At 54.4% G+C, this 57,334-nt stretch carries 55 protein-coding genes (1 of these 55 cut by a window edge); 31 read left to right on the forward strand and 24 right to left on the reverse strand.

Translation table 11 applies throughout. The features are described 5' to 3' along the window. Positions 1 to 139 precede the first annotated feature (139 nt). Complete coding sequence (locus tag FD737_RS20885; protein ID WP_160834466.1) at positions 140 to 901, forward strand: phosphatase PAP2 family protein; 762 nt, start codon at positions 140 to 142, stop codon at positions 899 to 901. A gap of 358 nt (positions 902 to 1,259) precedes the next feature. Here the strand turns inward: FD737_RS20885 and FD737_RS20890 are convergent, their stop codons facing one another. The 7 genes from FD737_RS20890 to FD737_RS20920 form a co-directional block, all read right to left on the reverse strand. Continuing rightward, the gene (locus FD737_RS20890; protein WP_160834467.1) at positions 1,260 to 1,547 is read right to left on the reverse strand and encodes a hypothetical protein; all 288 of its coding nucleotides are present in this window, start codon (positions 1,545 to 1,547) and stop codon (positions 1,260 to 1,262) included. Positions 1,548 to 1,653: 106 nt separating this feature from the next. Further along, entirely contained in the window at positions 1,654 to 3,045 is a 1,392-nt protein-coding gene (locus FD737_RS20895; RefSeq protein ID WP_160834468.1) for a heavy metal sensor histidine kinase, read from the reverse strand. Then, the gene (locus FD737_RS20900; RefSeq protein ID WP_160834469.1) at positions 3,029 to 3,733 is read right to left on the reverse strand and encodes a heavy metal response regulator transcription factor; all 705 of its coding nucleotides are present in this window, start codon (positions 3,731 to 3,733) and stop codon (positions 3,029 to 3,031) included. The genes FD737_RS20895 and FD737_RS20900 overlap by 17 nt, the downstream gene beginning before the upstream one ends. Next, positions 3,730 to 6,813, reverse strand: coding sequence for an efflux RND transporter permease subunit (locus tag FD737_RS20905; RefSeq protein ID WP_160834470.1), 3,084 nt, complete (start codon positions 6,811 to 6,813; stop codon positions 3,730 to 3,732). Before FD737_RS20905 ends, FD737_RS20900 begins: the two co-directional genes overlap by 4 nt. Beyond that, a complete protein-coding gene (locus FD737_RS20910; protein WP_160834471.1) occupies positions 6,810 to 7,946 on the reverse strand; it encodes an efflux RND transporter periplasmic adaptor subunit in 1,137 nt (378 codons plus the stop codon). The genes FD737_RS20905 and FD737_RS20910 overlap by 4 nt, the downstream gene beginning before the upstream one ends. 335 nt (positions 7,947 to 8,281) lie before the next feature. Continuing rightward, complete coding sequence (locus FD737_RS20915) at positions 8,282 to 9,373, reverse strand: ABC transporter substrate-binding protein (RefSeq protein WP_160834472.1); 1,092 nt, start codon at positions 9,371 to 9,373, stop codon at positions 8,282 to 8,284. A 47-nt stretch (positions 9,374 to 9,420) separates the two neighbouring features. Then, positions 9,421 to 11,544, reverse strand: a complete 2,124-nt coding sequence (locus FD737_RS20920) for a TonB-dependent siderophore receptor (protein ID WP_160834473.1) — start codon at positions 11,542 to 11,544, stop codon at positions 9,421 to 9,423. A gap of 512 nt (positions 11,545 to 12,056) precedes the next feature. Here FD737_RS20920 and FD737_RS20925 point away from each other — a divergent pair. Genes FD737_RS20925 through fetB form a run of 3 tightly spaced genes read left to right on the forward strand, consistent with a single transcriptional unit; the run spans position 12,057 to position 14,410 of the window. Further along, positions 12,057 to 12,968, forward strand: a complete 912-nt coding sequence (locus tag FD737_RS20925; protein ID WP_160834474.1) for a MurR/RpiR family transcriptional regulator — start codon at positions 12,057 to 12,059, stop codon at positions 12,966 to 12,968. Positions 12,969 to 12,987: 19 nt separating this feature from the next. Then, on the forward strand, positions 12,988 to 13,656 hold the full coding sequence (gene fetA, locus FD737_RS20930) for an iron ABC transporter ATP-binding protein FetA (RefSeq protein WP_160834475.1): 669 nt from the start codon (positions 12,988 to 12,990) through the stop codon (positions 13,654 to 13,656). Further along, the gene (fetB, locus tag FD737_RS20935; RefSeq protein WP_160834476.1) at positions 13,643 to 14,410 is read left to right on the forward strand and encodes an iron export ABC transporter permease subunit FetB; all 768 of its coding nucleotides are present in this window, start codon (positions 13,643 to 13,645) and stop codon (positions 14,408 to 14,410) included. The genes fetA and fetB overlap by 14 nt, the downstream gene beginning before the upstream one ends. Positions 14,411 to 14,453: 43 nt before the next feature. Here fetB and FD737_RS20940 read toward each other — a convergent pair whose 3' ends face one another. From FD737_RS20940 to FD737_RS20975, 8 genes are read right to left on the reverse strand one after another with little or no spacing between them, the layout of a single operon-like run. Then, complete coding sequence (locus FD737_RS20940; RefSeq protein ID WP_160834477.1) at positions 14,454 to 15,302, reverse strand: VOC family protein; 849 nt, start codon at positions 15,300 to 15,302, stop codon at positions 14,454 to 14,456. A 23-nt stretch (positions 15,303 to 15,325) separates the two neighbouring features. Continuing rightward, entirely contained in the window at positions 15,326 to 15,697 is a 372-nt protein-coding gene (locus FD737_RS20945) for a peptidase dimerization domain-containing protein (protein WP_370523127.1), read from the reverse strand. Between the two features lie 2 nt (positions 15,698 to 15,699). Then, positions 15,700 to 16,803: an alkylhydroperoxidase domain protein gene (locus tag FD737_RS20950; protein WP_160834479.1), complete on the reverse strand. Its 1,104-nt coding sequence runs from the start codon at positions 16,801 to 16,803 to the stop codon at positions 15,700 to 15,702. Positions 16,804 to 16,815: 12 nt separating this feature from the next. After that, positions 16,816 to 17,820, reverse strand: coding sequence for a putative FMN-dependent luciferase-like monooxygenase (locus FD737_RS20955; RefSeq protein ID WP_160834480.1), 1,005 nt, complete (start codon positions 17,818 to 17,820; stop codon positions 16,816 to 16,818). Continuing rightward, the gene (locus FD737_RS20960; protein ID WP_160834481.1) at positions 17,817 to 19,427 is read right to left on the reverse strand and encodes an ABC transporter ATP-binding protein; all 1,611 of its coding nucleotides are present in this window, start codon (positions 19,425 to 19,427) and stop codon (positions 17,817 to 17,819) included. The genes FD737_RS20955 and FD737_RS20960 overlap by 4 nt, the downstream gene beginning before the upstream one ends. Next, entirely contained in the window at positions 19,424 to 20,281 is an 858-nt protein-coding gene (locus FD737_RS20965; RefSeq protein WP_160834482.1) for an ABC transporter permease, read from the reverse strand. Before FD737_RS20965 ends, FD737_RS20960 begins: the two co-directional genes overlap by 4 nt. Then, entirely contained in the window at positions 20,278 to 21,222 is a 945-nt protein-coding gene (locus FD737_RS20970; protein WP_202404626.1) for an ABC transporter permease, read from the reverse strand. Before FD737_RS20970 ends, FD737_RS20965 begins: the two co-directional genes overlap by 4 nt. A gap of 12 nt (positions 21,223 to 21,234) precedes the next feature. Further along, the gene (locus FD737_RS20975; RefSeq protein ID WP_160834484.1) at positions 21,235 to 22,857 is read right to left on the reverse strand and encodes a TIGR04028 family ABC transporter substrate-binding protein; all 1,623 of its coding nucleotides are present in this window, start codon (positions 22,855 to 22,857) and stop codon (positions 21,235 to 21,237) included. 605 nt (positions 22,858 to 23,462) lie between these two features. On the opposite strand from FD737_RS20975, the gene FD737_RS20980 reads away from it, so the two are divergent. From FD737_RS20980 to FD737_RS21030, 11 genes are all read left to right on the forward strand, one after another. Further along, entirely contained in the window at positions 23,463 to 24,356 is an 894-nt protein-coding gene (locus FD737_RS20980) for a LysR family transcriptional regulator (protein ID WP_034829771.1), read from the forward strand. 159 nt (positions 24,357 to 24,515) lie between these two features. Further along, positions 24,516 to 24,995, forward strand: a complete 480-nt coding sequence (locus FD737_RS20985; RefSeq protein ID WP_160834485.1) for a cupin domain-containing protein — start codon at positions 24,516 to 24,518, stop codon at positions 24,993 to 24,995. A gap of 10 nt (positions 24,996 to 25,005) precedes the next feature. Continuing rightward, the gene (locus FD737_RS20990) at positions 25,006 to 25,749 is read left to right on the forward strand and encodes a carboxymuconolactone decarboxylase family protein (protein WP_160834486.1); all 744 of its coding nucleotides are present in this window, start codon (positions 25,006 to 25,008) and stop codon (positions 25,747 to 25,749) included. Positions 25,750 to 26,065: 316 nt separating this feature from the next. Then, on the forward strand, positions 26,066 to 27,061 hold the full coding sequence (locus tag FD737_RS20995) for an MsnO8 family LLM class oxidoreductase (RefSeq protein ID WP_160834487.1): 996 nt from the start codon (positions 26,066 to 26,068) through the stop codon (positions 27,059 to 27,061). A gap of 13 nt (positions 27,062 to 27,074) precedes the next feature. Beyond that, complete coding sequence (locus tag FD737_RS21000; RefSeq protein ID WP_160834488.1) at positions 27,075 to 28,211, forward strand: amidohydrolase; 1,137 nt, start codon at positions 27,075 to 27,077, stop codon at positions 28,209 to 28,211. A gap of 81 nt (positions 28,212 to 28,292) precedes the next feature. Beyond that, positions 28,293 to 29,606 carry an LLM class flavin-dependent oxidoreductase gene (locus FD737_RS21005; protein ID WP_160834489.1) on the forward strand — a complete coding sequence of 438 codons (1,314 nt, stop codon included), beginning with the start codon at positions 28,293 to 28,295 and terminating at the stop codon, positions 29,604 to 29,606. 19 nt (positions 29,607 to 29,625) lie between these two features. Beyond that, complete coding sequence (locus FD737_RS21010) at positions 29,626 to 30,558, forward strand: ABC transporter substrate-binding protein (protein ID WP_160834490.1); 933 nt, start codon at positions 29,626 to 29,628, stop codon at positions 30,556 to 30,558. Between the two features lie 9 nt (positions 30,559 to 30,567). Next, on the forward strand, positions 30,568 to 31,080 hold the full coding sequence (locus FD737_RS21015; protein WP_097117851.1) for a GNAT family N-acetyltransferase: 513 nt from the start codon (positions 30,568 to 30,570) through the stop codon (positions 31,078 to 31,080). A 9-nt stretch (positions 31,081 to 31,089) separates the two neighbouring features. Beyond that, positions 31,090 to 32,010, forward strand: coding sequence for an amino acid ABC transporter permease (locus FD737_RS21020; RefSeq protein ID WP_160834491.1), 921 nt, complete (start codon positions 31,090 to 31,092; stop codon positions 32,008 to 32,010). After that, positions 31,994 to 32,788 carry an amino acid ABC transporter ATP-binding protein gene (locus FD737_RS21025; RefSeq protein ID WP_058962363.1) on the forward strand — a complete coding sequence of 265 codons (795 nt, stop codon included), beginning with the start codon at positions 31,994 to 31,996 and terminating at the stop codon, positions 32,786 to 32,788. Before FD737_RS21020 ends, FD737_RS21025 begins: the two co-directional genes overlap by 17 nt. Next, positions 32,788 to 33,693, forward strand: coding sequence for an ABC transporter substrate-binding protein (locus FD737_RS21030; RefSeq protein ID WP_160834492.1), 906 nt, complete (start codon positions 32,788 to 32,790; stop codon positions 33,691 to 33,693). Before FD737_RS21025 ends, FD737_RS21030 begins: the two co-directional genes overlap by 1 nt. A gap of 95 nt (positions 33,694 to 33,788) precedes the next feature. Here the strand turns inward: FD737_RS21030 and FD737_RS21035 are convergent, their stop codons facing one another. After that, positions 33,789 to 35,150, reverse strand: a complete 1,362-nt coding sequence (locus tag FD737_RS21035; RefSeq protein ID WP_160834493.1) for a bifunctional diguanylate cyclase/phosphodiesterase — start codon at positions 35,148 to 35,150, stop codon at positions 33,789 to 33,791. Between the two features lie 401 nt (positions 35,151 to 35,551). Between FD737_RS21035 and FD737_RS21040 the strand changes: the two genes are divergently transcribed. The 3 genes from FD737_RS21040 to FD737_RS21050 all read left to right on the forward strand — a co-directional run bounded on the left by FD737_RS21040 (position 35,552) and on the right by FD737_RS21050 (position 37,352). Beyond that, positions 35,552 to 36,112, forward strand: coding sequence for a non-canonical purine NTP pyrophosphatase (locus tag FD737_RS21040; protein WP_097117855.1), 561 nt, complete (start codon positions 35,552 to 35,554; stop codon positions 36,110 to 36,112). Beyond that, positions 36,109 to 36,903: an SIR2 family protein gene (locus FD737_RS21045; RefSeq protein ID WP_034829783.1), complete on the forward strand. Its 795-nt coding sequence runs from the start codon at positions 36,109 to 36,111 to the stop codon at positions 36,901 to 36,903. Before FD737_RS21040 ends, FD737_RS21045 begins: the two co-directional genes overlap by 4 nt. Before the next feature lie 74 nt (positions 36,904 to 36,977). Beyond that, entirely contained in the window at positions 36,978 to 37,352 is a 375-nt protein-coding gene (locus FD737_RS21050) for a YebG family protein (RefSeq protein WP_160834494.1), read from the forward strand. 84 nt (positions 37,353 to 37,436) lie between these two features. Here FD737_RS21050 and FD737_RS21055 read toward each other — a convergent pair whose 3' ends face one another. Next, the gene (locus tag FD737_RS21055; RefSeq protein ID WP_160834495.1) at positions 37,437 to 38,543 is read right to left on the reverse strand and encodes a Fic family protein; all 1,107 of its coding nucleotides are present in this window, start codon (positions 38,541 to 38,543) and stop codon (positions 37,437 to 37,439) included. Between the two features lie 545 nt (positions 38,544 to 39,088). On the opposite strand from FD737_RS21055, the gene FD737_RS21060 reads away from it, so the two are divergent. Next, positions 39,089 to 39,715, forward strand: a complete 627-nt coding sequence (locus tag FD737_RS21060; protein ID WP_237448841.1) for a PQQ-binding-like beta-propeller repeat protein — start codon at positions 39,089 to 39,091, stop codon at positions 39,713 to 39,715. A gap of 81 nt (positions 39,716 to 39,796) precedes the next feature. On the opposite strand, the gene FD737_RS21065 is transcribed toward FD737_RS21060, so the two are convergent. The 3 genes from FD737_RS21065 to FD737_RS21075 all read right to left on the reverse strand — a co-directional run bounded on the left by FD737_RS21065 (position 39,797) and on the right by FD737_RS21075 (position 43,020). Beyond that, a complete protein-coding gene (locus FD737_RS21065; protein WP_160834496.1) occupies positions 39,797 to 41,257 on the reverse strand; it encodes an MFS transporter in 1,461 nt (486 codons plus the stop codon). Positions 41,258 to 41,346: 89 nt separating this feature from the next. Beyond that, positions 41,347 to 42,039: an RraA family protein gene (locus FD737_RS21070; RefSeq protein WP_097117859.1), complete on the reverse strand. Its 693-nt coding sequence runs from the start codon at positions 42,037 to 42,039 to the stop codon at positions 41,347 to 41,349. Between the two features lie 3 nt (positions 42,040 to 42,042). After that, the gene (locus FD737_RS21075) at positions 42,043 to 43,020 is read right to left on the reverse strand and encodes a hydroxyacid dehydrogenase (RefSeq protein WP_160834497.1); all 978 of its coding nucleotides are present in this window, start codon (positions 43,018 to 43,020) and stop codon (positions 42,043 to 42,045) included. A gap of 479 nt (positions 43,021 to 43,499) precedes the next feature. On the opposite strand from FD737_RS21075, the gene FD737_RS21080 reads away from it, so the two are divergent. The 8 genes from FD737_RS21080 (at position 43,500) to FD737_RS21115 (ending at position 51,250) form a co-directional block, all read left to right on the forward strand. Beyond that, complete coding sequence (locus FD737_RS21080; protein ID WP_058961083.1) at positions 43,500 to 43,898, forward strand: DoxX family protein; 399 nt, start codon at positions 43,500 to 43,502, stop codon at positions 43,896 to 43,898. Positions 43,899 to 43,937: 39 nt separating this feature from the next. Beyond that, the gene (locus FD737_RS21085) at positions 43,938 to 44,414 is read left to right on the forward strand and encodes a heme-binding protein (RefSeq protein WP_160834498.1); all 477 of its coding nucleotides are present in this window, start codon (positions 43,938 to 43,940) and stop codon (positions 44,412 to 44,414) included. A gap of 2 nt (positions 44,415 to 44,416) precedes the next feature. Further along, a complete protein-coding gene (locus tag FD737_RS21090) occupies positions 44,417 to 45,073 on the forward strand; it encodes a sugar dehydrogenase complex small subunit (protein WP_160834499.1) in 657 nt (218 codons plus the stop codon). Between the two features lie 21 nt (positions 45,074 to 45,094). After that, entirely contained in the window at positions 45,095 to 46,687 is a 1,593-nt protein-coding gene (locus tag FD737_RS21095) for a GMC family oxidoreductase (RefSeq protein WP_097117863.1), read from the forward strand. Between the two features lie 2 nt (positions 46,688 to 46,689). Beyond that, positions 46,690 to 48,084: a cytochrome c gene (locus FD737_RS21100; protein ID WP_160834500.1), complete on the forward strand. Its 1,395-nt coding sequence runs from the start codon at positions 46,690 to 46,692 to the stop codon at positions 48,082 to 48,084. A gap of 65 nt (positions 48,085 to 48,149) precedes the next feature. After that, positions 48,150 to 48,617, forward strand: a complete 468-nt coding sequence (locus tag FD737_RS21105) for a heme-binding protein (RefSeq protein ID WP_160834501.1) — start codon at positions 48,150 to 48,152, stop codon at positions 48,615 to 48,617. Between the two features lie 227 nt (positions 48,618 to 48,844). Then, positions 48,845 to 50,782: a methyl-accepting chemotaxis protein gene (locus FD737_RS21110; protein ID WP_160834502.1), complete on the forward strand. Its 1,938-nt coding sequence runs from the start codon at positions 48,845 to 48,847 to the stop codon at positions 50,780 to 50,782. A gap of 114 nt (positions 50,783 to 50,896) precedes the next feature. Beyond that, entirely contained in the window at positions 50,897 to 51,250 is a 354-nt protein-coding gene (locus FD737_RS21115) for an MmcQ/YjbR family DNA-binding protein (protein ID WP_160834503.1), read from the forward strand. Here FD737_RS21115 and FD737_RS21120 read toward each other — a convergent pair. Next, a complete protein-coding gene (locus FD737_RS21120; protein ID WP_160834504.1) occupies positions 51,234 to 52,232 on the reverse strand; it encodes a methyltransferase domain-containing protein in 999 nt (332 codons plus the stop codon). The two genes, FD737_RS21115 and FD737_RS21120, sit on opposite strands and share 17 nt — an antisense overlap. Positions 52,233 to 52,341: 109 nt before the next feature. Between FD737_RS21120 and FD737_RS21125 the strand changes: the two genes are divergently transcribed. Both FD737_RS21125 and FD737_RS21130 read left to right on the forward strand, forming a co-directional pair. Beyond that, positions 52,342 to 53,184, forward strand: coding sequence for a helix-turn-helix transcriptional regulator (locus FD737_RS21125; RefSeq protein ID WP_160834505.1), 843 nt, complete (start codon positions 52,342 to 52,344; stop codon positions 53,182 to 53,184). Between the two features lie 209 nt (positions 53,185 to 53,393). Further along, a complete protein-coding gene (locus tag FD737_RS21130; RefSeq protein WP_160834506.1) occupies positions 53,394 to 54,284 on the forward strand; it encodes a DUF6216 family protein in 891 nt (296 codons plus the stop codon). 64 nt (positions 54,285 to 54,348) lie between these two features. Here the strand turns inward: FD737_RS21130 and cybB are convergent, their stop codons facing one another. Together cybB and FD737_RS21140 are read right to left on the reverse strand one after the other, a co-directional pair. Continuing rightward, positions 54,349 to 54,888, reverse strand: coding sequence for a cytochrome b561 (gene cybB, locus FD737_RS21135; RefSeq protein WP_160834507.1), 540 nt, complete (start codon positions 54,886 to 54,888; stop codon positions 54,349 to 54,351). Between the two features lie 93 nt (positions 54,889 to 54,981). After that, complete coding sequence (locus FD737_RS21140) at positions 54,982 to 55,476, reverse strand: MarR family winged helix-turn-helix transcriptional regulator (RefSeq protein ID WP_097117871.1); 495 nt, start codon at positions 55,474 to 55,476, stop codon at positions 54,982 to 54,984. 98 nt (positions 55,477 to 55,574) lie between these two features. On the opposite strand from FD737_RS21140, the gene FD737_RS21145 reads away from it, so the two are divergent. Both FD737_RS21145 and FD737_RS21150 read left to right on the forward strand, forming a co-directional pair. Beyond that, entirely contained in the window at positions 55,575 to 56,723 is a 1,149-nt protein-coding gene (locus tag FD737_RS21145; protein ID WP_349291532.1) for an MFS transporter, read from the forward strand. A 74-nt stretch (positions 56,724 to 56,797) separates the two neighbouring features. Further along, positions 56,798 to 57,226 carry an NUDIX hydrolase gene (locus FD737_RS21150; RefSeq protein ID WP_160834508.1) on the forward strand — a complete coding sequence of 143 codons (429 nt, stop codon included), beginning with the start codon at positions 56,798 to 56,800 and terminating at the stop codon, positions 57,224 to 57,226. Here the strand turns inward: FD737_RS21150 and FD737_RS21155 are convergent. Continuing rightward, a protein-coding gene (locus tag FD737_RS21155; protein ID WP_160834509.1) for a RidA family protein crosses the window boundary here: on the reverse strand, positions 57,213 to 57,334 show its 3' portion. Its footprint extends 250 nt past the window's final position; only the last 122 of its 372 coding nucleotides appear in the window; its start codon lies off the right edge, out of view; it ends in the stop codon at positions 57,213 to 57,215. The two genes, FD737_RS21150 and FD737_RS21155, sit on opposite strands and share 14 nt — an antisense overlap.

The raw sequence follows: 57,334 nt of genomic DNA on the forward strand, positions 1-57,334 counted from the left end.
TTAGGTTGTGCCTTCGCCGTTAATAAAGCGGAACCGCTACTCATACCGCTGTTTGATAAACTCAGCAATCTGAATGCTTATGTATTCGGCTATTTAAAGCTCACGCGCGCCAAACATTAATCTGAGGGTAAATAAACCGATGCGATTTTTAACGCGCCCTTATCTTGCGCTGATGATCTGCTGTGCGTCGTTGTTTGCTATTCCGCTGTTTGCCTGGGGCATTCACTGGAGTTGGAATGCCAACGATCAATCCGCGCTATTGTGGTGGTTTTATTTGCTGACGCAGACCGTGAGTAAACCTTTTGGCTTTATCACTTCGGCGTTAATGCTGTTTGTTTTGATTTATACCTTAAATATTCGTCGGGGAGAGTGGCTTAAATTTGCGCTGGTGATGTTGTTGCCGGTGATCGTCGGGCAAGTGGCGGTGAGCGAAATTAAAAAGACTAATCAGGAGCCACGCCCCTATGTGGTGTGGCTGAGTCAGACGGACACTGAGATCGATCGTCACTTTTATCAGGATGATCCTGCTCAGCGGCGGCAGTTGATTACCCAGCGGTTGGCTAATAACACCCAGATTACGGACTGGCAGAAGCAGCACTGGCTGCAGCAGGTCGATCCAGCTTTTCCTTCCGGCCATACAATTTTTGCTGCTACCTGGGCACTCATGGCAGTGGCGCTGCTGGTGGCGCGGCGGAGATGGCTACTGGCGGGAGGGGTGCTGCTGTGGGCTTATGGCGTGATCATCAGCCGTCTGGCACTGGGTATGCACTGGCCGGGGGATCTGTTTACGTCGATTATGATCGCGCTGTATCTGAGTTTGCCGGCGGTGTGGTGGTGGTTGCGGTGGTGGAGTGCGGGCCTTAACGCCTCTGCGACTGCCGGGCCGTCCTCACGCCGCTAGCGCGGTGCCTTCGGCTTCCACGTCGTGCCCTCTCTAACAATACGCAATGCAGGTCAGAAGCAGGCTGGGGCCGCTTAGGGGCAGGCAATCCGCAGCGCTGAACAGAATGAGTCTGCCAGGAGAGCACGCAGGACGCGGGCGAAAGGCGGGGTGGCACACGATGTGCCATACCCCGCCGGTCCGTCAGGCAGAGGAATGAAGTGAAGGTACCGCGCAGCGGCGCGAGGACGCCAGACCCCTAAGCGGTCTCAGCCTGCGTTATCTCCGTTAAGCTCACCACTCGTTTTGGAATCAGTATTAACATGGCAGCGACATAAAAAAATGTTCGCCGCAAAAACTCATGCAGCGAACACCTTATTTATTGCTGTTGATAGACCGGAGAATGCACCGATTTATCCATCAAAGGATGTTGCTGACTGTCATTATCAAAATGACGGGGTTGATCCTCATCTCCCATATTAATTTTCCGCTCGCCGAGATCGAAAGGATAATTCTCGTAAAGTTTATTCGGTGTGCCGGGATGCCAACTGGCGGGGGTTAATAGCCAGGTATTGGCGGTGCGTTCGACACCCATATTGGCTTCAACCTGGGTAACGGCCAGCAGGGAAAACGCGGCTAGGAGAATCGTTACGAGTTTCTGTTTCATGGTGGTCACCTTGTGGTTAATAACAACGGTTGTGTTGATAGCGTTATTTTCTCACTGTGGCGGTGACCACACTCAAACCTGAAGATGACAATTTTGACAGGCGATATTATTGCGGAATCGAGAAGGTAAAAGTGCTGCCTTTGCCGGGCGTGCTGATGACCGCGACTTTACCGCCGAGTAACTCTGCAATGGTTTTCACGATCGCCAATCCCAGGCCGGTATTTTCGGTGCTGGTGCGGGAAGGGTCGGCACGGTAAAAACGCTCAAACAGATGCGGCAGATGCTCGGGTTCGATGCCTTCACCATTATCCTGCACGCTAAAATGCAGCCAGTGGGGCTCGCGTACCGCACGCAGGATGATCTCACCGCCAGTGGGCGTGTAATGCAGTGCATTCGACAGCAGGTTAGAGATGGCGCGCTGAAAATGCAGCGGATCGGCGATAAATGACTCATCGCCCGCTTGTATCAACGTGATGTTTTTCTCCTCCGCCAGAATGTCGTAAAAGCCAATCAAACGACGGAACTCATTGGCGCTATTCAGCGACTCCTTTTTCAACGGCTCGCGACTGTTATCGGCGCGGGCCAGAAACAGCATCGAGGAGACGGTGCGCGACAGTCGTTCACCTTCTTCCACTATCGCCTCTAACGTCTCTTGATAATCTGCTGCACTGCGCGGTTGATTCAGGGTCACGCTAGCCGCTGAAATCAAATTATTGATTGGTGCACGCAGCTCATGCGCGAGGTCGGAAGAGAAGCGCGTCAGCTGGGCAAAGGAGGCTTCCAGTCGCGTTAACATACTGTCGAACGAAGAGGCTAACACGATTAATTCTGACGGCCAGCGCTCGGTGGCCAACCGCGTGTGCAGCTCTTCCACGTTGATGGTTTCAATCTGGCGGCTTATCACCCGCAACGGGCGCAAGCCTCGACGCGCCAGACCGTAGCCGCAGGCGGCAAACAGCAGGATCGCCAGCGCAGCAGCAATCTGCATGCGCGCCCAGTAATTTTCGATGATTTCATTATTGCGTGAGACGTTAAGTGCGGCCTGCACCAGCCACAGCTCTTTGTCCTTGAGCGGGAAAGTGGTGGCGGTAATCAGATACTTCTCGTGCAGCTCACCGTCATGGTGCTTCCAGCTCTGGTAGTTAAAATATTTGGTCGGGGCAGGATAGGCGGATTGCGGCACCCGCATATTTTTCGACTGAGACCAGACCTTGCCGTCGGGGCTGATAATGCGCAACGAAAGGCGATCCTGCTCGGCGATGAACTCGAACAACTCCTTTTGCCACTGCTCCTGCGGTCCCTGACGTTCGCTGATGGTGCTGGCAATCTCTTTCTGGAACTGCAGCGTGCTGCGCAGTTCATTGACATCTTTACTGTTGAGCTGGTCGCGTAACGTTTGATAAAGCAGACCGGAGACGCTGTACAGGACAATTGCCATCGCCAGTGAGAAGAACAGGGTCAGACGAACGGTGATCGGGACGTTACGGGGTATCAGCATGCTCTTTTTCTTCCAGGACATAACCGGCACCCCGGATGGTGTGCAGCAGTTTTACCTTGTAGTTATCATCAATTTTGCCGCGCAGACGGCGGATCGCCACGTCAATCACGTTGGTTTCAGGATCGAAATTCATGTCCCACACCTGCTCGGCGATCACTGTACGCGACAACACTTCACCGCTGCGGCGCATCAACAGGCTTAACAGCAGAAACTCTTTCTGCGTCAGCTCAATGCGGTTGCCTTCGCGTGAGACTTTGTGCTTCACAAAGTCCAGCACCAGCCCGCCAATTTGCAACTGGGATTCATCACTGCTCAACACTGCACTGGGCGTCTGACGGCGCAGGATCACCCGCGCGCGTGCCAGCAGTTCACTGAAAGAGAAGGGCTTGATCAGGTAATCTTCCGCGCCCAGCTCCAGCCCTTTGACGCGATCTTCAATATCGTCTCGCGCGGTGAGAAACATGACCGGTGTGGCGCGGTCGGCTTGCCGCGCCATCTCCAGCAGTTTCCAACCGTTGATGCCCGGCAACATTATATCGAGGATTGCCAGGTCGTAATCGTGGGTAAGCAGCAGGTGCAGACCGTCAATACCGTTGGCGGCCACATCCACCACAAAGTCATTCTCGCGCAGCCCTTTGGCGATGTAATCCGCCGCCATCTGCTGATCTTCTACCAATAACAGTCTCATGCTTCCTCCGTCGCGTGGGTCAGCGCATCCAGACGCGCACCGGTGCGATCAAACAGCAAGTACAGCACCGGCGTGATAAACAGGGTGATGAATTGTGAAAACACCAGGCCACCGACCACGGCCACGCCCATCGGCTGGCGCAACTCGGCGCCAGCACCCCAGCCGCAGGCAATCGGCAGCGCACCCATGATGGCGCACAGGGTGGTCATCATGATGGGACGGAAGCGCTGCAAACAGGCCTGAATAATGGCGTCATGCGCGCTCAACCCCTGTCCACGCTGTGCTGATAAGGCAAAATCGATCATCATGATAGCGTTCTTTTTCACGATACCAATCAGCAGCAAGATGCCGATCATGGCAATAAAGGTCAGATCCAGTCCCATCAACCTGAGCGACAGCAGTGCGCCAACGGCCGCAGAGGGCAGGCCCAGCAAAATGGTAATGGGATGGATCCAGCTTTCATACAGCATGCCGAGAATCACATAAATCAGCGCCAGCGCCAGCACAATCAACCACACCTGGCTGCTCTGCGATTGCTGAAACAGCGCCGCTTGTCCGGCGTAGTTGCCAAACACCGTGGCGGGCAGGTTGATGGCGCTTTCCGCCTGACTGATGGCTTGCGTGGCATCGGACAGAGACTTGCCCGGCGCGAGGTCAAATGAAATGGTGATCGCGGGCAGCTGGCCCTGATGGTTCACGGCGGTGACGCCCTGTACGCGGCTGATATGCGTAAAGGTCGACAGCGGCAACAGATCGCCCGACGCAGAACGGACATAGATCTGTGACAGGTCACTCTCGTTCTGACGGAACGGCTGCTGCACTTCCATGATCACCTCATAGCTGTCTTCCGGTGCATAGATGGTGGAAGCCTGCAATGTGCCGAAGGCGGCGTACAAATTGCTGCGGATCTGGTCGAGATCGACGCCCAGCAGTGAGGCTTTATTGCGGTCAATGGTGAGCTGCGCCTGTAAACCGTTGAGCTGGGCATCACTGTTCACACCGACAAACACGCCGCTCTTGTTCATCTCCGCCATCAGTTGATTAGTGTAGTCGTTGAGGCTTAAGCCGCTGCTGCTGCTCACCGATTGCAGCGTGTACTGATAAGTACTTTTCGCTGCACGGCCTCCAACCTTAAAGTTCTGCACCGGACTGAAGAACACCTGGATACCCGGCATGTAGTGGGTTTCAGCCCGCATCTGCTGTAACACTTGCGCCATCGCCGGGCGCTGGCTGGCGTCCTTCAGCGTAATGTTGAGCTGAGTGGTGTCGTGATCCACTTTTGTCACCAATGTCTCAACCGCGCTGTCCTTCAACAGCGTATTACCCAACTGGAAAGCCACTTCTTTACGTGCGTCGTAGGACATATCCTGCGGCGTATCGATATTCGCCGTGACCTGGCCGATATCCTCCTGTGGGAAGAAACCTTTGGGGGCACTGGTATACAGCCAGGCGGTGAGTGCCACGGTTAACACCGCCACCGAAAGCGTGACCGCGCGGTGATCCACCGCCCAATTCAATCCGCGCGCATAGTGCTGGCGCAGGTTCTCAAACCAGCGCTCAAACAGCTGGCTCCATGCCGGTTCAGGTTTGGCGTGATGAGGATCATCACGCATCAACATTGGCACCAGCAGCGGGATGATGGTGAGTGAGGCGGCGGCCGATACCAGAATCGCCAGTGACACCACCCAGGCAAATTCATGGAACAGCAAGCCCATGGTGCCGGGCATAAAGAAGATGGGGATAAACACCGCCACCAGAGACACCGAGATGGAAATCACGGTAAAGCCGACTTCCCTTACGCCTTTCAGCGCCGCCTTTTTAGGATCTTCGCCCTGTTCGATGTAGCGCATGATATTTTCCAGCACCACAATCGCATCATCCACCACCAGCCCGACGGAGATGGTCAACCCCATCAAAGAAATGTTATCGAGGCTCAAGCCAAAGGCATACATCAGGCCAAACGCACCCAGCAGCGAAATCGGCACGCTCAATGCCGGTATCACGGTGGCGCGCACATGGCGCAGGAACAGCAGGATCACCATGATCACCAGCGCAATGGTCAGCAGCAGAGTGAGATTGACGTCGTGAATGGCGTTGCGCACCGAGATCGAACGGTCATTGAGCAACTGCATGTGCACCGACGCGGGCATCTGCTGCTGTAATTTTGGTAACAGCTGCTTTATGGTGTCGAGCGTCGCCACCAGATTGGCACCCGGCTGGCGTGTCACACTCAGCACGATGGCGGTGTGATTATTCACCGCACTGTGGCTCAGGGTGTTTTCGATGCTGTCCTGCACGCTGGCAATATCTGATAGTCGCACCGGCTGGCCATTGCGCGTTGCCACCACCACCTGACTGAAGTCACTGGCGTTGCGCAGGTCGCCGCTGGTCTGCAACATCATCATCTGACGTTTGCCATCCAGCTCACCCACCGGGGAGTTGTCATTGGCTGCTTTTAGCGCGGTGTGCAACTCTTCCAGCGTCATGTTGGTGGCGGCGAGTTTGGCGGGATCGACTTCCACGCGCACGGCATAGCGCTTCTGACCAATTACCGTGACTTCCGCCACGCCCTTGATCATCGACAGCGACGGCGAGATCAGATCGTCCGAGTAACGGTTGAGATCCGAAAGCGTCATCGAGGGCGAATCCAGACTGATCTGTGCAATCGGCGCATCCGCTGGATTCACTTTGCGGAAGGTCGGCGGCGTGGTCATCTGCGAAGGCAGCTTTTTCAGTGACTGATACAGCGCGGCTTGAACATCAACCGAGGCCGAATCGATGTTCACCGAGGGATCGAACTCCAGCACGATGGTGGTGGCGCCTTCGAGGTTGGTCGAGGTCATCATCGCCACGCCAGGAATGGTCGCCAGATTCTTCTCCAGCGGGGTGGCCACCGAGGAGGCCATGGTTTCCGGGCTGGCACCTGACAGTGAGGCGTTCACTTTGATGGTGGGCGTATCAAACGTGGGCAAGGCAGCCACCGGCAAATGCTGCCAGCACACTGCACCTGCCACCATGATCGCGATCCAGAACAGCAGCACGGCGATCGGTCGCTGCAAACAACGTTCAGAGAAGGTCATGGCTGCATTACCGCCTTATCAATGTTGCTGGCGATTTGCACCGTCATACCAGGGCGTAAGTTATTCGCACCTTCATTCACCACTTTAGTGCCCTGCGCGAGTCCATTGATCACCGCCAGCGACTGCTGCACGCGTAGCAGTGTGATGGTTTGTGCTTGCGCCTGATTGTGTCCATCAATCACATAGACGAAATGACCATCGGGGCCGTTTTGCACGGCTTGCGGCGGCAGCACGACGGCATCGGGCGTGACGCCCGCATCAACTTTGACGTTCTGGAACAGACCCGGCCACAGTAGATGCTGATGGTTATCGAAGTGCGCTTTAAGCGTAATGGTGCCGCTAGTGGTGCTGACGCTGTTATCAATAAAGTCGAGAGTGCCTGGCGTCGGCTTACCGCTGGCGTCCTCCACCCAGACGGTTACCGGGCCTTGTGACTGAGCAGCTAGCACGGGCTTTAAATCGTTCTCAGGCAGGGTGAAGGCGACACCAATTGGGTCGAACTGAATGAGCGATACCAGAGGCAAGGTACTGCCGGGTTGCACCAGGCTGCCGGGATGCACATTCAGCGCCCCGGTTTTACCGCCGGCTGGCGCGGTGATGCGCGTATAGCCGAGGTTGACCTGTGCGGTTTGCACATCCTGCTGCGCGGCCTTGAATTGGGCCTGATACTGCTGAACGTTACTTTGCAGCGTGTCCCAGTCAGACAAAGAGATGTAGTTTTTCGCTTTTAACAGGCGACCCCGTTGCAGATCGTTCTGCGCCTTCACCAGCAGCGCTTTAGATTCCCCTGCGGCGGCCACTGCGCGATCGTAAGCTGCATGCTGGCTGGCATCATCGAGGGTAAACAGGAGCTGTCCGGCTTTCACAAAATCGCCTTCGTGGAAATCGACGCTTTTCACCGTGCCGGTTAACTGTGCCTGAATATCGACCTGATTGAGCGGCACAACGTGGCCCTGTGTTGCCAGCGTAATCGGCAGCGGTTTCACCGTGGCACTGATCATGCTCACCAGCACCGGGGCGTGGGCGGGTTGGACGGCCGCATCGGCCTGTTGTTTCGGCCAGAAGTACCAGCCGCCCCCGGCGATGATCAAACCGACCATCAGCAGAAGAGAGTGTTTAGATTGAAAAGCCATGGTGCCTCGACGAGCGGAGTAATTTTTCACAAGTTTATCGAAGGCCACCGAACAGAATGGAAAGAGGCAGATGACAAATTTGTCATCTTCAGATGTGCAGCTTCTTCAGTGGGTTACAAAAAGAAAAACGCCACAGCGTGGCGTTTTAGTGGGTGAACCAGATGGTCAGAAAACTCACAACGGCAAACAGGCTCAGCGCAAGCGCCAGGTATTCGCTGGCAGGGCGGACAAACATCGATTTCATAAAAATATCCTCGTGGTCATGAGGCTATTTTCGCGAACCAAGATTAATTCAACCTTAGGACTGATGCGCTTCGGTTAGCCGCCCCAAAAAATTAATTGTGGGTCCAGTAGGTGCCGGTTTCTGGAATCGGCAGGAACTGCTGGTTCATCTCGCTCAGCGTCTCGTCGGGAGAAAGATCGTGAAACAGCTGCGGGTGGAAAGTTTTGGCGAAAAACTCGGCGGCCAGCAGGTGCCACGGACTCATATAGAAATTTTGCCAGAAAGCTGCGGCACGCTGCTGCTGCACAGCAGGCAGGGCTGACACCGTGGTGTCCTGTGCTAAGGCACGCAGGAAGGTGGTTTTGGCTTGTTCCGCATTCACCAACGGGCCGAGTTGCAGCGCGCTGGTCTCCTCCGGGCCCGAAGATCCAGTGGCGATATAGATGTCGGGATTGGCGGCAATCACCGCTTCCGGATTGAGCTGACCAAACACCGCGGGGAAACGCCCGGCGGCAATGTTGTCGCCCCCAGCGAAGGCGATCAAATCCGCCAGGTTGCCATGCGCCACCGTGGTCCAGCATTCAGCTTTCTTACCCAGATGTAACTGCAACATCACTTTCGGCCGCGTGCCGTGCCAGTTGGCTAAGCGATCGCGAATGCGCTGCATATGCTGCTGATAGAAAGCAATAAAACGTTCACTTTTGGCTTCATCATTGAGTGCCGCACCGAGCGTACGCAGACTGGCAACGGTATTCGCCAGCGGATCCACACGAAAATCAAGGAACAGTACCGGGATATTCGCTGCCTGAAGCTGCAGCATAAACTGCGAGTTATTGGGCGGTGTACGCGCATACACCGGCAGGATCACCAAATCCGGCTGCAGCGCGATAATCTTCTCTACGTTCAGTTGCGAGAAGTTGGAGTTGCCAATCTGGGTAATCTTGCCGATCTCCGGGAAGGCTTTGACGTAACGATCCCAGGTCTGTTTATCCAGATTGCGCAGATCAGCGGGCCAGCCGACCACCCGTTTCGCCGGGTTGCCGTCTTCCACCAGCGCGAGGGTATAAATCATCCGGCTTTCGCCAATCACAATCCGCTGTGGATTGTCCGGGACGTTCACCTGGCGTTGCAGGCTATCCGTCAGGGTTTTGCTCTGCACCGCCAGTGGCAATAACAGCAGCAAAGTCAGTAGCACTCTTTTCATCGCATTGCTCACAGTGGGCTCCGCCGTCAAAGGCGGAGCGCAACAGATTAGAAGTCGACAGCGGCCTGTAAGTACATTACGCGCGGTTCACCTTCAATCACGCGCAGATTACCGGCGCTAGATTCGTAGTATTCGCGGTTGAACAGGTTCTTCACGTTGAGCTTCAGCTGGGTGTGTTTACCGATCAACTGGCTATCCCAGGCGATAAACGCATCGGCCACGGTATACGCAGGCATCACGAAGCTGTTTTCCGGATCGCCAACACGGGTACCGACATAACGCCCACCGCCGCCAAGGCGCAGTTCACCCGGCAGCCAGGAGAAGCGCAGGGTGTGGCTGAGATACAGGCTGCCCATATTGGTCGGTGCGTTGACCAGACGGTTGCCGACGTTATCAGGATTCACGTTGTCGGAAACAATCTCGGTTTTGTCGTAGCTGTAGTTGGCGATCAGGTTCCAGTCTGGCGCGAACTCCCCATTGACCTCCAGCTCAGCCCCGGTGGAGCGTGCTTTGGGGATGTTGCGCGTCACGCCGTTAATGAAGATCGACATATCTTCTTCATCAATACGGTACAGCGCCAGCGTAGCGGCCAGATTGGGCGCAACCTGCCACTTCGAACCGACTTCCCAGGTGGTGCCTTTCTCGGTGGAAGCCACGTTGCCGTCATCATCGGTTTGGGTGGATGGCGTAAACGATTTGCTGAAGCTGCCGTAGAGCGAGACATCCGGTAATACTTTGTAGACCACGCCGAGCTGCGGCAGGAAAGCGTTGCCACGATCGTTGAGCGTGCTTTCCGGATCGATAAAGCCGTTGCTGGAGGTCTGGGTATAGCGCTGGAAACGACCACCCAACACCGCGATCCATTTATCCGTCAGGTGAATGCTGTCTTTGGCAAACACGGAACGGCTATAGAGATTGGTGCGCAGGTTGCTCAGCGCATCGTTATAGGTGCTGTCGCTGACAATCGGCTCTTCACCGTACACCGGATCGTACATATTAAAACTGCGTGAAACGGTGCCGCGATAGGATCGTGCTTTGTAGGTTTCATTCTGCTCATAATCGACACCCACTAACAGGTCGTGCTGCATGCCCGCGATGGTGGGTGAGCCGCTGACATCCCAGGAGACATATTCGGTCTGATGGTTAAAACCTCGGTTGGCGTCAGCGCGGCGTGAGACGATGCCGGTGGTGGTGTTGATGGCGGTGGCGCGCACTTCATTACTGTCATAACGACGCTGCATCCAGCCGTAGTTGAGATGCGTATCCCAGATGTCATTCAGGTTGTAACCGTAGGTGACATTCAGGCGCTTGTTTTTGCCCCAGGCATGGTTAGCACTGTCATCCAGACGACGGTTATAGGGAATATCCACCGGTTTACCGCCAATAAACGCGGTGCCACGGTCGTAAGGCACATCGTATTTGTATTCAACGTAGCTGACGTTGAATGACGCACGGTCGCCATACCAGCTCAATGACGGCGCCAGCAAGGTGTGCTCGTTAACGCCAAAATTGCGCCAGTAATCCTCGCGCTGACGCTCTGCCACCATACGGAAAGCAAAGCCGTTGCCGAGCGGCCCGGTGATATCCACCATGCCAGTGCCGCCGCCGTAGCTGCTGGATTCACCGCTGACGTGGGTGTTCCATTCGTATTGCGGCTTTTTGCTCACCAGGTTGATGATGCCGCCAGGGTTAAGAATGCCGAACAGTAGCGATGACGATCCTTTCAGCACTTCAACATGATCGATGCTGGAATCCATGGTCAGACCCTGGTTACTGCGCACGCCATCGATAAAGATCGAACCGTCGGTGTTGGAGCCGAAACCGCGCTTCACAAAACCATCTTCAGTACCGCCCAGGGTATTGCCCTGGGTGACGCCACTGACAAATTTCACTGCATCATTCAGGCTGGTGACCTGATAGTCCTTTATAACTTGTGGCGTCACCACGCTGATCGACTGCGGCGTTTCATTGCGTGGCGTGTTGGTGCGTAGTGTGGCGGCGGCATCATCCTGGTTGTAGGTGGTGGTGGAAGAGGCGGGTGCGGCGGTCACGGTTAACGTGGAGTCTGCAGCGCTAGCGGAGTAGCTGTAAAGCAGCGTTGAAGCCAATAATACCTGTGAGCCAGAGAGCGTATATTTAACCGCTGGTGAAAATAAGCAAAGATACTTCATTATTTAAATCCGCATCAAAATAGGGAAATATTGAGAAGGCTGGATGGTAATGAGATTGATTTTTATTTACAACCAGAAATTGTCTATTTTTCATCGCATTGATGTATTTTTTTAATTATTTATCTGCGGAATCTTGCTGCATAAAACATCCAGATCATGCAACTGCAGCTAGCGTGTAGTTTTTAAAATGCTAGGTTTTATATATAATTATTATGCAAATGTAGTAGTGAATGTAGTTTCATTGATCGGTTTTTTATTTGACTACATTTTAACAGCTATCACTTCCCACTCTGCAGTGAAGTTAATGCATTGGAGCGGTTAACTTATTTTAATTAAATTAAGGTATTCTTAATTTTTATCGGAATAATACGTTTACTCCTGCCTCTGTTGCGTGGGGGAAGGGAGCATTCACGCTTTGCTTCGTGACGTGTTCTGGATTATTCTCGCGCAGCATGGCGTCGCGATGGTTGCGTCGGGCAGCGTAACTTACTTATTAACAAGGTGTTTCACCCGTGACTGATTCCGTGCCAAAAACCAGCAAGCGGCCCTACGATCTCTACGGTGAGCGTTTTCACGCCGCTAAACATCAGCTCACGCCGCGCCTGTTCAAAGTGGCGAATTACATCCATCAGCACCGTAGTGTGGTACTGGATAAAACCGCGCTTGGCATTGCCATCGATACCCAAACTTCGGATGCCACGGTGATCCGTGCCATTCAGGCATTAGGTTTCTCCGGCTTCCGTGACTTGAAGATTGTGATGGCGGAGTTCCTCGGCGTCACACAGCGCTCGCCAGCACGCGTGGCCTCCACGGTCAACGCCTTGTCGCAGGATGCCAAAGGCAGCGTTGATTTCGTGCTGGATAGTTATCGCATCAGCTGCGATATGCTTGCTTCCAGCGCCAATCGTCAGGCGATTCAGCAGGCGATTGATCTGCTGCAGCAGGCGGACCGCGTGGCTATTTTCGGTATTGGGGCGTCTGCGATACTGGCCGACTACACTGCCCGTTTACTCAAACGTAATGGCACATCCGCGTATGTCTTAAATCGTACCGGCATCGCCCTCAGCGAACAAATTGCCGAGATGCGCCATGCCGATGTGTTGATCATGCTGGTACAAAGTAGCGCGCATCCCGAAGGGCTGGTGACGCTGGCCGAAGCGCAGCGGCTGGGGATAAAGATCATTGTGCTGACCGGCGCGCCAGACAGCATCTTTGCCCAACGCTCTGACGTCACCATTAAGATCCCCCGAAGTCGTGACGCGGATAAGATGCCGGTACACGCCACGCCAATGATCTGTCTGGAGATTTTAGTGCTGGGGTTGGCGGCCACCACGCCGGTTGCCACCATGGAGAGCATGAGCAAACTGTATGAGATCAGTAACGCATTGACGCGCCCCGGCGCGCGCAAAACCAACAAGTCCTGAACCCATTTTGGAAGCGAACATGACCAGCGATTCTCCTCTGCTTGATGTGCAGGGGATCACTTATGCCATGCAAGGGCGAACCTTGCTGGCGCCCGTTTCACTGCAACTTAATGCAGGTCATTTTTTGCTGCTGACCGGGCCCTCTGGCAGTGGAAAAAGTACGCTGTTGAAGATTCTGGCCTCGCTGCTGGCACCCACCGCTGGACAGATCCGGTTTGAGAACCGCGATATTGCGGTGATGAAAGCCGAGCACTATCGCCAGCAGGTATCGTACTGCTTTCAAACGCCGCAGCTGTTTGGCGAGACGGTGTATGACAATCTGGCGCTGCCATGGCAAATCCGTCAGCAGAAGCCATCACGCGAGGCGCTGATTGCGTCATTAGAGAGCGTGCATCTGGATGCTGAGATGCTGGATAAACAGGTGGAGCAGCTGTCAGGGGGTGAGAAACAGCGCGTGGGTTTACTGCGCAATCTGCAATTCTTACCCAAAGTGTTGCTTCTAGATGAAGTGACGAGCGCACTGGACGAAGAGAACAAGGCGGTTGTCCAACAGCTGATTCAGCAGCGAGTGCAGGAGCAACTGTTGGCGGTGGTGTGGATCAGTCACGATCCCGATGAGATCCAGCATGCGGAGAAAGTGCTGAGACTGACGGCACCGGAAAGAGGAGAGTCGCATGAGTCAGCATAATATTACCGACAGCTCACTGCTGTTGTCGCTGATGCTGGTGGTAATCGCACTGATCATCAGCCAGAAAGAGAAGCTCGGCATGAGCAAAGACATCATCTGGAGCGTGTGCCGCGCCATCGTGCAGTTAGTCATCGTGGGTTACGTGTTGAAGTCGATTTTTGACCTCAACAACCGCTGGCTGACCATTTTAATGGTGCTATTTATCTGCGTGAATGCGGCACTGAACGCACGTAAACGCAGCCGCAATATCGACCATGCGTTGGCGATCTCATTCGTGGCGATCACTACTGGCACCGCGCTCACTCTCACTATTCTGCTGTTGAGTGGCGCCATTGAGTTTATCCCGATGCAGGTGATCCCGATTTCCGGCATGATCGCCGGCAACGCCATGGTGGCAGTAGGGCTGTGTTACAGCAATCTTAACCAACGATTCAGCGATAATCGGCAGAAGATTTTAGAGATGCTGAGTTTAGGCGCTTCGGTGAAAGTTGCCTCGGGTCGGCTGATTCGCGACAGTATCCGCGCGGCAATGATCCCCACGGTCGATGCGGCAAAAACCGTGGGGCTAGTGAGCCTTCCCGGCATGATGTCAGGATTGATTTTTGCCGGGATCGATCCGGTAAAAGCGATAAAATACCAGATCATGGTGACCTTTATGCTGATCGGCACCGCCAGCCTCTCGACCATCATTACTGCCTATCTGTCGTATCGTCGTTTCTACACTGCGCGTGCACAGCTGAAGAACGGTGTTTAACCGGGTAGGGCGCGGCCCTCAGGGCCGCCCATGGATCGGATAGTTACTGCTGAAACCGCAGCGCCACGCCAAAGGCATGCTCAGCGCTGACGATAAGCGCTGACTCCTCTTCGTGGAACGGGATATCGCCCAGCAACAAGCTGGCTTTTACCTTGCGCAGATCTGCACTGCGCAAGCTTAATGCTGCCATGCGTGCACTGCCGTTGTAATCGAGTGGTAATCCGGCGAAACGTTGAGTGACATATCCGGCAGCCGCGAAGCGCACGGTCGCCACGCCGGCTTTTAATACGAAGGCACCTTCCTGGCAGGCCGTCAGCGCATTCGCCCCAAACAGCCGACTATAAGGTTGTGCCGCCGCCGCAGGATCCTGCGCCACCACCACAAACTCGATAATATCGGTCACGCCATTGGGATGCTGACGCCATGCATCCTGCCATACCGCGTATGGGGTCTCGTGCTGGCAGAAGAAACTGCGGCCATTCGGCACCAGCGCAGGCCGTAACTGCACGGTGCGGAAACGCGCCTGATCCTCATCGCCATCTGGCAACTGCACCGGACGGAAGAAGCTGGCAGGCAAAGCGCCATCAATGTCCTGGCTCTCGAGATAACGCCATACCGCATCGACATCGTCGGTCTTCCACACCAACCCGCTCAGGCCAATCGGTGATTGCCACACATCCTGGCGCAAATTGGCGCGCCCCGGCTCAAAGCCGAGCAGCTCAAGATAGTTGTCACCAAATACGGCCAGATGGTTACTGGATCCGAGCGAATGGTGGCCGCGTTCGGTGAGCTGAAACCCTAATCGGCGAAATAACGCACTTGCCTCATCTAACTGATCGGCCACGTTGATCACCACGTGATCAAGACGGGGAATCGGTACTGAAATCGCCATCGCTTTCCTCCTTGCTCTCATGGTCACCGCGCCCATGCTGGTGCGTCCGGTTCGGATGTTGACAGCGGCTGCCAGTTGACGTGCGTTTCCGCGCCAAAGCCGGCGGCAATACCGGCAATCAGGGTGGTGATTTGCGTATCGGTGTGCTGATCCTGACTACGAACGATGCCTTCAATTTCCGCGGTTTGCGGTAGCACATTCCAGCTATTACCGGCCGTTAAGCGCGTAATGCCAAGCGTCCATTGGCGATGACGACTGGGGAGTGCATAAAGCGCGGAAACGATATGGCTGCCGATCACAATGACATCAATGCCTTCATGTGGCCGCGCGGCATGCGCGCCTTTACCAGTCAGGGTGATGTGAAAACGCTGTGTGGAGTGGGTTTTCCCGGTCATGGTCATCCTTGTGATTGTTCAGGTAAAAAAGGCTCGCCCAGCGTCAACATCAATCGGTTTGCCCAGGCAAAGAAAGCGGCGGACTGGATAACATCAAGCAGTTCCAGCGTGGTGAAACCCTGATCGCGTAATGTCTGCACCTGTTGCAGGCTCGCGGCGGCGGGAGTGAGGGAAAGCGTTGCGACCAGGTCAATAATCGCGGCCCAGCGTGGTGACTGGCCGTGAGCCAACTCTGCGCCTGGAACAACATTCAGCAGTTTTTGCACTGCCGCATCGTCTTTTGATAACTGGCTGGCTTTAAGCGCGTGGACAGAGGCGCAGAAGATACAGCCATTCACTTTACTGACCACCGTGGCGGCCAGTTCACGTTCAGCACGCGGCAATCCGCCAGCGGTGTAAAAGATGCCTTTGTCGGTCAGCGTACGCTGTTCCAGCAGCGGCAGATTACGTGCCAGCAGGCGGAAGTAATCGGAGTCGCTGTGGCCGTTTTTCTTCAGCGTAGCCTGTTCATCGGCCGTGAATTCATTAAGTGGTTTGGCCGCCAGCCAGGGTTCCCAGCCTAATTCTTGTTGGGTAAAGGCGGTGAGGGCGGTTTGGCCGCTTAACGTCAAGGGTGCATCGTGCCACTTGCCTGCTACGGCGTGCGCTTGTGGGTCACTCTGCTCGCCGTTGAGCAGGCGTAAGCCGGTCAGTAAACGACTCTGGAAGCTCACAAAGGCAATTAACTGTGCGAGGGTGACAATGCCACGCGGTGTCCAGCCAGCGCTTTGCAGGTTTTGAATGTGTTTGGGTGCTGCATCCACCGGGTGCAGGCTGAGCAGTTCGGCAAAGGCGTGACCGGCCGCGAAGCGCGCATCATGTGCCTTGTTGTTCACCTGTTGCTGATAATGCGCCTGTAAGCGGGTGGCTCCGTGCCAGTCTGCGACCTGCGCAGCTAAGGTAAACCGCCATTGCAGCGGAAGATCCGCATCATCCTCACTAAACAGCACCTCATAACTCCCTTGCGTGTGCTGCGTGGCAGCGTGGCGCGAGTTGCGTACTGACGCGAGTTCCGACGAGGGATCGATATCCGCTAAGGCGGCCAGTAAATCAATGGATTGAGACATCTTGTTCTCCTGTTAAGCCTGTTCCAGAGCGCGTAGCTCCGGGGCGATATGGTCAGCGATTAATTCAATGGAACGCAGAATGTCAGCGTGTGGCGGATCGATTGAGTGCACCTGGAAGGTGATATCGGTGACGCGTTGCAAGGTGGAGTCGGCGAGCAATGACGCCAACACCGCAGGCGCATCACCAAAGTGCGCATCAAGCTGGCGCGCATGGCTTTCCAGCGTATGACCGGTGATAACGTGGCCAGCAGCCTGGAACTGTTCAGCCTGACGCTGCAAACCCGGCTCCGCGAGACGGCGCGCATAGTCGTTCGAATCGGCAACAAACGCGGTGCGCGAGGCGAGTATGCGCGGTGCAATATCGGCCGGTAGCGCGGCCAGATAGGCATCAATCATCGGATTTTGAATGGCATCCAGCGGCAAATCAGGCTGGCCCGGCGGACGCGGCTGTGTGCGGGACAACATCAAGCCATGTCCTGCGGCGCCCGCGCGTGCGGCACCTTCAACTGAGAATGTGGCGATCCACACGCGCTGTGCCAGCGTTGGGGCGGGCGGATAGAGATGATTATCCGGGTGCGCAAGTGTATCGCCGCGCCAGGCGCTGAGCAGTGTGTGCAACTGGTCGGCAAACACGCTGGCGCGTTGGTCAATGGTCAAGCCAAAGGGCAGGAAAGAGGTTTTCGTGCCACCCGATCCCAATCCGACTTCCAGTCGCTCATGACTGAGCAGATCCAATACGGCGGCATCCTCCGCCACGCGCAACGCGTTTTCCATCGCCAGCGTAATAATGCCAGTGCCAAGACGGATCGTGCGGGTGTGAGCGGCCACGTGGGCGAGGAAGACCAGTGGCGCAGGCAGACCGCCTTCCTTCTCATGGAAATGATGCTGAGCGATCCAGGCGCTGTCGAATCCTAAACGTTCAGCGTGCTGGATCTGTTCGGTGGCGAGGCGATAGCGCTCTTGCGCCGATACCTCATCCAGCAGGCGGGTGAAAAAGCCAATGCGTTTACGCGTCATGCAGACTCCTTAATCAGCGGACGGATAGCAGGGATGGCGTCAATCAGTGCACGGGTATAAGTATGCTGAGGTGCGTTAAATAAGGTGACGGTGTCACATTGTTCAACCATTTCCCCCGCCCTCAGTACGGTCACGCTATGCGCAATGCGGCGCACCGTAGCGAGATCGTGGGTGATAAACAGATAGGTTAATCCCAGTTCCTGTTGCAGCTGTTGCAACAACTGCAGGATTTGCGCCTGTACGGTGACATCCAGTGCCGAGGTGGCTTCATCCAGCACCAGTATCGCCGGTTGCAGGATCAGTGCGCGCGCAATCGCCACGCGCTGACGTTGACCTCCGGAGAGTTCACGCGGTTTACGGGTTAGCAATTCCAGCGGCAGTGCCACTCGCTCAGCCACAGCTTCAACCCGCTGGCGACGCACATCGGCACTGAGTTTTTCGAAATTACGCAGCGGTTCTTCGATAATGGCAAACAGCGTCTGGCGCGGATCCAGTGATGCAAACGGATTCTGATACACGAACTGGATTTTGCGTCGGAGTTGGCGCAGCGCTTCACCGCGCAGCGCACTGGCATCAATGCCGTCAATCACCACGCGTCCGCTGTCAGCCTGTTCAAATCCCAGCAGAATGCGCGCCAGCGTGGTTTTACCAGAGCCAGATTCACCGACCAGTGCGTGCGTGGTGCCGCGTGGCACTGTCAGGCTGACCTGTCTGGCGACCTGTAACTGCTGTTGTTTGCCAAGTGAGAACTGCTTGTTGATGGCTGAAAGCTGGATCGCGGGTGTCGAAAACTTTGCTTCAGGTGAAATCGCCAGCGCCGTGTGGTCCGGTGAAGCATCTTGCAGCAACTGGCGCGTGTAAGGGTGCTGTGGCGCATTAAACACCTGAGCGGCTGGCCCTTGTTCCTGAATCTCGCCGTGACGGAATACCAGCAACCGGTCGGCGCGTTCTGCCGCCAGCGCCAGATCGTGCGTGACAAACAACACCGCAGTGCCCGACTCACGGCGCAGCACATCCAGCAGATCCAGAATGCGTTTCTGCACCGTGACATCCAGCGCGCTGGTGGGCTCATCCGCGATGATAATTTGCGGTCGCAAGGCGAGGGCGATCGCAATCAATACCCGCTGCTTCATGCCGCCAGAAAGCTGATGCGGATACTGCGTCAGTCGCTGTTGCGGATGGCTCAACCCGACTTTTTCCAGCAGTTCCAGTACACGCTGCTGGCGCTCAGACTTGCTGATTTTCTGATGCAGTTGCAGCATCTCACCCATCTGATCGCCGATGGTTTTCACCGGGTTGAGTGAGTTGCCGGGATCCTGTGGCACCAGACTGATACTGACGCCGCGCAGGCTGTCCATGCGTTTAGCTGACCAGTCGGCAATGTCGGTGCCGTTTAATACGATCTTGCCGCTGTCGCGGCGACCATTTTCGGCCAGCAGGCCAATAATCGCCTGTGCGGTGGTGGTTTTACCGGAGCCGGATTCGCCGACTAATGCCACCATTTCACCTGCCTGCAAGGTAAAGCTCACGTTGTGCACCACTTCACGCCACTGCCCGCGCTGTTGATAGCTCAGCGAAAGATTTTCTATTGCGAGTAATGCACTCATGCGTCACCTCCGGCGAACTGTTGGCTAATGCGATTCGCCGCCAGCACCACGGCCACTACCACAATGCCGGGGAAGGTGGTGAGCCACCAGGCGGTGGCCAGGTAGTTACGCCCTTCAGCAATCAGTAATCCCCATTCTGGCGTAGGTGGCGGTGTGCCATAACCCAGGAAACTGAGGGTAGAGAGTGCCAGAATCGCCTGACCAAACTGCAGTGCGGCAAAGGCAATCACCGCCGTCAGCGAGTTGGGTAAAATGTGTCGCCACAGCACCTGCCAAAAGCTGCCGCCGCTGCCGTAGGCCGCTTCAACATATTCGCTGCGCCGCACACGCACCACTTCACCACGTGCCAGCCGGGCAAAGCTGGCGATGGAGGCAATTCCCACGGCCAGCGCGGCATGCACTGTGCCAAATCCCAGCAGAATCAGTACGCTGAGTGACAGCAGCAATGAGGGAATCGACAGCAGCACGTCAACCAGGCGCATCAGGGTGTTTTCCGTACGCCCGCCTACCGCGCCCGCCAATACACCCAGCGTGGTGCCGCCAATCAGACCCATCGCCACGGCGGCAAAGGCGGCGGACAGTGACTGTGAAGCACCGTAAACAATACGGGTAAACAGATCGCGGCCGAGCTGATCGGTCCCGAGCCAATACGCGGCCTGCGGCGCTAAACGTTGCGCGCCGGGAATCCCCTGCGTTGGGCTGTAATGGGTCAATAATCCTGGCGCGAATGCCGCTAATAGGGCCAGCAGCATCACCGCCCAGGCCAGCCAGAGTCCGGGCTGAATCTGCCAGCTGCGTTGGGTACGTGGGGTGGCGTCGCGTTGGCGAGCGGTAGCGTAATCGACGAGACTCATCGGCTTCCTCCGGCGATAGGTTGCAAACGGGGATCGAACAGTGGCATCAGCACATCGACCAGCAGATTGATCAGGACAAAGGCCAGCGCAGAGATCATCACCACCGCCTGTAACACCGCGACATCCTGATTATTGACCGCCTGCTGCGTCAGTTGGCCGATACCGCTGAGACCAAATACGGTTTCGGTGATCAGCGCGCCGGCGATCAACTCGCCCAGCAGCAGACCGGCCACGTTGAGCACCGGCAGCAGCGCATTGCGCATCACGTGTCGCCACAGCACGCGATTGGCGCTGGCGCCTTTGGCTCGTGCCACCGCCACATAAGGCTGCGTTGAAATCTGGTCAATACTGCGCAGCAGGATTTGTGCCAGCGGCGCGGAGATCGGGATCGCCACCGTGATCACCGGCAGGATTAAACCCTGCAATGGCGACGGGTTGATCACCGGTATCCAGCGCAACTGAAACGAGAACAGCTGTATTAACGCGATGCCGAGCCAGAAGGTGGGCAGCGAGATAAACAGCGCAGGAACGGATTGCAGCAACGAACGCAGCAGACGCAGTGCGGGCAAGCGCGACAGTGCCGCCAGCGCAAAGGCCAGCAGCGTGGCCAGCGCAAAACCCAGCACCGCCAGCTGCAGGGTGGCGGGCAGGTTGCTGATCAACAGATCGCTCACTGACACGCCAGCCTGTACTGAATAGCCAAAATCACCGTGCAGCATCGCCAGCAGCGTATGGAAATATTGCTGCCACAGTGGATTATCCGCGCCATAAGCCAGCCGCATCTCAGCGATCTGATCCGGGCTCAAGCCCAGATCCGGGTTCTGGAATTTAATCAGCACCGCATCGCCCGGCAGCACCTGCAGCAGCAAGAACGTCAGGGTAAACGCGGCCCATAATACCAGCACGCTTTGACCCACTCTTCGCAGCAGAGAACGTTGCATCATCAGCCTGCCTTAGTGTTTTTCCAGCCACGCGCCGTAGAACGAAGGACGACCCACCGCTTCAAAGCTCACGCCTTTGAACCAGGGAGCACCCGCGAACACTTGCGGCTCTTCGAAGATCGGGATCACGTAAGCCTGATCGAGCAGATAGCGTTGGACATCGCCGGTCAGAGCCAGACGTTTAGCCGGATCCACTTCCGCTGAGATATCCACCAGCAGTGCATTCAGCTTGTCGTCGCGGAAGTTTTGCACCTTGTCGCTGGAGCCGCCTTTTTGCAGCAGCGCGTTACGGTTGGTGGGGTAGAAACTGCTTTTGATCACATCCGGATCGGCACGGCCGACTTCCGTGACGTTGAGCGGCGTTTTCAGCGGATCGAGATTATCCAGCGTGGCGCTGCCCGCATCGCCCGCTTTCACCGCTAAGGCGACGCCCACCTGACGCCACTGCTGTGCCACCAGTTGCAACACTTCTTTGTTCTGCGGCTGTGGCAGGGATTCGTAGATGGCGAGGGCGAGCTTTTTACCTTCTTTCTCACGAATCCCATCGCTACCGACCTTCCAGCCTGCTTCATCAAGCAGCTGTTTTGCCAGGGCGGGATCGTACTTCAGCTTGTCGGCGAGGTTGACGTAACCGGCTGCAGAATGGGCAATAACCGACGTGGCCTGCGGATAGTTAGGCGAGAACAGTGTCTGCACCACTTGCTGCGCGTTGGTAGCGTGCAACAGCGCCCGGCGCACCTTCAGATCACTGACCAGCGCATTGTCAGGACGGAAGCTGATGCTGTCGTTTACACCGCGTGTGGGTGCGGCATAAATCGGGAAGTTTTGCTGCTGCGCCTGTTTTTCGTCATAGGCCTGGACCTGGCGGATAAAGTCTGCCTGGCCCGCCAACAATGCGCCGATGCGCACGCTATCTTCCGGCGTGACGATAATTTTGATGCCATCGAGATTGGCCGGGCCTTGCTGGGCGATATTTTTCGGCCCCCACTGATAATCTTTACGCGCGGTGAGATCGACTTCACGCCCGAGTTTTTCATCACTGACCACAAACGGACCGGAGCCAATAATATGGCGTGCGTCACCCAGTTGATCGAAGCTTCGTTGCAAAGTGCTTAGAGAAACTAAGCCAGATCCGATGGTCGCGGTGCCCTGTAAAAATCCCGGAGAGGGTTTCTTGAAATAGAACTTCACCGTCAGCGGATCGATGACTTCACTGTGGTCGTAGTTATTGATCACTTCTGAAACTGGCAAGCGCAGGGCTTTATTGCCGAGGCCGTAGGTATCAAAGTTTTTGGCCACCGCGTTGGCATCTAGCGGCGTGCCATCGGAGAAGGTGACGCCCGGACGAATTTTAAAGGTATATTCGGTTTTATCGGTGTTGCTGCTCCAGCTTTCCGCAACCCAGGGTTCAACCTGCAGCGTCTTTGGATTCTGCCACGTCAGCTTATCGGTGATCTGGTTGAGGATACCGCCGTTGGGGTAGAAACCACCGGCAGGCGGATAGAGGTTGGTATGTGGCTGCTGTTCAAGATACACCAGCGTACCTCCCTTGACCGGAGTGTCCGCCGCGTGTGCGCTAAATATCCCTGTCAGCAGGGCTAAGCTTAATGCCTGCAAGTGAAAATGCTTACTCATGGTGAATTCCTTATGATTCAATAGCCCGGCGGGCGGATTTCATCATCAAATGCCGCACCCGCGAGGAGAACCAAGGAATTGCACTAAGCTTTTGCGAAAAAAATAAAATGAATGGACTTGTGGGAAATAATTAAGATTCTTCGCCGATTAAAAGTGGCGTTAACTCTCTATAATGTAGAGGTTTTATATTTATGGCTTACAGCATGAGGGGGGAGTTTAATGAGAGCATATTGGATCCCGGGTTTAATGTTTATGCTGTCAGCGTGCTCAAGCTCCGTCGGGCATAATTTCGATAGTGCGAACATTCAGAAAATACAGACTGATAAAACCACCAGAGCCGAGTTGATAAATATGTTTGGGCCGCCTGACTCTGAATCCCCTTATCCGGAAGGGCAACGCCTTATGATGTGGAAATACAGCGAAGCCCGTACGCTGGATACTACCGCAGGCAAGACACTTACCGTGCAAACCAAGAATGGCCGGGTGTTTACTTACACATTGAGTAAGAGTTGAGGACAGGGAAACGATATGTTCGTGCTACAGCAGCCCGAATTCTTCGTGTTTTTGAGCGTGTTATTGAACCCGGAAAGAGATGTGAGTAGGCGATGCTAAGAGAAAATTTCAGCGATCTGGTGTATCTGGTGATGGTCGCCCGGGAACGCAGTTTTACCCGTGCCGCCGCCAAATTGGGTGTCTCTCAATCCGCGTTAAGCCATGCGATGCGCGGCCTGGAAGAGCGCCTTAAAACGCGGCTGTTGACGCGCACCACCCGCAGCGTGGCACCGACCGAAGCCGGTGAACAACTTATCCAGAATATCGCGCCCTTGATGTCAGATATTGAAAAAGCGCTGGTGGCATTGACCGAACATCAGACGCGCACCTCGGGCAATATCCGGATTACCGCCGGTGAACATGCGCTGCACTCCACCCTGTGGCCATTAATTAAACCCTATCTTCAACAATACCCTGACGTGAACATTGAACTCTCCGTCGATAACACCCTGACCGATATTGTGAGCGGGCGTTTCGATGCCGGGGTGAGATTAGGCGAGCAGGTGGAAAAGGATATGGTGGCGGTGCGCATCGGCCCTGACTGGAGAATGCTGGTGGTTGCGACCCCCGAGTATTTTAAACATCACGGTATTCCTGAAACGCCGTATGAATTGCAGCATCACAACTGCATCAATATGCGCTTGCCGACACTGGGTGGATTGTATAACTGGGAGTTCACCAAAGATAAAAAAGAGATTCGCGTCAAAGTGGAAGGCCAGCTTATTTTCAATAACCTCAGTTCGCGTATTGAAGCGGCACTTAGCGGCATGGGGATTTTGTATGCGCCGGAAGATTCTGTGCGGAAATATATTGATGAAGGTCTGTTGCAGTGTGTGCTGATAGACTGGTGCGAACCTTTTAGTGGTTACTATTTATATTATCCCAGCCGTAAACAGCACACCGCAGCCTTCTCTAAATTAATTGAAGCAGTGCGCTATCAGGGTTGACCGAAGAGTTACACCTATTGGTGAATTTTGCTCATAAACCCATCCTGATTTGACTACCTTATCAATCAATCCGCGTGATCCTACACTCTTAGCTGCTATCAATGTGACCGCCCGTTCCAGAGCGGTCACCACCCGAACCTGAAGCACGGAGCCGACATAATGAGAATGGCTGTTGCCCTCATACTGGCGTTATCTGTCTCAGCTGTTTCTGCAAAGGAGAACACATCGATGATCACTGTCTGGCAAAGTGGTGAAAAACCTTCGGTTAAAGGCAACTCAGAATATTTCACCGGTACGGTGCGTATTGATGCGCCGTTTCAGGGAAGCGAACCTGCACGTATCGGCGGCGCAACGGTGACCTTTGAACCTTCCGCGCGCACGGCATGGCATACCCATCCGCTCGGGCAAACGCTGATTGTGACAGCAGGTCTGGGGCGTGTGCAGGAGTGGGGCGGTGAAGCACGTGATATCCGTCCGGGCGATATTGTGTGGATCCCGGCAGGCGTAAAACATTGGCATGGTGCCGCACCAGAAAACAGCATGTCGCACATTGCCATCGCTGAAGCTGAAAACGGCAAGGTGGTGGAGTGGCTGGAGAAAGTGAGCGATGAGCAGTACGGTTCCTCGGCCTCTTTGTAAGGAGTAAAAGATGACGAAAAGCATCAATGCCTCGTTAATGATGTGCGCTGCGCTCGCCTCTTCAGTGAGTCTGGCTGATGAACCCTCCGAGCCAGAACAGAAAAAATATGTCGCGCTACAGCAAAAACAGACTCATCCATTGACCCTGCAACAAAAGAGTATCGCTGTGATTGCGGCCCATGCCGCCACAGGCAATATTGCCAAACTGAATGACGCGCTGAATCAGGGATTGGATGCGGGTCTGACCCTCAGCCAGTGCCGCGAGGTGCTGGTGCAACTTTATGCCTATGCCGGTTTCCCTCGCAGCCTCAACGCGCTGGGAGAATTGATGAAAGTGATTGATGCCCGCCGATTACAGGGCAAAAATGACCAGCCAGGCAACGAGGCCGGGCCGGTTCCAACGCCCGAAGATATGCTCGCCGCTGGTACGCGCAATCAGACGGCGCTGGTCGGCAATCCGGTGAAAGGGCCATTGTTTGAATTCGCCCCGGCGATCGATCAGTTCCTCAAAGCGCATTTGTTTGGCGACATTTTCGCGCGCGACAACCTGGACTGGAAAAGTCGTGAATTAGCCACTGTGGGCGCATTAGCCGGAATGAGCGGTGTCGAGTCGCAATTGCAATCACATCTGCGCATCAGCATGAATGTCGGCTTCGACAAATCACAACTTGCCGAACTGCAGGCGGTGTTTAACGCGCAGGGAGAAGAAGCGGTCGCTCAGCGAATTGAAGCAGCGTTGGCACAGATAAAATAATAAATCCCTTATAAACGCACCGGTATTTATTCCGGTGCGTTCTGACGTTAAATATAATCACGAAGAGTGTATTCCGTCAGACTTATATCCAATCGTGCAAACCTTTCCCGATTAGTTTATTACATATAATCAATCGTTATTCGCAATGCTGATTGGTGCGCAACTCTCTGTTTTACATGATTTATTTACCCATCAATATTCCGCACCTCTCTGATATGCATTAATTAAAAATGCATAGGACAATAATATGTTTTACCCATTACCCGCCGCTATCACACACTGCTCGCCATCATCATTGAGGAAAAGGATTTGGCGTATGTCATATCGACTGAGCTTGTTAGATAAATCGCCGATTGCCGATGGAGAGAGCGCGTCGCATGCCTTGCATCGCACATTACAGCTGGCGCAGCAGGCTGAGGCCTGGGGCTATCACCGCTTCTGGCTGGCAGAGCATCACAACACTGACCGTCTGGCGAGCCCCTCTCCTGAATTGCTGATCGCCTGGATCATTGGCCAGACGCAGCATATTCGCGTCGGCTCTGGTGGCGTGATGTTGCAACACTACAGTCCTTACAAAGTTGCCGAAAATTTCAATCTGTTAGCCTCGCTCGCGCCAGGCCGTATCGATCTCGGTGTGGGTAAAGCGCCCGGCGGTTTACCGCTCTCCACCCGCGCTTTACAGCAGGGCATCCATCAGGATGAAAAGGGCAGCTTTGCTGAACAGCTTTCACTGCTGGATAGCTGGCTGGATGTTCCGCCGGTGGGTGATGAAGAGATCCTGCGCGCCACGCCGCAGCCGCCACGTCCGGCAAACCGATTCCTGCTGGGTGCCAGCGAGCAAAGTGCCAGGCTGGCAGCAGAACTGGGCTGGCAACTGGTGTTTGCGGCACATCACAACGGCGACCCGCTGTTGATGGAGCAGGTTTTGAACAGCTATCGCCAATACAGCAACGGCAAGCAGGCGCTGGTGGCCGTGCAAGTGGTGGTCGCCGATTCACCGGCTGAAGCTGATTTGCTGGTGGATAATTTGCGCGTCTATCACGTCAGTGTGAAAGATGGCCCGAGTGTCAACGTGGGCAGCGTTGAGCAAGCTGAACGTTACGTGCGACAGGGCGGTTATAACGATTATGTCATTGAGCCGCGCACGCCATCGTTGCTGAAAGGCACCGCTGCGCAGGTGCACGCCAAACTGGACGCCTTGCATCAGAATTTCGGCATTGAGGAGTTCGTGATTGATACCCCGATTGCTGAGGAGCAGGCGCGAGTGAAATCTCTCGAACTGCTGGCAACGCATCGACTGGTTGCGGCGTAATTCGGAGATAACCATGACTCACACAAGCGAACAGCAACTGATTGACTGGCGACGCGAGCTGCACAGCTGGCCTGAGCTGTCTGGATATGAAGTGGAAACCACGGCGCGTTTGCGCCGCTGGCTACAGGACGCTGGCTTGCGGTTGCTCGATTATCCGCTGGAAACCGGTCTGGTGGTTGAAGTGGGTCAGGGTGAAACGCTGATCGCGTTGCGAGCTGATATTGACGCCCTGCCGATTCATGAAGCCACCGGCCTCCCATACCGTTCGCGTAATGCGGGTGTGATGCACGCCTGCGGCCATGACGTGCACAGCGCGGTGATGCTGGGCGCGGCACTGCAACTGCATGCGCTGGGAGATCAACTGCCGGGACGCATCCGTATTCTGTTCCAGCCAGCCGAAGAAAATGCCACTGGGGCGCTCAAGTTTATCCATGCTGGCGTGTTGCAAGATGTGCAGGCGGTCTTTGGTATGCACAACGAACCCGGCTTACCGACGGGTGCTTTCGCTACGCGCGGCGGGGCGTTTTATGCCAATGCCGACAAGTTTGTGGTGCGCGTCGCCAGCCCTGAACAAGGCGTCGATGCCATCCTGGTGGCCAGTCAGATCATTCAGGCTCTGCAATCACTCACCAGCCGCAGTTTTAACACTCTTGATAGCCTGGTGTTGAGCGTGACGCGCATCGATGCCGGTCAATCTGGCAACACTTTACCAAGAGAAGCTGAGTTTGGCGGCACTGTGCGCACCCATGACAAGCAGGTGCGGGCGCAGCTGGAACAACGCGCGCGTCAGATTGTCGAGCAGATTGCTGTGGCAAACGGTGCGACCGCGACCTTCAGCTGGCATCCAGGTCCGCCGGTGTTAGAAAACGATGCACGCTGGGCGCAGTTTGCCAGTGAGATTGCTCAGCAGGTGGGGTATCGGGTGCAAACCGCAGAACTGCACCTCGGCGGCGAAGATTTTGCGTATTACTTACAACAGATCCCTGGCGCGTTTGTCAGCATTGGCAGCGCCAGTGAATTTGGTCTGCATCACGGCGGTTTCAACCCCGATGAAGCACTGATCGCGCCTGCCGCGCACTATTTCACCCAACTGGCGCAGCAGGCCTTGCAGCATCTCAATGCACGATGTCGTGACGCAATTCTGAGTTAGCCCATTTAACCCAATATCCTCCGCTTTGTATGGCGACGAAACCGTCGCCGTCAGGCTATGCCATGGAAAAGAGAGAACACTATGACTGCAAGACAACTGCGACTCGGCACCATTCTGCATGGCGCATCCGGCAATATGTCCGCCTGGCGTCATCCGGCGGCGCAGGCTAATGCCAGCATCAATTTTGACTATGCAAAACACATCGCGCGCAAGGCGGAAGCTGGCAAGCTGGATTTTCTGTTTGTCGCCGATGGTTTGTTTATCAATGAAAAATCCATTCCCCATTTTCTCAATCGCTTCGAACCGCTGACGCTGCTGTCGGCGCTGGCGGGGGTGACTGAGCATTTAGGATTGGTCGGCACGGTCTCCACCTCTTACAGCGAACCTTTCACCGTCGCGCGTCAGTTTGCCAGCCTCGATCACCTTAGCGGCGGGCGTGCAGGCTGGAACGTGGTGACCTCGCCTTTGGAAGGATCGGCGAAAAACTTTTCGCGCCAGCAGCACCCGGAGCACGCGCTGCGCTATCGCATCGCCGATGAGTATTTGCAGGTGGTGAAAGGGCTGTGGGATTCGTGGGAAAGCGATGCTTTTGTGCGGAACAAAGAGAGCGGTCAGTTCTTCGATGCCGCCAAACTTCATACCCTTAATCACCACGGTGATTTCTTCCAGGTGCAGGGGCCACTGAACATCGAACGCACGCCGCAGGGACGCCCGATCGTGTTTCAGGCCGGTGCGTCAGAGGATGGGAAGAAACTTGCAGCGCGCCACGCCGATGCCATTTTCACCCATCAGCCGACGCGCGAAGAGGCGCAAGCTTTCTATAAAGATGTGAAAAAGCAGCTGGTGGCGAACGGACGTGAGCCGCAGGATCTGCATATCTTCCAGGGCGTTGGCGTAATCGTTGGCGATGATGCCGAAGACGTTGAGCGTCAGTACCAAACTACCGCCGCACTGGTTTCCATCAAAGATGCATTGAACTACCTCGGTCGCTTCTTCGATCACCACGACTTCTCGCAATACCCGCTTGATGAGCCTTTCCCGGATATTGGCGATATCGGCCAGAACAGCTTCCGCAGCACCACCGATGAAATCAAACGTAGGGCGCAAGCGCACGGTCACACACTGCGTCAGGCCGCACTGGAAGCGGCCACGCCGCGTCCGCTGTTCTTTGGCACGCCAGAAGAGGTGGCGGATGGATTACAGCTGTGGTTTGAAACCGAGGCCACCGATGGCTTCATTATTCAGGGCGGCACGCCGGATACTTTCGAACGCTTTGTCGATCGCGTCATCCCCCTCCTGCAAGCGCGCGGCCTGACCCGCAGCGAATATCCTGGCACCACGCTGCGTGCCAGCTTCGGTCTGAAAGACCCGGTTAATCAGTTCACACAACAATAAATTAAAGAGAAAACACGCTATGCAGAAAAAATCCCTTATTGCGCTGATGTTGCTGAGTTTAAGCAGTGCGGCTTTGGCTGAAGACGTGGCGGTGAACGGTCAGCAGATCAGCATCGAAGCCAATAAAACACCAGTGAACACTGCGGAAAATCCCGCTGCGGTGGCGCAAATTCCGGCCGGACATAAGTTTGCCGTGCCAGGCTCATTTACCGTGGCGGTGGCCGCACTGAACTCCCCGCCATTAACCGTATTTAGTGATGACAACAAAACCCTGCTCGGCAGCGAAGTGGATATCGCCCGTCTGGTGGCCGACAGCCTGGGATTGAAACTCAATGTGGTACCGACCTCGTGGGAAGACTGGCCGCTGGGCGTGGCTTCCGGCAAATATGACGCGGCGATTACCAATGTCACCGTGACCAAAGAGCGTAAAGAGCGCTTCGATTTCGCCACCTATCGCAAAGATTCTCTGGGTTTCTACGTGAAATCCAGCAGCCAGATTAAGTCCCTGAACAAAGCCGAAGACATCGCCGGGCTGCGCATCATTGTGGGTTCCGGCACCAACCAGGAAGCGATCCTGCTGGCGTGGGACAAAGAGAATCAGGCGAAAGGAGTAAAGCCTTTCACCCCGGTTTACACCAAAGATGATGCTGCGCAAACGCTGGCGCTGCAGTCCGGTCGCGCCGATGCCTATTTCGGTCCGAATGTGATTGGCGCGTGGAAAGCCGCGTTAACTCATCAGACCAAACTGGTGGGCAGCGTGGATGGGGGTTGGCCGAAAGCCGCACACATTGCGGTGACGGTGAAAAAAGACAACGGTCTGGTACAACCGATTAACACCGCGCTCAACGGCGTGATCAAAAACGGTGATTACGACAAGGTGCTGAACCGTTGGGGTGAAGGCGTGGAGCGTCTGGATCGCTCTGAAATCAACCCGGCCGGTCTTGGCGACTAAGGAGGCTGCATGAGCCAGCAATTTTTCCGCGAAGTGCATCCTGAGGCCGCTGAGTTGCAGCCGATTATCACCGGTCTGTTTGGCGAGTATGCGGCACGTTACGGTGATTTCTTCAAAAGCTCCAACGAGGTGGAATTAACCGAGTGGTACTTGCCGCCGCGTGGGCTGTTTATCGTGCTGGAGCGTGACGGCGAGATCATCGCCATGGGCGCCTATAAACCTTATGACGAGGTGACCGCGGAATTTAAACGCATCTGGACGCGTAGCGATCTGCGCCGTCAGGGATTGGCGCTGCTGATTTTGCAGGAGCTTGAACGGCGTGCGTTGCGTGCCGGTTATCAGCGCGTGTTCCTGACCACCGGATTTCGCCAGCCGGAAGCCGTTCAGCTGTATATCGGCCACGGTTATCAGCCGCAGTTTGCGCTACTCGAAGATATGGAAATCTACAGTCAGCCACCTCATGACGGACGTTTACGCTTCCTCAAGGTGATCGATGTGCACAGCGTGGCGCAGGCCAGCTAAGGAGTTGAGATGAGTCAGGAAAAACATTTAACCGTGGTGCCCGCACGCTATCCAGGAAGGATCATCGGGGCGATTGTCGCACTGTTTATTCTCGCCAGCGTGATTGATTCGGTGGCCTTTAATCCTCGTTGGGAATGGCGTGTGTTTGCCCGCTGGTTCTTTGATCCGGTGATTCTCACAGGGCTGGGGCAAACGCTGTTACTGACGTTGTTTGGCACGGTGCTGAGTTTGATTTTTGGTGGCCTGCTGGCGCTGGCGCGGCTCTCTTCATCATGGTTATTGAGCACGCTGGCGTTTGGTTACATCTGGCTATTTCGCTCGCTGCCGCTGATTGTGGTGCTGATTATTCTCTATAACTTCTCCTACCTGTACGACACGCTGTCGCTCGGCGTACCTTTCACGGCACTGTCGTGGGGCCATTTCCAGACCATCAATGTGCTGGGGCAGTTCCCGGCAGCGGTGATTGGATTGACGCTGGTGCAGAGCGCCTACAGTGCGGAGATTATTCGCGGCGGATTTTTGGGTGTCGATCACGGTCAGTTTGAGGCAGCGTCGGCGCTGGGATTGTCCTCGTCCCGTCGTACCTTCCGCATCATTCTGCCGCAGGCATTGCGCGCCATTATTCCCACCACCTTTAACGAAATCATCAGCCTCGCCAAAGGGACTTCCATGGTGTACGTGCTGGCGATGCCGGAACTGTTTTATACCATCCAGATGATCTACAACCGCACGCAACAGGTGATCCCGCTGTTAATGGTGGGTGCGGCCTGGTATCTGATTATCACCACCGTATTGTCACTGCTGCAGTACAGCGTTGAACGTTGGCTGGCCCGCAGCGTGACGCGTGAACCGCAACCGTCGCGCTGGCGTCAATGGCGCAATCGCTCTGCTACCGCCAATGAGGAGCTTTCTCATGTCCGAAGCCATTGATTATCGCAATCTGCACACTACCGGTGCCATCAGCATTACCGGCGTCAGTAAGTCATTTGGTAAACACAAAGCGCTGGATGACGTCTCACTGGAGCTGGAGCCCGGCTCGGTGACGGTGATTCTTGGCCCGTCAGGATCAGGGAAATCCACGCTACTGCGCACCATTAATCATCTGGAACGCGTGGATGAAGGGTTTATTCAAATCGACGGCGATTACATCGGTTATCAACGTCGTGGTGACAAGTTGTATGAGTTGAAAGAGAAGGCGATTTTGCGCCAGCGCATCAACGTCGGTTACGTGTTTCAGAACTTCAATTTATTTCCCCATCTGACGGTTTTAGACAACCTGATTGAAGCACCGATTGCCCATCGTCAATTGTCACGACGCGAGGCGATTGAAAGGGCGGGAGAATTGCTGGATATCGTGGGATTGCGCCATAAAGCTGATGCCTGGCCGCGCCATCTGTCAGGTGGCCAGCAGCAGCGCATCGCGATTGCACGTGCGTTGATGCTGAATCCACGCGTGATGCTGTTTGATGAACCGACCTCGGCGCTCGATCCTGAGTTGGTGGGTGAGGTGCTGGACGTGATTAAGAAGCTGGCACGCTCCGGCACCACCCTTGTGATTGTCACGCACGAGATTGGTTTTGCGCGCGAAGTGGCGGATCAGGTGGTGTTTATGGTTGATGGCCGTATCGTCGAACAAGGCAGTACGCACCAGGTGTTGAACCAACCGCGTCATGAGCGTACGAAACGATTTTTGGCGCGGGTGCTGTAATGGAGAGAGTGATAGTCAGTGCGCTGGCCGCATGGTTGTTAAGCTCGCCACTGTATGCCGCAGCAACGCTGGATGCAAAAAACAACGAAACGCCAATCCACATTCCGGCTAACCCGCAAGCCATCGCCAAAATTCCGGCTGGATTTCATTTTGTGGCGCCGGGATATTTGACGGTCGCCACTTCCGCATCCAATTCCCCGCCAATAGGCTTGTGGGCATCAGACAATAAAACGCTGATTGGTAGCGACCCTGATTTCGCCCGGCTGCTGGCCGACAGTTTGGGGTTGAAACTCAAGCTGGTGCCTGCCGCCTGGGAAGACTGGCCATTGGGCCTCACCGCCGGACGTTATGATGTGGCGATGTTTAATATCGCGGTGACGGAAGAACGGAAACAGAAGTTCGATTTCGCGACTTACCGCGCGGATAACCATGCGTTCGCCGTGAAAACGGACAGTGCAATCACGGCGATCAAAGGGCGCGAGGACGTGGCGGGTAAACGCATCATTGTCGGTTCCGGTACCAACCAGGAGAAAATTTTGCTGAGTTGGGATGCGAAAAACCGTGCACAGGGGTTGGCTCCGGTTCAGCCGATATATCTCAATGATGATGCCTCAGCGACGCTGGCGTTGCTCTCCGGGCGCGCCGATGCTTCATTTGGCCCACAAGCCATGGCGGCATGGAAAGTGGCGTCACGCGGTCAAACCAAAATCGTCGGTCACGGTCCGTTCCGCGCCTGGGTGGCAGTGACGACTAAAAAAGGTAATGGGCTGGATGTGGCATTACAGCAGGCGATCAATGGAGCGATAACCAGCGGACAGTACCAACAAGTGCTGGCACGCTGGGGAGAACAGGAGGAGGGCGTGGAGGCGTCACAGGTCAATCCGCCTGGGATTGTTTATCAATAATTTTTTTGTAAATGCCTGATATCCGTGATATCGCCGAAGTGATACTTTAATCCTGTACATAATGGCGGCTCAGCTGCCGCCATTGCAAAAGTCTCTTAAGTGGTGGCTTTACGGATCCAAAGCGCAGCCTCTCCCGCAGGGAGTGGACGGGCAAAGTGATACCCCTGAAACAGATTACACCCTTTGTCGCGCAGGTAGTCGAAATACTCTTCGCTTTCGATCCCTTCAGCCAGAACGTTCAATCCCATTTCACGCGCCAGTTCAATGGTTTTATGTACCACAATCCCGGCAGATTCGTTGTCAAAAATATGCATGATAAGCGATTTGTCGATCTTGATATCATCAATCGCGAAATCACTGAGCGATTTAAGCGATGAGTAGCCCACACCAAAATCATCAATTGCCCACTTAATGCCCAAATGACTAAAGTGCGAAATCACCGAACCAATGCGTTTCTGATCATAAATAAAAGTGGTTTCCGTGATTTCAAATTTTAATCTTTCCGGACTGATTCTGTGGTGCGAAAGTGTTAACAGTGTGTCCTGAGTAAAATCACGATGCATCAATTGTAATGGGCTTATATTAATGGAGAACATCAAATTGCTAATATTGTGAACACGTTGCCAATCCGACATCTGCTGCAGTGCGCGTTCCATCACCCATCTTCCAATCTCTATGATCGATCCGCTTTTCTCTGCGATGGGGATAAAGACCTCAGGTGAAATAAAACCTTTCACAGGGTGCTTCCAGCGCAGTAACGCCTCGAAGCCAACCAGTGTTTTATCAACATCAACCTGTGGCTGGTAGTATAGTTCAAGCTCATTGTTTTCAATGGCGCTTGAGAGTTCGCGTTTAATCAAATCGGTTTCAGAATAATCACCGCAGCAAGTAAAGGCGGTAAGCAGCAATGCGACGATGGGGACACCACAATTCACAAGATAAAAGCCTTTTTCTTTTGGAATATTCAATTGAAAAGCGTTATCGTGCCACGTCAATCCCGTCATGATGAAAAATAGATAAATAACCAGGCAAATTATCGGAAAGATTTTACTGAGATAATTGTTCTGCTGGCGTAGCACTAAAGCAGAACCAATCGTTAAAGCAATTAAATAATTATATTCTGAATATTTCCCAGTTGCGTGATAATTATCAATTAATAGCAACGCGATGATGACGATAAGCAATGCGTGTACAATGATATATAAATTACGCCTTAACCCAGAACAAAAGGCTGCACTAGTAATATATACACCCAAAGCTGTACTCATGCTGTACAAGCAAGTGACATCATAATGACCATTTAAAAAATTTAATAATCCCATCCAGAGCCCGGCAATAATACTGGATGTCCCTGCAATAAGTAAGGTTAAGCGGAGTTTCTTTTCCAGGCTATCACCTTTAAACAGGAAAGGGAGGTTGCGAACCATACAATATTTAGAATTGAAATAAGAGATCATGAGCTATTCTCAATTTTTATGTCATCATGGTTTAAAAGTTGATTAGGGTATTTGAGGCAGAACGAACAGATTGTTTCGTTGATTTCCCCATTAATCCTTAACTCCGTTGGTGTCTGGCGTGGCATCTATTAAGGCATTCTTATCAGGTGATTATGATAGCTTGGGATATCCCGTCATGAGTCGATTTCATGTTTCAGGCCGGTTGTAGTCAACGTCGTCAACTGAGCCAAAGCATTTTCTGAACATTAACATTGTTCCTATCCAGGGACAAATCTGCACGTTAGAATGAAACGTGAGCGCCGCTTAAGTTCATCCTGATATTAAGGCGCAATCACCTGAGCTGGACAACCTTCAGCTTGACAATCATTTATGGTCACACCCCATTAAAACAACGGGTTGCAATGAAAATTCGTTTCCTATCTGCAAATGAACTCAAGCTGGCTGAAGTGCGCACCATCCTGGAGCCGGTCGGCGTCGAAGTCATTCCCATTGCCCGCCGCATCGAAGAGATACAAACAGAAAATGAAGTTGAACTGGTACGTGACAAACTCACCAAAGCCTTTTCCATCATTGGGCGTCCACTGTTTGTTGAGCACACCGGCCTGTATCTGGATGGGCTGAATGGATTGCCTGCCGGATTGACGCGCATTTTCTGGAGCCGACTGAACGCTGAGCGCTTCACCAAACTGGTCAGCGGGCTGGACACCCCAAGCGTCACCGCCAAAACCGTGCTGGGCTATTGCGATGGCCGTAAAATGTACCAGTTTGAGGGTGAACTTCGCGGCACCATCGCACCGGCACCGGCAGGACCGCGCGAGTTTCAGTGGGACTGCGTATTCATTCCAGAAGGCCATTCGCAGACCTTCGCCGAAATGGGTGAATTCAAAAACGAAATATCCATGCGCCGCCTGGCACTGGATCGTTTCGCCACCTTTCTAAAAACATCACGGGGACTGGCATGAAACCGGAACTCAAACGCGCCTACGATGCAGGCAAACTGATCCTGTTTGCGGGCGCGGGTATTTCACGCAATCTGGGTTTGCCGGAGTGGCATGAGCTGATTGCGCATCTGGCCAAAGAACTGGGTTACGATCCGAAGATCTTTAATACTTATGGCACACATCTTTCGCTGGCGGAGTACTACAAGCAGCGCAAAGGTTCGCTCGGTCCGTTACGCAGCTGGATGGATCGTGAGTGGCATCGCCCGGATATTGACGTACGCAGCTCTGAAATTCACACCATGATCACCCAAGGTAACTTCTCACGCATCTATACCACCAATTACGATCGCTGGCTGGAGATGGCGCACGAAGCTCACAATGTGCCGTACAGCAAAGTGGCGAATGCGGCGGATTTGGTGTCATTGACCGAAGACAAGCGTCATATCATTAAACTTCATGGTGATTTTGACGATGATACGTCCATCGTGCTGGATGAGAGCAGCTACTTCGAACGCCTCTATTTCGATTCGCCGCTGGATATCAAACTGACGCATGACGTGATGGGCAACTCGGTGTTGTTTGTCGGGTACAGCATCAGTGACTTTAACATTCGTCTGTTATTCTACCGGCTGACCAAGATGTGGGGCCGCACGGGATTGGCTACCGCACGGCCGAAATCCTACCTGTTTACCAACCGCAATAATCCGGTGGCCAAAGAGGTGCTGGGGCAGTGGGGCATCGAAATGATCGTTTCAGAAGAGGACGATCCGCGCAAAGCGCTGGCGACGTTTCTGGAAGAATTACTGGCTTAATGAGCAGAAAACGTTTGCTCAAAAAAGTTTGCTTAGAATATACTGTATATAAATACAGTTAACCGAGGTGCATCATGGCAGTCGAAACCAAATATGTTGTTGTCAGAAAGGGTGAAGAAAAAATGACGTTTGCCAATAAAAAAGACGCGGATGCCTGGGACAAAATGCTCGATATGGCGGACGCCTTCACCGACTGGCTGCAGCAGCATCAGCCTGAGCTGGGTGAAGCACAGGCTGAAGCGTTAGGCATGTTACTGGCTGAGCAGAAGGATGCGGTGCAGCATATCCTGCGTAACAGCAAATTACCGGATGCGGTAAAAGAAGATGCGACAGCCGAAGTCGAGACTGAGGCTTCTGTCGAATCTGAACCCTCTGCGGAATCTGAAGCTTCTGCCGAAGCAGACACCGGTAAACCCGAAAAGAAAGTGCGCGCGGTTAAAGCTGCCTGATACTTTGCTGAGAGCTGAGAGCTGAGAGCTGGGAGCTGAGAACTGGGAGCGGCGAGAATGTCGCTCCTGTTGCCTCACTACACTCTACAGCTTGATCTGATAACGCGTACTACGCCCACCGCCCGGTAATTTCTCCAGACAACCTTTCTCCAGTAATTCCGTCAAATGGCGCGTCGCCGTGGCTTTACTGACCTTTGCCACTTTTTGATATTGGCTGGCGCTGATGCCGTCTTCAAACCCTTGTTCTCCGCCATCGAGCAAGCGATTCAATACGCGATTTTGCTCAGCGTTCAATTGGGCATTGTGATGAATCAGCCAGAATTTCGCTTTGTTCTGTATCCGCGTGACCGATGCCAGCGCCTCTTCCAGACTGTCATTAAGCACATCGAGGAACCACAGCATCCAGGCAGTGATGTCCAAATCGCCACGCTGTGTCTCTTGCAAAATCCGATAATAATCCGTGCGACGGGTCAGAATTGATGACGACATGGCATATAACCGGATGCTTTGGCTGTCTGCTTGTGCCAGCGCCAAATCCGTCAGCGCACGCGTAATACGGCCGTTGCCATCATCAAAGGGATGTAGCGTGACAAACCACAAATGGCAAATGGCGGCGCGCAGCAGCGGATCGAGCTGAACCTCGTCATGGCTGTGATTAAACCAGCGAATAAACTGATCAAGCTGCCGTTCAAGCCCATCACGCGGTGGCGCTTCAAAATGGACAGTTGGACGATCGATGCGTCCGGACACCACCTGCATCGGTTCTTCACCGCGCAAACCGCCTACGTTTAAACGCTTAATCGTCCATTCACTCGACGGGAAAAGCCACTGATGCCACAGACACAGCCGCTCAAACGTGAGTGGCGTATCGCGCTGAGTGATGGCATCCATCATCATAGTGGCCAGTCCTTCAGATCGTTCGGAAACGGGATAGGGCTGCTCCAGCGAGACACCTAATCGCCGCGCAAGGGAAGATCTTACCGATTCGGCGTTAACACGCTCATCTTCAATGGCGGAGGAAGACAGGATGTTGGTGAGCAAAGTATTCAACGTTTGCGTATCGGTGTTATCGGATATGCTTGCCCGGCCCAGCAAAATACCGCGCTGCTGCTGGAGATAGCGCAATCGTGGCAGGAGTTTTTCCTCTTGCCAGTGAAAATTTGGCCACTCAGGTTGCTGCCATATCCACATAATTTGCCTCATCTCATTTGCCTATGAGCCAAAAGGGGATGCTATTAGGCTCATGCTTTGAGCCATAAAAGAGATTATTCGGCTCGGTTGTTGAGCTGAATGATACGATTTAATCGGCTCAAACGCCAGTGAACATGCGAATTTGAGCCCTATGAGAAGGCTATATGTGTGGCGATTTCAGGCTGAAATTTTCGCGGCAGTGGAAAAGGAGTTAAGTGCCTGATGGCGGCCTGAGCGCAGCCATCAGTGAGAATGAAGTAACTTTGGTTGTAGCAATGATGGAGAGCGAATCAATGGGTGAAAAGTGAAAATGTTCCAGAGTAGTAACTCACCATCCACGCCACATACACCAGCCATACCAATAGCAATCCTGTTAAGCCTAATTTACCTGTCATGATGCATTCCTCTTGTTATTTGGCGTCATGCGCCCTGTAAGGAATAAGCTGACAGGATGGTGAGATAGCGATCTTGCGCCAGATCAAAAACAGCAGGATTTTGTCGCGGAAATACGCAGACAAAAATTGTTCGGGATAGGATATGGGTGTTTGCCCCTGCCTCAACCAGCCTTATTCGCTATTTACAACGATATGCCGAACTACAACATTCTGGTGCCGCGTGCGAAAGCCGATGCGATGGGCTGGAAACCCCGCGATGAAATCCCGTATAACCCACACGATACCGGTCATGCGGAAGGGGCAGGCGATCCACAAATCGGCGTGCCTTACGCGGTGAACGTGAATGCGGGTTGGCGCTTGCCGTACACCGGCATGCTGTGTAAAGAGCCGCCATATGGTGGCATCCGCGCCATTGACCTGCGTGATGGCCGCACTATCTGGGATCGTCCACTGGGCACCGCACGTCGCAATGGCCCGTTTGGTCTGCCAACCGGATTGCCAATTAACATTGGTACGCCGAATAATGGCGGCTCTGTGGTGACATCCAGCGGCCTGATCTTTGTCGCGGCAGTCACCGATGACTTAATCCGCGCCATCGACATGAAAACCGGTAAGGAAGTGTGGAGCACGGAACTGCCTGCAGGAGGCCAGGCCAACCCCATGATCTACACGCAAAATGGACGTGAGTATCTGGTGATTGTCGCGGCAGGGCATCACTTTATGGAGACGCCGGTGGGCGATTATGTGCTGGCATACGCGCTGCCTGAACAGAAATAACCACCATTGAAAACGGGATTAGGCTGCGGCCTAATCCCGTCATAAACACATTGTCATCACATCCCTTTGGTCATCACGCCCTCAGGGGTTCACCTCTTCCAGGCGGCGATTCAGCGTGCGTGGACCAAACACACCAATGGTAAACACCACAATCGCCATCGCGCCGGAAATCACGGCAAACACTGAACTGACCCCCATCTCACTCAGCACCCAGGCAATGGTAAAGCCTGACAACATGCCGCTGATACGGCTCACCGAATAGACCAAACCAATCGCTTTGGCACGGAAGCGCGTCGGGAACAATTCCGCCTGATAGGCGCGGTAAGAGAAAGTCATACAGGTGCTGGCCAGCGACAGCAGCAGTCCCAACGTCACCAGCATCACCGGTTGCGACTGCCAGGAAAATACCGTGCCGACGAGGGCAATGGCCAGCGCGGATCCACTCACCAGCCACTTACGCTCAATGCGATCGGCAAAGGTCATTGCCACCAGCGGCCCCAATGGGCTGGCAAAAGCAATCAGGAAGGAATAGAGCAAGCTGTGGGTGAACGTCACACCTTTTGCTGCCAGCAGTGTCGGGATCCAACTGGCAAAACCGTAATAGCCAATCGACTGAAAGAAGTTGAATACCAGCAGCATGAGGGTGCGACGGCGGTAAGGCGGACGCCACATCTCATTTATCACTGCCGGTTTAGATTCAATGGGCTGCAACAAATGGTTATCAATGGCAGGCAGCGCCGCGCCGGTGGATTTAGCCACGCGCGCTTCGAGTCTGCGTACTACGTCTTCCGCTTCTTTGTAACGGCCTTGCTCAACCAGCCAGCGCGGGCTTTCGGGTAAGCCCATGCGCAGGATCCACACCAGCACCGCGCCGATACAGCCAAACAACACCACCCAACGCCAGCCGCTCAGGCCGAGAATTTCCTGGGGGACCAGCTGCCATGAAAGGAAAGCGATGGTCGGAATCGAGGTGTACTGGATGGCCTGCACGAAGGCATAAGATCTGCCGCGCAGACGCGCCGGAATGAATTCGGAGACATAGGCATCAATGGTGACCAGCTCGGCGCCAACGCCAATCCCCGACACAATGCGCCAGAACACAATGGAAAACGGATGGTGCTGAAACGCCATGATGCCACTGGCGATCGCGTAAACCAGTAGCGCGATGATAAACACCTTTTTGCGTCCGATGCGGTCGGCCAGATTGGCAATCAACAAGGTGCCGAGGAAAACCCCGAGGAACATCGCCGCGACAAACGCCCCCAGGCTATGGGGATCAAAAAAGTTATGGCTGCCGTGGGAAAAAATCCCCTCACGCACCATACCGGGACCGATATAGGCGGTCAGGAACACGTCATACACTTCAAACCATCCCCCCAACGCCAGTGCAAAAATAATCAGCCACAGCGGGCGGGCGGCAGGTAAGCGTTCCAGACGCGCAGAGAGTTGCGCACCAAATGCTTTGCCTTCTTCTGGTGTGAAGTTGTCACGCCAGGTCATCGGCGGGGGGATCGACTCGCTCAGCGAAATTTTTTTCAGCACGGTAGGGTACTCCGTTGTTTTTATAATGGTTTGTTAAGGGCTGGCCGGATGGCCATACCCGATAACACAGGTGATTCAGGGTGTTAACGTTAAACTGGGCAGCCTTTCGCACGCAGAATCGCGTTGAAGCGCTCAGGGTCGTTGTTGCCTGCCACGTTGCTGGCGCGGATCTTCTCCTCACGCTGGGCATGTTGCTGTACGCGAGGCAGCAGCACACTCAGCTCATCCTGCGGGATTGCAATCACGCCGTCGGCATCGGCGACGATCAAATCGCCCGGTGAAACCACCAGTCCTGCACAGTGCACCGTGGTGTTCACTTCACCAGGGCCTTCTTTAGAAGGGCCGCGCAGGGTGTTACCCCGTGCCCAGCAGGCAATACCGCCTTCTGCCCATTCATTCAGGTCGCGCACGGCGCCATCAATCACAAAACCGGCAATCTTTTTGGTGACGGCAGAGGTGCGCATCAAGCCACCGATCAGCGCCTGAGTCAGATCGCCCGAGCCATCGACCACAATCACATCGCCCGGCTGCGCCATCTCGATGGCTTTGTGGATCATCAGATTATCGCCAGGACGCACCTTCACGGTGATCGCCGGGCCGCACAGCACCAGGTTGGCATCGTTGTGATACGCCTGTAAGCCAAGCGCACCAACACTGCGCCCCATGGAGTCGCCAATGTTCGGCACCGGCAAGGCACGGAAGGCATCAATCACGCCCGCATCAATCTGTGCGCCGCGCTCACCGATGAAATAGCCAATCGGCCAGTCTTTATGGATGGTCATAAGTTAACTCCGGTTTAACACCTGCGGATTAACGCAGGCGGATGGGTTGATCTGTTGGTTATCAAGAAAAGCGAGACACTGACGTGCTGCGCTCTGTGCGACGGCATCCAATGCCTGCGGGGTGGAACCGCCAATATGCGGGGTTACGATCAGGTTGCTGAGCGCGCGGAAGGGATGATCGGCAGCCAGCGGCTCAATGGTCACCGTGTCCAGCGCTGCGGCACGCAGTTGCCCGCTTTGTAATGCGGCAGCCAGCGCGTCTTCATCAATCAATTCACCGCGTGCGGTGTTGATCAGCGTGGCGTGAGCAGGCAACTTTGCCAGGCGTTGCGCGTTGATCATCAAACGGGTTTTGGGCGTGACCGGACAGTGCAGACTCAGCACATCTGCCAGTGGCAGTAAATCGTCGAGTGAATCACAGCGTTGCGCGCCTTCGAAGTCACCATCAGCCGGAGCAGCGGGATCGAAAAATGCGACCTGCATCCCAATCACTCTCGCGAAGCGCGCCACGCGGCGGCCGATTTCGCCAAAGCCGACCAGACCCAGGGTTTTGCCATGTAGTTCTTCGCCATCACCGCTGCGGGTCCAGCGCCCGGCGGCGACTTCCTGCTGAAAATAGGGCAGACGGCGCGCGCAGTTCAGCATCAGCGCCAGCGTCAGTTCGGCAACAGATTGCGCATTGGTGGCGGGCGTGGTCAGCACCGGAATGCCACGTTCGGTAGCGGCAACCACATCAATATTGGTGACGCCCACGCCGTGTTTGCAGATGATTTTCAGCGTTGGACAAGCGTTGATGGCTTTCGCGTTCAATTCAACGGTGCGCGAGATCACCGCGTCATACGCCACGCTGCTCATACGCTGTTCAACTTCCGCAACGTCATTGGCGTCATCCAGATAATCGACCACACAGCCTGCTTCAGCGAGCAGTTCACGGCCGCCCTGGCCGAGGCTGGTAGTGGTCACGAGAAAGCGATAAGTCATGTCGGTTCTCCGATAGGGTTTACGTCATCCTGGCATCGACAACCGATAAAAAATATTCTACGAAGGTTATTAATTCATTCCTGGCAGGAATAATGCCCTCAGACGGAAGTTGAAACGTCACACGCCATAACGTTGGAATTTTGTTAACAAACAGATCGCATATTGCTGGGATAGTGTTCTGCTATACGCTTTAGGATTTTTACTTAAAAAATCGTTAAAAACGTAGAGTTAGCGGAGCGCAGCGGCCGTATATCAGCAGGCTAAAGACCGCATAAATAGTGTGATCCACTTCAAAAACCTCCCTCAGTACCCTGACGCCCCTCAGTTATTTTATCGTCGTTGTTTTGAGCAAAGTGCGCCGCAAAGTTGCACAACTCATGCATTGCGCGTTTTTTAGCCGCACGAAATGATAAATGTAACTAAAGTTATAGAGTGTACCGTTTGGTTCATTAACAACTACATAATAGAACGGTTACATCATGTCTCACTCAAAAGATCTCTTCGCTGTGCTCGGCCGCGTCATGGCGGTGGGTCTGTTCTTCGCTTCGGGTCTCGACAAAATCACCCACTACGCAGACAACCTGCAAACCATGGCTAACAACGGTGTTCCCGCCTTTTTCCTGCCGCTGGTGATCCTGCTGGAAGTGGGGGGCGGTCTGGCCATTGCCTTTGGTTTTCTGACGCGATTCACGGCCATTTTTATGGCGGTGTTCTCGGTTCTGGCCGGATTCCTGTTCTATCAGGGATATAGCCACGCACACCTGATGGTGTGGTTAAAAAATATCTCCTGCGCTGCCGGTTTCCTGATGCTGTGTCTGAACGGCGGCGGTAAATGGAGCCTCGATCATCTGATTCAGCAACGTCTAGCACGCCATTAAGATTTTCACCTAACCCTTTAATTATTCAGGATAAAACCCATGAAAAAACTCCCGACAGTGCTGCTGTGCGGTGGACTTTTCTGTGCCGCGAGCCAGGCCGCCGAACCCGTTAACCAGGTCGCCGTATTAACCCATCACCAGGCGCAACAGCTGGTGGAGAAAGCTGAGCAGATTATTGGCAACCATCACATCGGCGGCGCGATTGCGGTGGTCGATCCTTTTGGTCAGCTGATCGCTTATGAGCGTCTGGATGGTGCCACACTGGCCAACAGCGAACTCGCGCCGAAGAAAGCGCACTCAGCCGCCGCCTTTGGCGTGCCGACGTCCAGCTTCCAGCAGAAAATCGCTGCCGGTAATGTCGGCATGCTGGGTAACCCTGTGGTGGTGCCGCTGCCTGGCGGTGAGCCAGTGAAAGTGAACGGTGTGGTTGTGGGCGCCATTGGTGTCAGCACGCCAGATGGCAACGTGGATGCGGAAGCGGCGCAGGGCGCGCTGTCGGCGTTGAAAGCAGGTTAGCCATGGAAAGAAGACGTTTTTTACAACTGATGATGGCCACACCGGTCATCGTTTCAATCCCGTTGCAACCCCTGTTGGCCGCACCTGCTGATGCCTCACAAGCGCTGCTGTTGCGCGCCAGTGAACTGCTAACCGGACGCCGTGGCCTCGATATCGGCATTTCTGAACGGTTATGGACGCTGCTGTGTGAACAGGATGCAGGGTTCCCGGCTCAGTTAGCGCGCCTGATGACGCGTCTCAATGCGTTGAAAAGCGAAGATCGTGAGCAGATCGTCGCGCAACTCGATGACGCGGACGTGAAGACCGCGCTAACGATTATTTCGCCGTGGTATCTCGGCTATACCGGTCATCCGTCTACGACCAAAGCGGTGGATGGCGCGCACTTCGTGACCTTCCTGTCGGCGCTGATGTATGAGCCCACGCGTGATCACACCATTCGCCCAAGTTATGCCAGAGCGGGCGGTGATTACTGGGCTGAAGTGCCTCCGGGCGTCACAGCGCCACCGATGTCCACCTTGATCCGCGAATGGGGCGATCAATCGCCCCTCGCCGCAAAGCAGATTAAGCAGCCTGATGCACCCTGGTTACTGATGGTGCAGGGCAAAGCCAAAACCCTCGTGGAAGCCGAGGCGATGCTGGCGCAGCACAATACCCTATAACAAGAATCGAGCAGGTACATCATGAGTGAATTTGATGCCGACGTGGTGATCGTCGGCTCCGGTGCGCTGGGCGCCAACGCCGCTTATCAGCTGGCGAAAGCGGGCAAATCGGTGATTATGCTGGAAGCAGGGCCTTATATTCCACGCTGGAAAGTGGTGGAAAACTACCGAAACGGCGCCAGTAAACGTAACTGGTGCACGCCATATCCGAATCTGCCATGGGCACCCAACTCTTACACCGAAGGCTATATCGATGCCAAAGGGGATGACGATTTCGAATACGTCACCAGCTACTTACGCGTGGCCGGTGGCAGTACGCGTCATTGGGCATCCGCCTGCTGGCGCTTGTTACCCAACGACTTCAAGCTGAAAAGCGTGTACGGCGTTGGCCGCGACTGGCCGTTTGAATACAGCGAGCTGGAGCCCTGGTATGTCAAAGCCGAGCGTGAAGTCGGCGTCGTCGGCACCGCCAATGAGGACCAAAGCGGGCAAGGGCGCGGTCACTATCCGCCACGTTCAGCGGAATATCCGCTGCCGCCGGAAGCCAAGCCGTATATGGTGCAGCGCATGCAATCAAAGCTGGGCCCGATGGGTTATCAGGTGATCCATGAGCCGCACGCCCGCGTATCACGTCCCTATGATGGCCGTCCGGCTTGCGCGGGTAACAACAACTGCGAACCGATCTGCCCGATTGGCGCGATGTACTCCGGCGATATGCACGTCGATAAAGCGGTGGCGCTGGGTGTGCAGTTGCGCACCGAATGTGTGGCCTGGAAGCTGGAGAAAGGCGCAGGCAACAAGATCGTCGCGCTGCATTATCGCCAGCCTGATGGCAAAGACACGCGCCTCACCGCCAAAACTTTCATCATCGCTGCTCACGGGCTGGAAACGCCGAAGCTGCTGCTGATGAATGAAGTGGCCAACAGTTCCGATCAGGTCGGTCGTAACCTGATGGATCATACCGGTTTGAGCCTCACTTTCCTCGCTGACGAACCGCTGTGGACCGGGCGCGGTTCAGTGCAGCACGGTACTATCGCCAATCGCCGCGATGAAGCCAGTCGCGCACAGCACTCGGCGATCCGTTATTCACTGCGTAACCTGGTGCCCAACGTTGATGTCACTGTGCCGTTGCTGAAGCAAGGCATGATGGGGCAAGCGCTGGATGATGCGATTCGCGACCGCGCCTCGCGCATCATGAACATCAGTACCATGAGTGAAACGCTGCCAAGTCCGACCAACCGCGTGACGCCAAATTACGATCGCAAAGATTCAATTGGCCTGCCGATGCTCAACGTCAATTACCATCTTGATGATTACGTGCGCGGTATGCGCCCGCAGGCGTACAAGGATTTCGCTAACTTCCTGCAGGCCTTTAACGGTGAAGTGATTGAAGCCCCGACCGGCTGGCGTAATCAGTATCACATCATGGGCACCACCATCATGGGGGATAATCCGCGTGATTCGGTGGTCGATGCGCATTGTCGTAGCTGGGACCATCCCAATTTGTTCCTCGCCACCACCGGCGTGATGCCGACCTCTGCCACGGTGAACCCAACGTTGACGGGGATCGCGCTGGCGTTGCGTATGGCCGATACCATCGCGAGGGAGATCTGATCATGCGCAAACATTTCAGACATCTGGCTGCGGCAAGCCTGTTGCTGGCCGGTGCCGTGCAGGCACAGGATGCTTCGCCGGATCTGGTCAAACGAGGGGAATATCTGGCCACCGCCGGTGACTGCTCGGCCTGCCATCGCGATCCGCACAGTGGCAAACCTTTCTCGGGCGGTTACGCGATTCAGTCACCGATGGGGATGATTTACGGCTCCAACATTACGCCGTCGAAGACCGCGGGGATTGGCAACTATAGCCTGGCGGATTTCACTGCGGTGATGCGCAAAGGCAAAGCACCGGGCAATCATTACCTCTATCCGGCGATGCCTTATACCTCATTTGCCGGACTTTCAGATGAGGATATCCACGCACTTTATTCCTATCTGATGCTCGGTGTGCCAGCCGACGATCATCCAGCGCCTGAAACCGATCTGCCGTTCCCGTTCTCTTTCCGACCGGTGATGGCGATGTGGAATCTACTGTTCCTGGATAGCTCGGCAGTGCCAGGCAGCGATGCGGCCGCAGGCAGTGCAGAACGCGGCGAGTATTTGGTGCGCACGCTGGCGCACTGCTCCACCTGCCATACCCCACGTAACGGCATGATGGCGGAACAGGGCGATCGCTTCCTGTCGGGCGGCAAGGTTGGCAGCTGGACGGCACCGAAAATCACGCCAGATGCACAGGCGGGCATCGGTGACTGGAGCGATGCGGAAATTGTCACCTATCTGCGCACCGGCGCGCTGCACGGTAAAGCGATTGCCGCGGGTGAGATGGGCACCGCGGTGCAGAACTCGTTCTCGAAAATGCAGCAGAGCGATCTGGAGGCAATGGCGCATTACCTGAAGCAGGTGCCTGCGATTGGCGGCGCGGATCGTAAAGCCCCGTCGGTGGCGCCACAGCCTACACCGCTGTCAGCCATTGAAACCGGCATGAAAAATGAGATCGCCGATTATGTCTCCGGCGATGCGATGAGCGGGGCGCAACTGTACAACGGTGCCTGTGCCACCTGCCACGCCAGTGACGGGCGCGGAACCCACGATGCTCAGCGTTTCTATCCCTCGCTGGTGGGATCTTCAGCGGTGCTGTCAGACGATCCCGCCAACCTGATCATGACGATTGCGGAAGGCGTGGACCGACAGACTGGCAACGATCACGCCTTTATGCCGGAATTTCGCACGCAGTTTAGTCAGGCCGAACTGGCCAAAGTGGCGGACTACGTCTCTACCAACTTCGGCAACCCGCAGCATGCGATTACGCCAGCTGATGTTGAGCAAACGCTGAAAGGCGAAAGCGGCAGCTGGCTGGTGCGATACGCGCATGCGTTAAGCATCATCGGTGGCGTCGTTGCGCTGCTGGTGATCGTGATGGCATTGATCCTTTTCCTGCGCCGCCGGAAATAACTTTTACGGGCGGCGTTGACGTCGCCCGCATTCAAAACGGTATGACCCTTTAAGGAGTAACTTCAATGAAAAAGGCTTTATCCCTTGCGCTGTTGAGCGCCGCGCTGTTCGGTTCTGCTGCCGCGCATGCCACCCTGACGCAAACCATTCTTTCCCAGGGCGATGCGCAGAAGCTGATCGCGGCCGCGCAGGAAAAAGCGCACGCGCTGAACGCCAACGTCTGTATTGCCGTGTTGGATCAGTCAGGCCAGCTGCTGGCGTTTAACCGTATGGACAATGCCCCCGTTGGCTGCATCGATTCCTCCATTTTGAAAGGCCGTGCGGCTGCGTTGTATCGCACGCCAACAGACAAATATATGGATCGCGCCAACGGTAAAGAACCGGCTATCGCGACCTTACCGGGCGTCATTCCGCTCGGCGGCGGCTCACCGGTGGTGTGGCAGAACAACACCATTGGTGCGGTGGGCGTCAGCGGTTCTACTAACCCGAATGAAATCGCCATCGCCAAAGCCGCAAGCGACAGCTTTAAATAACGACGCCGGTCGTTGCTCAAATATTCATGACGCAAAGGTGCACTTTGATGCACCGGTGGGCGGCCTGAGGGGCGCCCGCGCAACACAACACCTCATTCAGTTCTCCTCCGACCTGCTCATCCATCAAGTTCCTGCGCCGCGCGCCGATAGTCTCTACAGAGGGATGTAGGTGCACAGGGAGTGGTTCATTTTTTAACCGAAAAAGTGTCAACTCCAGGAGCGCCATAATGGCCAAACACGCATCAAAGAAAACAATGAGCACCCGCACGCAGATGCTGCTGACGGGCGCCTTAACCATCACCCTCGGCTTTGCCGTCACCATCGGCGTGTTGAGCTGGCAGTCCAGCAACGAGCAAAAGTCACTGGCCGAAAACTATCTGCAGCAGATTGCACAAACCCAGGCACTGCAAATCCAGCAGGAGCTGAGCTATGCGCGAGACGTGGCGCATAACCTCGGCCACAGTCTGATAGCGCTGCCAGCCGCAGGGATTCAGGATCGTAAAGTCGCCGATAAAGTCATGGAGTCGGCACTGCGCGATAACCCTGACTACCTGTCGATTTCAGTGGTCTTTGAAGAAAACGCCTTCGATGGCCGCGACGCCGAGTTCGCCACCCAGCCAGGTGCTGCACCGAAGGGGCGTTATGCCTTCTTCGTCGATCGCGATCAGTCGGGCAATTTCAAGATGCACCCGCTAACCTCGATCTTTACACCGGGCCAGGGTGACTACTACCTGCTACCGCAGAAAAGTCAAAAAGACACACTAATTGAACCCTACAGCTATGCCTACAACGGTGTTCCCACACTGCTGACGTCCGTGGCGGCGCCGATTCTCAGCCAGGGGAAATTGTGGGGTGTTGTGACTTCAGATATTTCACTGGCCTCGCTGCAGGAGAAAGTGAATAAAATCAAACCCTGGGATGGCGTGGGCTACGCCATGCTGCTGTCCAGTGCGGGGAATGTAGTGTCTTACCCGGATAAAAACCAAACCAGCAAAGCGTGGAAAGGCGATACCCATCACTACAGTTCAGACGTCATGGAACAGCATGACGCATTACTGGGTGAAGATGCATTGGTCACCTGGCAGCCGGTGGTGATCGGTAATAGCGATCAGAAATGGTATCTCGGGGTGGTCGCGCCGGTGAGCAAAGTGATGGCGGCCGCGCATCGTCAACTGGTCAACGCCGTGATCCTGATGATCATTAGCATTCTGGTGGTCTGCGCCCTGCTGGGGCTGTTATTCAGCCGCAAAGTATTGAAACCGATCGGTGGCGAGCCGCTGGAAGCCGCGACCATTGCGTTGGCGGTGGCGGACGGCAAGCTGGATAACGTCATCACACTGAAAGGGCGCGATAACAGCAGCCTGTTCTATGCGCTGCATACTATGCAAAACCAGCTGCGTGAGATTGTTGGGCAAATTCAGGACGCCAGCTCCTCCGTTCGTCAGGGCGCAGGCGAAATTGCCAGCGGTAACCTCAATCTGGCCTCGCGCACGGAAGAACAGGCGGCGGCACTGGAACAAACCGCCGCCAGCATGGAGCAAATCACCGCCACAGTGAAACACAACGCCACTAATGCGCATCAGGCGACGGCGTTGACGGAAAACGCCACGCAGATCGCCAGTCGTGGCGAATCGCTGGTGGGTGAAGTGGTACAGACCATGGCGCAGATCGATGACAGTGCGAAGAAGATTGGCGATATCACTGCCATCATCAACAGCATCGCTTTCCAGACTAACATCCTTGCATTGAATGCGGCGGTGGAAGCGGCGCGTGCCGGTGAGCAGGGGCGTGGTTTCGCGGTGGTGGCTTCTGAAGTGCGTAATCTGGCGCAGCGCAGTGCTAACGCGGTGAAAGAGATTGCGGCGCTGATTGAGGAGTCGAGCCAGCGTGTCGGCAGCGGTGTTCAGCTGGTGCAGGACGCCGGTAAGACCATGCAGGAGATGACCCAGGCAGTGAATTCAGTGCGGACTATCATCGGTGAGATCGTGGTGGCATCCGATGAGCAGGCGCGCGGTATCAGCCAGGTCACCATCGCGGTGAATGAAATGGACGGCACCACCCAGCAGAACGCCGCGCTGGTGCAACAGATGTCTGCGGCCGCCAGTTCGCTGGAAGATCAGGCGGCACAACTGGCACAAACGGTGGGACGTTTTCAGTTGAGTTGAGCCAGCCGTCTGCGTTGAAGACCTTGTCACAACGGGCCGCGCCTTATAACGTAAGGCGCGGCCTTGTGCTATTTGCTCATGGCCGACAATGACTTCCACACATCGGGAACCCTCATGAATCGCCAGCAACTGTTCGAACACATCAGCCAAACCTACCAAATTGAACCCGACTATCCGTGGAAAAAACACAGTGAATACGCGGTACTGCGGCACCCTCGCCATCGTAAATGGTTTGCGCTGGTGTTCCCACTGGAGAGCCACAAACTCGGATTGGACGCAGGCCCGGTGGTTCAGGTGATGAATATCAAAACCCGTCCCGAACTCGCCGGTTCACTGCGCCAGCAGCACGGCGTCTATCCGGCTTATCACATGAACAAAGAGCACTGGATCAGCCTGACGCTGGAAAATGGCTTGCCGGATAGCGAGATCATTGCACTGCTGGATGAGAGCTTTAGCTTAACGTTTTAGGCTTTCGCGCCAGGATGACATTGAGCGGTGACATCGGGAACGATTGCATCCGCTGGACGCGCTCAATATCAAATCCTGCCTGCCGCAATTCCTCGCACAGCACACCCTCATTCGTGACGTTGTAACCTCGCATCATTAACGGGGTAAAAAATGGCAGTACCTGCCGTGCTTCCTCTGGCTGCTCAGGGACTTCTGCATGGGCGCTGAGCAGCAATCCGCCTGGCTTTAAGCGTGTGAACCACTCGCGCAGCATCGCCTGTCTGTCCGCCATAAAGTAAAGAAACGATGAACTCCAGATAATGTCCACCTGACGCCCTTCAGGCAATTTCGCCAGCGCGCAACAGCGATCGCTCAGGCCGGCTTTTTCGATATTGCGCTGTGCAACGGTGGAGGTTTGAGGCAGGTCAAGCACGATCACCGAAAGCTGCGGAAAGCGTTGCGCTAACGCAATGCTGATCAACCCCGGACCGCCACCCATATCCAACAGTAGCGCCGGACGCTGAAAATCTGCCAGGGTATCAGCGATTGCGCAGGTGGTGTCCGCGCTCAGCGCACGCTGTTCCTGGGCGATTTGATGCAAGGCGGCATCCGCCCACGCGGTGTCGATCTGCAAAGGATCCTGCCAGCCGGATTCCGCCTGCGTCAGCAGTTGTGGCATCCGCTGAGCGAACTGCTGTAACACCTGATGACGATAGCGCCAGGCGTCACCGATATAGCGGCGACTGTCGTGACACAGATAAGTGTGCACATCGGGTGCCAGCACAAAGCAGTCAGCTTCATGCGTGAGCAGTTCGGTACTCCATAACAGGCGTAACAGATGATAGGTCTGATGCGGCTGCCAGTCATAATGTTGAGCGACTTGCGCAGCGGTGGCAGGTAACGCCAGAAAATCAAACAAGCGGTGTTCAAATGCCAATGCCACCGCGCCGTTGAGGGCGTGCTGAGCCAGCAGATGATCGAGGGTAGGAAGCGGTGAACGCATAGCAATCTCCTGAACAGGTAACGTGAACATCAGACTAGCCTTTGGCGTAAATGCAATTTATTCTCATTTGTCTGCGAGACGGTGATTTAACTCTGCGAAAGGAGAAAGGATGCAAAAGCCTGGTGAAATGCGTGTGCGCCAGCATCAACTGTCGCGAGAGATGCGCATGGTGCAATCGGATTACTGGCCCGTGCAGGCACTCTGCGAGTCTTCAAAACCGTCTAACGAGCAGCCACAGCTGGTGCTGACTTTTGGTGTGCAGGGAGAATCGCGCTTTCGGGAAAGCAACGGACGTGAGATCGCTTTCAGCGCCGGGCATCTCACCGTGACCAGTTTTAAGGCCAGCCAGGGCGAGCGTTTGTATCGCGCGGGTGAGCGGGTGCAACAGGTGCGCCTGATTCTCAGTGCGGCGAATGTGCGCCACTATTTTGGCGAACAGGCTGCAGAAGGATTGTTGCAGCCTCAGCTTAAGCGCCACCTTTTTAGCCGTTTCGGCCACGCCACCGCGGCGCAACTCAGCCAGGTGCATGAGGATCCGTTGTTACTGGAAATTCAGGCGCTCAGCCTGTTGGCGTTGCATCGTCATCAGCTTCAACCCACTACTACTCAGCACAAGCTACATCCTCAAATGGTTGAACGGCTGGAACAGGCACGCGACTGGATGCGCAATCATCTGGCTGATGCTTCCTCGCTGAGTGCGCTGGCGCTGGCGGCAGGGTTAAGTGACTACCAGTTGAAAACAGGGTTCCAGCAGCATTTTCACTGCACGCCTGGCGCGATGTTGTTGCAGATGCGCATGGAGCACGCGCATCGCTTGCTGGAACAGGGATTTCAGGTGGCTCAGGCGGCATGGCAAGTGGGATATCAACATCCGCGCAATTTTAGCGTCGCGTTTCAACGCTATTTTGGACGCCCGGCCAGTGCGATTACCGGGCGCAGAAGAGAATGGTAATGCAAGCTATAAAATGACAATGTCTATTGATAAACCATGCTCGGCTGGTTTTGAAAGGACTGAAATATGGTATTGAATTTATGGGTTGGTATGATTACAACGTAATAGAAAGAAACAATGAGCGTGATGCATCATATTGTTTTCAAATTTCTCATGAACGTTAATTGACTTATGATTGTAATTGTTAGTTATAATATTAAGGCTAAAAAATGAAATTCTCTTTTGATTCAATATTTAGTTATCTATCTGACTTGCTTGAAAATAAAACATTATTTATATTGTTTTTCTCTATCATATTGATTTTTATGCTTTATTTTTTCAAAAGGAAGGCGGGCTCAGGTTTTTCATTAGCCTATAGGTTTCATAAATTTTTGTTTGGCGCTGCACTTCAGAACAAAAAAGACCTCATAAATGAAATAAATAGCATTGAGCAGTTTAATTTCCTTTTTAATACTCGAGCGATATCCATTTCTCAAAAGAAATCATTTGAAAAATGGATAAAGAAATATGAGCTTGATTTTAAAATCATTGGCAAGCTTAAAAATAACCTAAATATGGATAATTTGAAAATTACTAAGTATTCCTGGCGATATCTGACAATCTTATTTGCCATTATATTGTTAGTTTTCACTTCGTCATTTGGAAGTGCAATTGTAGCAATAAAGCCTGCGGGTCTGATCAACATAAATAATACTGGGTGGTTTTGGTTCAATGAACAAGGAGCTGAAGAATATGATTTTTTTGGTAAAGGGGATTGGGGTTTTACCCCAAAAGATTGTGAAAATCAAAAATCAATTCGAAGCACACTACCATCCAAAACAGTCGAGGTTATCTGCAGTTCATTTAATAAAGAAAAGGATAAGATTTACATAAGCAAACTTATAAAAAAACAAAGATGGTTCTTTGGTGGTCTGACATTCTTAATCGGAGTTATTTTGTATTCTATGTTTAGGCATGCAGTCGTCATATTAGTGACTTATGATGTAAGAAGGATGGTTTTTGCCAAGATTCGCAGATATAGAAATCAAAGATCATGGCGACATTTGAGAAGAGATAATACTAAAAACACGAATGATCCTAATGAATCATTAAAAAATTAACGATTTTAAAAACAACGTTTATTGGACGCCCGGCCAGTGCGATTACCGGGCGCAGAAAGCAGGATTAGCGTGAACGACGAGACGGCATCATGCGCAGTAAGGTGTTGTCTTTGAATAAATAATGATGCGCCAGTGCCGCAATGGCATGAATACCAATCAGCCAGTAGCCGTAAGGGGCGAGTGTTTCATGCCAGTCTGCAATGCTGTCAGCAAAATCAGGATCGGGATCGCCGCTCACCGGCATCGGAATACCAAAAATCCACCAGGTGCGGCCCATATAGAAGCGCGACAAAATGCCGAGAATCGGCAACACAATAAAGAACAGGTAGATCGCCAGGTGCATGAGGTGCGCCAGGCCGGTTTGCCAGTGTGGCGGTTTAGGGACTATCGCCGGGCTGCGATGACGAAAGCGCAGAATGACGCGTGACAGCATCAGCACCAGCACACAACTCCCTGCGCTGAAATGACCAATGATCATGGCAAAGCCCTGCCAGGATCCGCGCGTCGCTAATCCGCGAAATTCCATGGTGCAATAGGCCGTGACGACCAGCAAGAAGGTCAGCCAGTGGAGAAAAATCTGCGAAGGGGCGTATTTGGTGCTCATCATTAATTCCATCAAAGGGCGTAGCAGAAGCGCTAACATAGCGGAAAGCGTACTGAATTAATTCATATTTTGACACATCCTCCGACGAAATGCTTACCGCTGGGCTTCGGATGCCTGCATCAGTTGGCTGAGTAAAGACTGCAGCTGCTGTTGCTGATCAACACTCAACATCGCGAGCAGATCACGTTGAGTCTCTGTATGCACCAGCAGGGCTTGCTCAATCTTTTCACGTCCGGCATCGGTTAAGGCGACCAGCATACTGCGCTTATCCTCAGGGTCGGCCACGCGCTCAATGGATCCCACCTCCTCAAGACGATTGAGCCGATTAGTCATTGCGCCAGAAGTAATCAGCAGCGATTTGTACAACTGCGTGGGTGAAAGGCAATAGGGAGGGCCCGCACGACGCAACGTAGCGAGCACATCAAACTCCCCATCGCGAAAATGGAAAGGAGCCAGTGCCTCCGCGCGCCGGGTGGCGAGGTGCTTCATGATGCGCAACATGCGGCCAAATATCGCCATTGACGAGGCATCCAACTCAGGCATGGCGTTGGCCCACTGCTCGATAACAAAATCAACGTGGTCGGTCATATTTACCCTCGAATGTGTTGCTTAGTGCGCATCCCTCTATCGAAATGCCGCAAAGTATCTTAACGTTAAGATACTTTCGACGCACATGGAGATGCAAAGTGACTCGTACCTTACCTGCTTTAGGCATGTTTGCTTTACTGGTTTTCATCATCGCAATGAATTTACGCCCGATCATGGCCGCCATCGGACCGCTGTTTCCGATACTGCAACGCGAATCCCACCTCAACGCCACGCAACTCAGTTTACTCACCACCTTGCCGGTGGTGATGATGGGGTTGTCTGCCCTGGCGGGGCCGTGGTTGCTGCGTTGCGTTGGTGAGGTTCGCGGCATCGCCGCCGGTTTGATTCTTTTGGCGTTAGCTTGCCTTGTACGCGGTGCTGTCCCAACAGCTGAGATGCTGATTGCCAGTGCGCTGGTGGCGGGCATTGGCATAGGCTTAATCCAGGCATTGATGCCAGCGCTGATTAAACGGCACTTTGCTGCACAGGCCGGCACGCTAATGGCACTGTTTACTACCGGAATTATGGCGGGCGCAGCGCTGGCAGCCGCAACGGCCGCCCCGTTGGCGGATGCGCAGGGGTTGGGCATGGCGCTTGCCATACCCGTTGTGCCCGCGATTGTTGCGGTACTACTGTGGTTAATCACGTTTCGCCATAGCGTTTCTGCTGCGAATACTCAGCGCGTTAAACCCGTACGAACACGCCGTAGTGGGTTGCTTATGGTGTTCTTCGGAATTGGTACAGGGGCTTACACGCTGGTGCTGGCCTGGTTGCCGCCGTTTTATATGCAGCATGGTTGGACGCCGCAGCACAGCGGCTATGTGCTCGGTGCACTGACGCTAACGGAAGTGGTGGCGGGCTTTATCGTGTCGGGCTTGATTCATCGCTTCCGTGACCGCCGTTTTCCGCTGTTGCTGGTGCTGACCTTCTTGCTGCTGGGATTAATCAGCCTGATATGGCTGGGCGGCGCGCTGGCCTGGTTGCCCACGGTGCTACTCGGATTGGGGATTGGTGCGCTGTTTCCGCTATCACTGATCGTGACGCTTGACCATGCGCATTCTCCGGAAGAGGCGGCGGGATTGTTATCCTTTGTGCAAGGCGGCGGCTATTTACTGGCCGCGCTGATGCCCTTGATGGCCGGTATTGTCCGCGATCGTGCCGACTCACTGGATAGCGCATGGGCCATTATGAGCGTCGGGATGGTGGTTTTGATGGCGATGGCATTGCGTTTTAAACCCCAGCGATAACCGGGCTTGTCTGCTTGCAGAAGGTACAAGGCAGCGCATACCATTGCGAGCGATTAACACAATCAGGAGCTTTTATGTCACCACAAGTGGGTGTAGGGGTATTGATTTTCCGTGAAGGAAAACTGTTACTGGGCCGCCGCAAGGGCAGCCACGGTGCAGGGAATTGGTCAGCACCGGGCGGGCATCTGGAATTTGGTGAATCTCCGGATGACTGCGCACGACGTGAAGTGCTTGAAGAAACCGGATTAACCCTGACCGAATTGCAAAACGGCGCATTCACCAGTGATGTGTTCCCTGAGGCCAACAAGCACTACATCACCTTGCTGCTGGTGGCACATCACCCGCAGGGGGAACCGCAGTTGATGGAGCCGGAAAAGTGCGAAGGCTGGCAGTGGTTTGCACCTGAAGCCTTGCCGCAGCCGCTGTTCGCGCCGCTGCGCACATGGATTGCTCGCGATGGCTTAGCTGCGTTGCAACATCTCGCACAGGTTACAGCGCGATAATCGCCTCAATCTCAACCTTCAGATCCGGTGAGAACAGCTGGCTAATTTGCACCAGCGAACTGGCGGGTAGATGCTCGCCATAATGCTTAAAGAGTACGGCCCGCAGAT

Origin of the sequence: Pantoea sp. Seng (assembly GCF_009829935.1) — a bacterium.
GTDB lineage: Bacteria > Pseudomonadota > Gammaproteobacteria > Enterobacterales > Enterobacteriaceae > Pantoea > Pantoea communis.

Coding starts and splice junctions, on each gene's coding strand:
- FD737_RS21150 (WP_160834508.1), top strand. CDS start 56,798: ATGTCACCACAAGTGGGTGTAGGGGTATTGATTTTCCGTGAAGGAAAA.
- FD737_RS21140 (WP_097117871.1), bottom strand. CDS start 55,476: ATGACCGACCACGTTGATTTTGTTATCGAGCAGTGGGCCAACGCCATG.
- FD737_RS21010 (WP_160834490.1), top strand. CDS start 29,626: ATGCAGAAAAAATCCCTTATTGCGCTGATGTTGCTGAGTTTAAGCAGT.
- FD737_RS21000 (WP_160834488.1), top strand. CDS start 27,075: ATGACTCACACAAGCGAACAGCAACTGATTGACTGGCGACGCGAGCTG.
- FD737_RS21075 (WP_160834497.1), bottom strand. CDS start 43,020: ATGACTTATCGCTTTCTCGTGACCACTACCAGCCTCGGCCAGGGCGGC.
- FD737_RS20985 (WP_160834485.1), top strand. CDS start 24,516: ATGAGAATGGCTGTTGCCCTCATACTGGCGTTATCTGTCTCAGCTGTT.
- FD737_RS21005 (WP_160834489.1), top strand. CDS start 28,293: ATGACTGCAAGACAACTGCGACTCGGCACCATTCTGCATGGCGCATCC.
- FD737_RS21025 (WP_058962363.1), top strand. CDS start 31,994: ATGTCCGAAGCCATTGATTATCGCAATCTGCACACTACCGGTGCCATC.
- FD737_RS20975 (WP_160834484.1), bottom strand. CDS start 22,857: ATGAGTAAGCATTTTCACTTGCAGGCATTAAGCTTAGCCCTGCTGACA.
- fetA (WP_160834475.1), top strand. CDS start 12,988: ATGACCAGCGATTCTCCTCTGCTTGATGTGCAGGGGATCACTTATGCC.
- FD737_RS21130 (WP_160834506.1), top strand. CDS start 53,394: ATGAAATTCTCTTTTGATTCAATATTTAGTTATCTATCTGACTTGCTT.
- FD737_RS21110 (WP_160834502.1), top strand. CDS start 48,845: ATGGCCAAACACGCATCAAAGAAAACAATGAGCACCCGCACGCAGATG.
- FD737_RS21125 (WP_160834505.1), top strand. CDS start 52,342: ATGCAAAAGCCTGGTGAAATGCGTGTGCGCCAGCATCAACTGTCGCGA.
- FD737_RS20990 (WP_160834486.1), top strand. CDS start 25,006: ATGACGAAAAGCATCAATGCCTCGTTAATGATGTGCGCTGCGCTCGCC.
- FD737_RS20905 (WP_160834470.1), bottom strand. CDS start 6,813: ATGACCTTCTCTGAACGTTGTTTGCAGCGACCGATCGCCGTGCTGCTG.
- FD737_RS20960 (WP_160834481.1), bottom strand. CDS start 19,427: ATGAGTGCATTACTCGCAATAGAAAATCTTTCGCTGAGCTATCAACAG.
- FD737_RS21090 (WP_160834499.1), top strand. CDS start 44,417: ATGGAAAGAAGACGTTTTTTACAACTGATGATGGCCACACCGGTCATC.
- FD737_RS20945 (WP_370523127.1), bottom strand. CDS start 15,697: ATGACCGGGAAAACCCACTCCACACAGCGTTTTCACATCACCCTGACT.
- fetB (WP_160834476.1), top strand. CDS start 13,643: ATGAGTCAGCATAATATTACCGACAGCTCACTGCTGTTGTCGCTGATG.
- FD737_RS20895 (WP_160834468.1), bottom strand. CDS start 3,045: ATGCTGATACCCCGTAACGTCCCGATCACCGTTCGTCTGACCCTGTTC.
- FD737_RS21080 (WP_058961083.1), top strand. CDS start 43,500: ATGTCTCACTCAAAAGATCTCTTCGCTGTGCTCGGCCGCGTCATGGCG.
- FD737_RS21055 (WP_160834495.1), bottom strand. CDS start 38,543: ATGTGGATATGGCAGCAACCTGAGTGGCCAAATTTTCACTGGCAAGAG.
- FD737_RS20890 (WP_160834467.1), bottom strand. CDS start 1,547: ATGAAACAGAAACTCGTAACGATTCTCCTAGCCGCGTTTTCCCTGCTG.
- FD737_RS21015 (WP_097117851.1), top strand. CDS start 30,568: ATGAGCCAGCAATTTTTCCGCGAAGTGCATCCTGAGGCCGCTGAGTTG.
- FD737_RS20915 (WP_160834472.1), bottom strand. CDS start 9,373: ATGAAAAGAGTGCTACTGACTTTGCTGCTGTTATTGCCACTGGCGGTG.
- FD737_RS20980 (WP_034829771.1), top strand. CDS start 23,463: ATGCTAAGAGAAAATTTCAGCGATCTGGTGTATCTGGTGATGGTCGCC.
- FD737_RS21030 (WP_160834492.1), top strand. CDS start 32,788: ATGGAGAGAGTGATAGTCAGTGCGCTGGCCGCATGGTTGTTAAGCTCG.
- cybB (WP_160834507.1), bottom strand. CDS start 54,888: ATGAGCACCAAATACGCCCCTTCGCAGATTTTTCTCCACTGGCTGACC.
- FD737_RS20995 (WP_160834487.1), top strand. CDS start 26,066: ATGTCATATCGACTGAGCTTGTTAGATAAATCGCCGATTGCCGATGGA.
- FD737_RS21095 (WP_097117863.1), top strand. CDS start 45,095: ATGAGTGAATTTGATGCCGACGTGGTGATCGTCGGCTCCGGTGCGCTG.
- FD737_RS21050 (WP_160834494.1), top strand. CDS start 36,978: ATGGCAGTCGAAACCAAATATGTTGTTGTCAGAAAGGGTGAAGAAAAA.
- FD737_RS20920 (WP_160834473.1), bottom strand. CDS start 11,544: ATGAAGTATCTTTGCTTATTTTCACCAGCGGTTAAATATACGCTCTCT.
- FD737_RS20900 (WP_160834469.1), bottom strand. CDS start 3,733: ATGAGACTGTTATTGGTAGAAGATCAGCAGATGGCGGCGGATTACATC.
- FD737_RS21115 (WP_160834503.1), top strand. CDS start 50,897: ATGAATCGCCAGCAACTGTTCGAACACATCAGCCAAACCTACCAAATT.
- FD737_RS20970 (WP_202404626.1), bottom strand. CDS start 21,222: ATGCAACGTTCTCTGCTGCGAAGAGTGGGTCAAAGCGTGCTGGTATTA.
- FD737_RS21100 (WP_160834500.1), top strand. CDS start 46,690: ATGCGCAAACATTTCAGACATCTGGCTGCGGCAAGCCTGTTGCTGGCC.
- FD737_RS21120 (WP_160834504.1), bottom strand. CDS start 52,232: ATGCGTTCACCGCTTCCTACCCTCGATCATCTGCTGGCTCAGCACGCC.
- FD737_RS21040 (WP_097117855.1), top strand. CDS start 35,552: ATGAAAATTCGTTTCCTATCTGCAAATGAACTCAAGCTGGCTGAAGTG.
- FD737_RS21020 (WP_160834491.1), top strand. CDS start 31,090: ATGAGTCAGGAAAAACATTTAACCGTGGTGCCCGCACGCTATCCAGGA.
- FD737_RS21070 (WP_097117859.1), bottom strand. CDS start 42,039: ATGACCATCCATAAAGACTGGCCGATTGGCTATTTCATCGGTGAGCGC.
- FD737_RS20885 (WP_160834466.1), top strand. CDS start 140: ATGCGATTTTTAACGCGCCCTTATCTTGCGCTGATGATCTGCTGTGCG.
- FD737_RS21035 (WP_160834493.1), bottom strand. CDS start 35,150: ATGATCTCTTATTTCAATTCTAAATATTGTATGGTTCGCAACCTCCCT.
- FD737_RS20955 (WP_160834480.1), bottom strand. CDS start 17,820: ATGACGCGTAAACGCATTGGCTTTTTCACCCGCCTGCTGGATGAGGTA.
- FD737_RS20950 (WP_160834479.1), bottom strand. CDS start 16,803: ATGTCTCAATCCATTGATTTACTGGCCGCCTTAGCGGATATCGATCCC.
- FD737_RS21085 (WP_160834498.1), top strand. CDS start 43,938: ATGAAAAAACTCCCGACAGTGCTGCTGTGCGGTGGACTTTTCTGTGCC.
- FD737_RS21045 (WP_034829783.1), top strand. CDS start 36,109: ATGAAACCGGAACTCAAACGCGCCTACGATGCAGGCAAACTGATCCTG.
- FD737_RS20965 (WP_160834482.1), bottom strand. CDS start 20,281: ATGAGTCTCGTCGATTACGCTACCGCTCGCCAACGCGACGCCACCCCA.
- FD737_RS20910 (WP_160834471.1), bottom strand. CDS start 7,946: ATGGCTTTTCAATCTAAACACTCTCTTCTGCTGATGGTCGGTTTGATC.
- FD737_RS20940 (WP_160834477.1), bottom strand. CDS start 15,302: ATGGCGATTTCAGTACCGATTCCCCGTCTTGATCACGTGGTGATCAAC.
- FD737_RS21105 (WP_160834501.1), top strand. CDS start 48,150: ATGAAAAAGGCTTTATCCCTTGCGCTGTTGAGCGCCGCGCTGTTCGGT.